This is a genomic window from Mesorhizobium sp. M0106 (assembly GCF_040322715.1).
GTDB lineage: Bacteria > Pseudomonadota > Alphaproteobacteria > Rhizobiales > Rhizobiaceae > Mesorhizobium.
In genome coordinates, this window is record NZ_JAMYUA010000037.1 from 1 (window position 1) to 56430 (window position 56430).

The 56430-nt window shown below is 63.1% G+C and carries 51 protein-coding genes and 1 pseudogene (1 of these 52 only partly in view); 23 read left to right on the top strand and 29 right to left on the bottom strand.

The features are described 5' to 3' along the window. Positions 1 to 171 precede the first annotated feature (171 nt). From NKJ55_RS26920 to NKJ55_RS26935, 4 genes are read right to left on the bottom strand one after another with little or no spacing between them, the layout of a single operon-like run. The gene (locus NKJ55_RS26920; RefSeq protein WP_292653875.1) at positions 172 to 1572 is read right to left on the bottom strand and encodes an APC family permease; all 1401 of its coding nucleotides are present in this window, start codon (positions 1570 to 1572) and stop codon (positions 172 to 174) included. Between the two features lie 15 nt (positions 1573 to 1587). Then, positions 1588 to 1749, bottom strand: coding sequence for a hypothetical protein (locus tag NKJ55_RS26925; RefSeq protein WP_352452522.1), 162 nt, complete (start codon positions 1747 to 1749; stop codon positions 1588 to 1590). Between the two features lie 15 nt (positions 1750 to 1764). Next, positions 1765 to 2142 carry a hypothetical protein gene (locus NKJ55_RS26930; RefSeq protein ID WP_352452523.1) on the bottom strand — a complete coding sequence of 126 codons (378 nt, stop codon included), beginning with the start codon at positions 2140 to 2142 and terminating at the stop codon, positions 1765 to 1767. A gap of 10 nt (positions 2143 to 2152) precedes the next feature. Then, positions 2153 to 2440 (bottom strand): hypothetical protein, encoded by a 288-nt coding sequence (locus NKJ55_RS26935; RefSeq protein WP_023673993.1) that lies wholly within the window; start codon positions 2438 to 2440, stop codon positions 2153 to 2155. Between the two features lie 286 nt (positions 2441 to 2726). Here NKJ55_RS26935 and NKJ55_RS26940 point away from each other — a divergent pair, with 286 nt between their 5' ends. Genes NKJ55_RS26940 through NKJ55_RS26955 form a run of 4 tightly spaced genes read left to right on the top strand, consistent with a single transcriptional unit; the run spans position 2727 to position 6483 of the window. Further along, positions 2727 to 3860, top strand: a complete 1134-nt coding sequence (locus tag NKJ55_RS26940; RefSeq protein WP_352452524.1) for an aminomethyl transferase family protein — start codon at positions 2727 to 2729, stop codon at positions 3858 to 3860. A gap of 14 nt (positions 3861 to 3874) precedes the next feature. Next, the gene (locus NKJ55_RS26945; RefSeq protein WP_352452525.1) at positions 3875 to 4471 is read left to right on the top strand and encodes a dimethylamine monooxygenase subunit DmmA family protein; all 597 of its coding nucleotides are present in this window, start codon (positions 3875 to 3877) and stop codon (positions 4469 to 4471) included. Further along, on the top strand, positions 4468 to 5433 hold the full coding sequence (locus NKJ55_RS26950; protein WP_352452526.1) for a PDR/VanB family oxidoreductase: 966 nt from the start codon (positions 4468 to 4470) through the stop codon (positions 5431 to 5433). Before NKJ55_RS26945 ends, NKJ55_RS26950 begins: the two co-directional genes overlap by 4 nt. Before the next feature lie 9 nt (positions 5434 to 5442). Continuing rightward, on the top strand, positions 5443 to 6483 hold the full coding sequence (locus tag NKJ55_RS26955; protein WP_352452527.1) for a heme-dependent oxidative N-demethylase family protein: 1041 nt from the start codon (positions 5443 to 5445) through the stop codon (positions 6481 to 6483). Between the two features lie 467 nt (positions 6484 to 6950). Here the strand turns inward: NKJ55_RS26955 and NKJ55_RS26960 are convergent, their stop codons facing one another. After that, positions 6951 to 7670: a helix-turn-helix domain-containing protein gene (locus NKJ55_RS26960; RefSeq protein ID WP_352452528.1), complete on the bottom strand. Its 720-nt coding sequence runs from the start codon at positions 7668 to 7670 to the stop codon at positions 6951 to 6953. Between the two features lie 259 nt (positions 7671 to 7929). Here NKJ55_RS26960 and NKJ55_RS26965 point away from each other — a divergent pair, with 259 nt between their 5' ends. Next, a complete protein-coding gene (locus NKJ55_RS26965; RefSeq protein WP_352452529.1) occupies positions 7930 to 9288 on the top strand; it encodes a trimethylamine monooxygenase in 1359 nt (452 codons plus the stop codon). A 26-nt stretch (positions 9289 to 9314) separates the two neighbouring features. Here the strand turns inward: NKJ55_RS26965 and NKJ55_RS26970 are convergent, their stop codons facing one another. Further along, complete coding sequence (locus NKJ55_RS26970; protein WP_352452530.1) at positions 9315 to 10652, bottom strand: aminotransferase-like domain-containing protein; 1338 nt, start codon at positions 10650 to 10652, stop codon at positions 9315 to 9317. A 109-nt stretch (positions 10653 to 10761) separates the two neighbouring features. Here NKJ55_RS26970 and NKJ55_RS26975 point away from each other — a divergent pair, with 109 nt between their 5' ends. The 5 genes from NKJ55_RS26975 to NKJ55_RS26995 all read left to right on the top strand — a co-directional run bounded on the left by NKJ55_RS26975 (position 10762) and on the right by NKJ55_RS26995 (position 15555). Then, positions 10762 to 11736 (top strand): substrate-binding domain-containing protein, encoded by a 975-nt coding sequence (locus NKJ55_RS26975; protein ID WP_352452531.1) that lies wholly within the window; start codon positions 10762 to 10764, stop codon positions 11734 to 11736. Positions 11737 to 11808: 72 nt separating this feature from the next. Beyond that, positions 11809 to 12639 (top strand): ABC transporter substrate-binding protein, encoded by an 831-nt coding sequence (locus NKJ55_RS26980; protein WP_502904514.1) that lies wholly within the window; start codon positions 11809 to 11811, stop codon positions 12637 to 12639. Between the two features lie 8 nt (positions 12640 to 12647). Further along, positions 12648 to 13568, top strand: coding sequence for an amino acid ABC transporter permease (locus NKJ55_RS26985; protein WP_352452533.1), 921 nt, complete (start codon positions 12648 to 12650; stop codon positions 13566 to 13568). Then, positions 13555 to 14328, top strand: a complete 774-nt coding sequence (locus NKJ55_RS26990; protein WP_352452534.1) for an amino acid ABC transporter ATP-binding protein — start codon at positions 13555 to 13557, stop codon at positions 14326 to 14328. The genes NKJ55_RS26985 and NKJ55_RS26990 overlap by 14 nt, the downstream gene beginning before the upstream one ends. 45 nt (positions 14329 to 14373) lie before the next feature. Next, complete coding sequence (locus NKJ55_RS26995) at positions 14374 to 15555, top strand: M20 aminoacylase family protein (protein ID WP_352452535.1); 1182 nt, start codon at positions 14374 to 14376, stop codon at positions 15553 to 15555. 122 nt (positions 15556 to 15677) lie between these two features. On the opposite strand, the gene NKJ55_RS27000 is transcribed toward NKJ55_RS26995, so the two are convergent. The 4 genes from NKJ55_RS27000 to NKJ55_RS27015 form a co-directional block, all read right to left on the bottom strand. Continuing rightward, entirely contained in the window at positions 15678 to 17240 is a 1563-nt protein-coding gene (locus NKJ55_RS27000) for a hypothetical protein (RefSeq protein ID WP_352452536.1), read from the bottom strand. A gap of 158 nt (positions 17241 to 17398) precedes the next feature. Further along, complete coding sequence (locus NKJ55_RS27005; RefSeq protein ID WP_352452537.1) at positions 17399 to 19381, bottom strand: ABC transporter permease; 1983 nt, start codon at positions 19379 to 19381, stop codon at positions 17399 to 17401. Next, positions 19378 to 20454 carry a quaternary amine ABC transporter ATP-binding protein gene (locus tag NKJ55_RS27010; protein WP_352452538.1) on the bottom strand — a complete coding sequence of 359 codons (1077 nt, stop codon included), beginning with the start codon at positions 20452 to 20454 and terminating at the stop codon, positions 19378 to 19380. The genes NKJ55_RS27005 and NKJ55_RS27010 overlap by 4 nt, the downstream gene beginning before the upstream one ends. A 74-nt stretch (positions 20455 to 20528) precedes the next feature. Further along, the gene (locus NKJ55_RS27015) at positions 20529 to 21500 is read right to left on the bottom strand and encodes an ABC transporter substrate-binding protein (protein WP_031211023.1); all 972 of its coding nucleotides are present in this window, start codon (positions 21498 to 21500) and stop codon (positions 20529 to 20531) included. Positions 21501 to 21900: 400 nt separating this feature from the next. Here NKJ55_RS27015 and NKJ55_RS27020 point away from each other — a divergent pair, with 400 nt between their 5' ends. Together NKJ55_RS27020 and NKJ55_RS27025 are read left to right on the top strand one after the other, a co-directional pair. Next, the gene (locus tag NKJ55_RS27020; protein WP_352452539.1) at positions 21901 to 22029 is read left to right on the top strand and encodes a hypothetical protein; all 129 of its coding nucleotides are present in this window, start codon (positions 21901 to 21903) and stop codon (positions 22027 to 22029) included. 32 nt (positions 22030 to 22061) lie between these two features. Further along, positions 22062 to 23138, top strand: coding sequence for a D-alanine--D-alanine ligase family protein (locus NKJ55_RS27025; protein ID WP_352452540.1), 1077 nt, complete (start codon positions 22062 to 22064; stop codon positions 23136 to 23138). A gap of 57 nt (positions 23139 to 23195) precedes the next feature. Here the strand turns inward: NKJ55_RS27025 and NKJ55_RS27030 are convergent, their stop codons facing one another. The 5 genes from NKJ55_RS27030 to NKJ55_RS27050 all read right to left on the bottom strand — a co-directional run bounded on the left by NKJ55_RS27030 (position 23196) and on the right by NKJ55_RS27050 (position 28494). Further along, positions 23196 to 23981, bottom strand: coding sequence for an SDR family oxidoreductase (locus NKJ55_RS27030; protein WP_352452541.1), 786 nt, complete (start codon positions 23979 to 23981; stop codon positions 23196 to 23198). A gap of 8 nt (positions 23982 to 23989) precedes the next feature. Beyond that, a complete protein-coding gene (locus NKJ55_RS27035) occupies positions 23990 to 24754 on the bottom strand; it encodes an SDR family oxidoreductase (protein ID WP_352452542.1) in 765 nt (254 codons plus the stop codon). 125 nt (positions 24755 to 24879) lie between these two features. Further along, a complete protein-coding gene (locus NKJ55_RS27040) occupies positions 24880 to 26388 on the bottom strand; it encodes a sugar ABC transporter ATP-binding protein (protein ID WP_352452543.1) in 1509 nt (502 codons plus the stop codon). A 33-nt stretch (positions 26389 to 26421) separates the two neighbouring features. Next, a complete protein-coding gene (locus tag NKJ55_RS27045; protein ID WP_023674026.1) occupies positions 26422 to 27360 on the bottom strand; it encodes a sugar ABC transporter substrate-binding protein in 939 nt (312 codons plus the stop codon). Between the two features lie 150 nt (positions 27361 to 27510). Continuing rightward, positions 27511 to 28494 (bottom strand): ABC transporter permease, encoded by a 984-nt coding sequence (locus tag NKJ55_RS27050; protein WP_502904515.1) that lies wholly within the window; start codon positions 28492 to 28494, stop codon positions 27511 to 27513. A 308-nt stretch (positions 28495 to 28802) separates the two neighbouring features. On the opposite strand from NKJ55_RS27050, the gene NKJ55_RS27055 reads away from it, so the two are divergent. Next, positions 28803 to 29765 carry a sugar-binding transcriptional regulator gene (locus NKJ55_RS27055; RefSeq protein WP_352452545.1) on the top strand — a complete coding sequence of 321 codons (963 nt, stop codon included), beginning with the start codon at positions 28803 to 28805 and terminating at the stop codon, positions 29763 to 29765. Here NKJ55_RS27055 and NKJ55_RS27060 read toward each other — a convergent pair. From NKJ55_RS27060 to NKJ55_RS27075, 4 genes are all read right to left on the bottom strand, one after another. Next, a complete protein-coding gene (locus tag NKJ55_RS27060) occupies positions 29762 to 31255 on the bottom strand; it encodes a xylulokinase (protein WP_352452546.1) in 1494 nt (497 codons plus the stop codon). The genes NKJ55_RS27055 and NKJ55_RS27060 overlap by 4 nt on opposite strands. Positions 31256 to 31275: 20 nt before the next feature. Then, on the bottom strand, positions 31276 to 32598 hold the full coding sequence (locus NKJ55_RS27065) for an NAD(P)H-dependent oxidoreductase (RefSeq protein ID WP_352452547.1): 1323 nt from the start codon (positions 32596 to 32598) through the stop codon (positions 31276 to 31278). Between the two features lie 213 nt (positions 32599 to 32811). Continuing rightward, on the bottom strand, positions 32812 to 33918 hold the full coding sequence (locus NKJ55_RS27070) for a mandelate racemase/muconate lactonizing enzyme family protein (RefSeq protein ID WP_352452548.1): 1107 nt from the start codon (positions 33916 to 33918) through the stop codon (positions 32812 to 32814). Positions 33919 to 33968: 50 nt separating this feature from the next. Beyond that, on the bottom strand, positions 33969 to 34694 hold the full coding sequence (locus NKJ55_RS27075; RefSeq protein WP_352452549.1) for a GntR family transcriptional regulator: 726 nt from the start codon (positions 34692 to 34694) through the stop codon (positions 33969 to 33971). A gap of 251 nt (positions 34695 to 34945) precedes the next feature. On the opposite strand from NKJ55_RS27075, the gene NKJ55_RS27080 reads away from it, so the two are divergent. Continuing rightward, entirely contained in the window at positions 34946 to 35566 is a 621-nt protein-coding gene (locus tag NKJ55_RS27080) for a TetR/AcrR family transcriptional regulator (protein WP_352452550.1), read from the top strand. Continuing rightward, the gene (locus tag NKJ55_RS27085) at positions 35553 to 36026 is read left to right on the top strand and encodes a cupin domain-containing protein (protein ID WP_352452551.1); all 474 of its coding nucleotides are present in this window, start codon (positions 35553 to 35555) and stop codon (positions 36024 to 36026) included. The genes NKJ55_RS27080 and NKJ55_RS27085 overlap by 14 nt, the downstream gene beginning before the upstream one ends. A gap of 310 nt (positions 36027 to 36336) precedes the next feature. On the opposite strand, the gene NKJ55_RS27090 is transcribed toward NKJ55_RS27085, so the two are convergent. From NKJ55_RS27090 to NKJ55_RS27100, 3 genes are read right to left on the bottom strand one after another with little or no spacing between them, the layout of a single operon-like run. After that, positions 36337 to 37491, bottom strand: coding sequence for an efflux RND transporter periplasmic adaptor subunit (locus NKJ55_RS27090; RefSeq protein ID WP_352452552.1), 1155 nt, complete (start codon positions 37489 to 37491; stop codon positions 36337 to 36339). Between the two features lie 16 nt (positions 37492 to 37507). Beyond that, positions 37508 to 40687, bottom strand: a complete 3180-nt coding sequence (locus NKJ55_RS27095; protein WP_352452553.1) for an efflux RND transporter permease subunit — start codon at positions 40685 to 40687, stop codon at positions 37508 to 37510. Continuing rightward, positions 40681 to 40953 (bottom strand): hypothetical protein, encoded by a 273-nt coding sequence (locus NKJ55_RS27100; protein WP_352452554.1) that lies wholly within the window; start codon positions 40951 to 40953, stop codon positions 40681 to 40683. The genes NKJ55_RS27095 and NKJ55_RS27100 overlap by 7 nt, the downstream gene beginning before the upstream one ends. A 253-nt stretch (positions 40954 to 41206) precedes the next feature. Between NKJ55_RS27100 and NKJ55_RS27105 the strand changes: the two genes are divergently transcribed. After that, complete coding sequence (locus NKJ55_RS27105; protein WP_031211029.1) at positions 41207 to 41788, top strand: TetR/AcrR family transcriptional regulator; 582 nt, start codon at positions 41207 to 41209, stop codon at positions 41786 to 41788. Positions 41789 to 42337: 549 nt separating this feature from the next. On the opposite strand, the gene NKJ55_RS27110 is transcribed toward NKJ55_RS27105, so the two are convergent. The 6 genes from NKJ55_RS27110 to NKJ55_RS27135 all read right to left on the bottom strand — a co-directional run bounded on the left by NKJ55_RS27110 (position 42338) and on the right by NKJ55_RS27135 (position 48526). Then, positions 42338 to 43360, bottom strand: coding sequence for a LacI family DNA-binding transcriptional regulator (locus NKJ55_RS27110; RefSeq protein ID WP_352452555.1), 1023 nt, complete (start codon positions 43358 to 43360; stop codon positions 42338 to 42340). Positions 43361 to 43419: 59 nt separating this feature from the next. Beyond that, the gene (locus tag NKJ55_RS27115; protein WP_023674040.1) at positions 43420 to 44214 is read right to left on the bottom strand and encodes an ATP-binding cassette domain-containing protein; all 795 of its coding nucleotides are present in this window, start codon (positions 44212 to 44214) and stop codon (positions 43420 to 43422) included. A gap of 3 nt (positions 44215 to 44217) precedes the next feature. Then, entirely contained in the window at positions 44218 to 45204 is a 987-nt protein-coding gene (locus NKJ55_RS27120) for an ABC transporter permease (RefSeq protein WP_292659922.1), read from the bottom strand. A gap of 107 nt (positions 45205 to 45311) precedes the next feature. Next, the gene (locus NKJ55_RS27125; RefSeq protein ID WP_352452556.1) at positions 45312 to 46244 is read right to left on the bottom strand and encodes a substrate-binding domain-containing protein; all 933 of its coding nucleotides are present in this window, start codon (positions 46242 to 46244) and stop codon (positions 45312 to 45314) included. Between the two features lie 251 nt (positions 46245 to 46495). Further along, positions 46496 to 47290 (bottom strand): SDR family oxidoreductase, encoded by a 795-nt coding sequence (locus tag NKJ55_RS27130; protein ID WP_352452557.1) that lies wholly within the window; start codon positions 47288 to 47290, stop codon positions 46496 to 46498. Between the two features lie 78 nt (positions 47291 to 47368). Continuing rightward, complete coding sequence (locus tag NKJ55_RS27135) at positions 47369 to 48526, bottom strand: fumarylacetoacetate hydrolase family protein (RefSeq protein WP_352452558.1); 1158 nt, start codon at positions 48524 to 48526, stop codon at positions 47369 to 47371. Positions 48527 to 48751: 225 nt separating this feature from the next. Between NKJ55_RS27135 and NKJ55_RS27145 the strand changes: the two are divergent. The 7 genes and pseudogenes from NKJ55_RS27145 (at position 48752) to NKJ55_RS27175 (ending at position 56287) form a co-directional block, all read left to right on the top strand. Further along, positions 48752 to 50034 (top strand): annotated as a pseudogene (locus NKJ55_RS27145) (NAD(P)/FAD-dependent oxidoreductase). Positions 50035 to 50118: 84 nt separating this feature from the next. Continuing rightward, positions 50119 to 51006 (top strand): ABC transporter permease, encoded by an 888-nt coding sequence (locus NKJ55_RS27150; protein WP_352452559.1) that lies wholly within the window; start codon positions 50119 to 50121, stop codon positions 51004 to 51006. Beyond that, positions 51003 to 51881, top strand: a complete 879-nt coding sequence (locus NKJ55_RS27155) for an ABC transporter permease (RefSeq protein ID WP_023674048.1) — start codon at positions 51003 to 51005, stop codon at positions 51879 to 51881. Before NKJ55_RS27150 ends, NKJ55_RS27155 begins: the two co-directional genes overlap by 4 nt. Then, a complete protein-coding gene (locus NKJ55_RS27160; protein ID WP_352452560.1) occupies positions 51866 to 52936 on the top strand; it encodes an ABC transporter substrate-binding protein in 1071 nt (356 codons plus the stop codon). The genes NKJ55_RS27155 and NKJ55_RS27160 overlap by 16 nt, the downstream gene beginning before the upstream one ends. 205 nt (positions 52937 to 53141) lie before the next feature. Next, a complete protein-coding gene (locus NKJ55_RS27165) occupies positions 53142 to 53750 on the top strand; it encodes a cupin domain-containing protein (RefSeq protein WP_352452561.1) in 609 nt (202 codons plus the stop codon). Next, a complete protein-coding gene (locus NKJ55_RS27170) occupies positions 53740 to 54825 on the top strand; it encodes an ABC transporter ATP-binding protein (RefSeq protein WP_352452562.1) in 1086 nt (361 codons plus the stop codon). Before NKJ55_RS27165 ends, NKJ55_RS27170 begins: the two co-directional genes overlap by 11 nt. 34 nt (positions 54826 to 54859) lie before the next feature. Then, positions 54860 to 56287, top strand: coding sequence for an aldehyde dehydrogenase family protein (locus NKJ55_RS27175; protein WP_352452563.1), 1428 nt, complete (start codon positions 54860 to 54862; stop codon positions 56285 to 56287). Between the two features lie 125 nt (positions 56288 to 56412). Here NKJ55_RS27175 and NKJ55_RS27180 read toward each other — a convergent pair whose 3' ends face one another. Next, positions 56413 to 56430 carry the end of an SRPBCC family protein gene (locus tag NKJ55_RS27180; protein WP_502895022.1) on the bottom strand. Its footprint extends 468 nt past the window's final position, so 18 of the gene's 486 nt are visible here — the last part of the coding sequence; its start codon lies beyond the right edge, outside the window; it ends in the stop codon at positions 56413 to 56415.

Below are 56430 nucleotides of genomic sequence, written 5' to 3' on the forward strand. Positions count from 1 at the left end.
CCCCCGGGGGGGTATATGTGGGGCCCATCCCCCCCGCCGCACCCCCCCCCCGCGGGGTTTCGGGCGGAGCCCCCTTTTTGCCCGCCCCCATTGGGGGGGCAATGGGGGGGGGGGGCCAACTTTCCCATATGCGATTGCGCTGCGTTTTGGGGGGAGCCTCCTTTACTCCTGTCAGTAGCCCTGCGGTTTCGGCCACGGCATGGTGAACTGGGCACCACGGCGCACGAATTTGTAGCGGTAGAAGTGGAACCATAGCGAGATCAGGAAGTAGAAGGCGACCATGGCGATCAGCTGCGAGCCGAAGCCGAGGAAGATCGCAAAGAAGGTGACCACGCAAAGGCAGAACAAGACGATAGCCGGCAGCGGATGGAACGGATGGGTGTAGCCGCGGCGGATCGAGCCGAGCGGCCACTTTTTCCTGAACATGATGATGTTGATGCTCATGAAGGTGTATTGCAGCACGCCCGACAGGATCGAGAAGGTGATCGCCTGGTTGAGGTCGGCGATGAAGGCGAAGGCGAGCGCGATCGGCAGCAGAAACAGGATCGAGCGATAGGGCGTGCGGTATTTCGGATGCACCGCCGAGAACCAGGTCGGCAGATAGCGGTCGCGGCCGAGCGAAAACCAGGCGCGCGCGGCGTCGTTGATGCAGCCATTGGCGGAGGCGAGTGCGGCAAGCAGCGTCGCGATGAACAACAGGTTTTCCAGCAGCGCACTGCCGGTCAGTTTGCCCGCGTCCCACAGCGGATAATAGGTGATGCCGAGATATTCCCAGGGCATCAGCGAGGCGCAGACATACCAGGTCATGGCGGCGGCGATCAGAAGCGTGATCATGCCGGCCATCGTGCCGTAGGGCAGCGAGCGCGCCGGCGAGCGAACTTCCTCGGCGGCCTGGGTGGTGCCCTCGATGCCGAGATAATACCAGATGCCGAACTGGAAGGCGGCGATGACGCCGATCCAGCCATAGGGCAGGGCGTTGCCCGGGGTCACCAACTCGTTCAGCTTGAGCACGGCGCCTTGCGTCCACGGGCTGACCGAGAAGAACAGGATGACGATCGAGACATAGGCTATGGCGGTGATGACGAAATTGACGTTGAGCGTCATCAGCACGCCGCGATAGTTCAGCCATGCCAGCACGACGATGGTCGCGGCGATGAAGGAATTGTGGTTGAGGCCCTCGACGCCGGCCTTGGCGACGATGGTGTCGCCGAGCAGGATCGCGTCCGACACTTCGAGCATGGTGTAGGCAAAGACCAGGAACAGCGCGACGTTGAAGGCCATCAGCGGCCCGACAATGTGCTTGGCCTGCGCATATTGGCCGCCGGCGGCGGCAACCGTCGAGGTAACTTCGGAATCGATCATCGCGACCGAGGTGTAGAGCAGCCCGACGATCCAGCAGACGATCAGCGCCGCCAGCGCGCCGCCCTTGTCCGCCGCGAAATTCCAGCCGGTGAATTCGCCGACCAGAACGATGCCGACGCCGAGCGCCCAGACATGGGCGGGGCCGAGCACCCTGAGCAGTGAAACCCTGTCGCCTTGCACTTGCACCGCTGGTTCAGCCGTGATCGTCATCGTTCAATCCCCCACTCAGATCCGGTGTTTTTCGGACACGGCTTCAAGTTCGCCTTCCCTGGACGAGGTCAGCATCTCTTCGGCATAGGTCGTGTCGATCTTGAACCAGTCGTAGAGCATCCACAGCGCGAGCACGATCGAGATGCCCCAGCATGCGTAAGAGAGTGCCACCCACATGACGATGCTTCCTATCTATTTGTCGCCGAACTTTTCGTCGATGACGTCGCGGTATTCGCGGTCCGATGCGCGGAACAGAAAGATGAAATAGCCGATCAGCACTGCCGCCATGATGATCAGCGTCGGCCAGTCGATGATGTAGTGGAACCGGTTCTGGATGACGTCGTGCGCGGTTTCCGGCGTGTAGCCGAGCTTTTCCCAGATCGAGGCCATGGTCGGGTTTTGGCCGAGCGCTTCCCACGTCTTGGCGTCGAGCGCGTCGATGGATTTTGCCGCCCCTGCCAGCCCTAGTTTCAGCGGCAGCCACAGCGCGACGAAAATCGCGACCACGACGACGGCGATATCGAAAACCTGTCCGGCCTTGCTCTGTTCGGGCGGTGTATAGCGGGCCATGCGTCTCCCCTCAGGACTTGCGGTTGCGGTAGGCGTCGGCATTCTTGATGTCGAGGCCGTAGATGAAGTCCTTGTCTTCCTTGTAGTGGTTGACCATCGCCAGGATCGCGGCCGTGTTGAAGATCAGCACGGCGGCGGCGGCGACCGCGACGACGAGCTTGATGCCTGCGTCGGGGACGTATGGCCATGTCATGAACAGGACAAAGAGGATCGTCGCCCACAGGCAGACGATCAGGAGCATGGATCCACGCACGTCGGAACGGTACAACGCTTCCACGCGCTGTTGCAGGTCGGACATCGGCTTTCCCCTTTTTCAACGCCGGTCCGGATTGGCCGGTCATTGCCCTCTTTCAAGAGAGTGAAATTTTTTTCATAAAATCCAGCCGAATTCTGGAATTGTCAAGACGATTTTACGCGACGTTAACCGTTTGTTTGGGCCCGCCGGATTTGCCTGACAATGAAATTATTTGCTTACGGGTATTGCAGGCTCCCGGCGTTTGCGATCAATATTCAAGGCAACGCTCCCGCCTGTGTGCAGGGAGCAGGGGAAAGCAAAAACGTTTCTTTCGAACGGAGGACAGCGGATGACGGCATCCTGGAGATTTTCGACGCTTGCGGATCGCCATCGCGCGCTCGGCTCGAAGCTCGAGGACTGGAGCGGCATGGGCACCGCCTGGACCTACGACAAGGACGCCGACGAAGAGTATATCGCCATCCGCACCAAGGCCGGCCTGATGGATGTGTCCGGCTTGAAGAAGGTTCACATCACCGGGCCGCACGCCTCGCACCTGATCGATCTGGCGACGACGCGCGACGTCGAAAAGATCTATCCCGGCAAGTCGGCCTATGCCTGCATGCTCAACGAGGCCGGCAAGTTCACCGACGACTGCATCCTCTACCGCACCGGCCCGAATTCCTGGATGGTCGTGCATGGCTCGGGCACCGGCCATGAAGAGCTGCAGCGCGCTTGCGTCGGTCGCGACGTGTCGCTGCGCTTCGACGACAATCTGCACGACCTTTCGCTGCAGGGGCCGCTAGCCGTGGATTATCTGGCAAAGCATGTGCCCGGCATTCGCGACCTCAACTATTTCCACCACATGCAGACGCAGTTGTTCGGCTTTCCGGTGATGATCTCGCGCACCGGCTACACCGGCGAGCGCGGCTACGAGATCTTCTGCCGTGGCCAGGACGCCGGAACGATCTGGGACAGGATCCTCGACGAGGGCAAGAGCGCCGGCATCATCCCGTGCCGCTTCACCACGCTCGACATGCTGCGCGTCGAGAGCTACCTGCTGTTTTACCCCTACGACAATTCGCAGAAATACCCGTTTGAGAACGAAGGCCCCGGCGACACGCTGTGGGAGCTGGGTCTCGACTTCACCGTCAGCCCCGGCAAGACGGGCTTTCGCGGTGCCGAGGAGCACTACCGCCTCAAGGGCAAGGAGCGCTTCAAGATCTTCGGCGTGCTGCTCGAAGGCAAGGAGCCGGCCGACGAGGGCGCACCGGTCTATCGCGACGGCAAAAAGGTCGGCGTGGTGACCTGCGCAATGTATTCGCCGCTGGTCAAAAAATCGATGGGCATTGCCCGGCTCGACGTCAACTGCGCGGTACAGGGCACCAGGCTCGAGATCCGCAACAAGAGCGGCCCCATCAGCGCAACCGCCGAGCCGCTTCCTTTCGACGATCCGAAGAAGACCAAGCGCACGGCGAAAGGCTGAGGCATACTGCGGGTATGGCAGCGAAAAGCATCATCAGCCGGCCGGTCTATGGGACCCTGTCTCCGCAGCCCGGCAAGCATCATCTTTTCATAGCGGATGCAGAAGGAGCGCTGGCCATTGCCGATCTGGCCGCCAAGGCACCGGCGGATTTCTTCGGCGGCGCCCACATCATCTTCATTCCCGGCCGCGACGGCAAATACGCCGATGCGGTCGAAGCCCTGAAGCCGGCACAGTTCTACCTCGGTCATTCCTTTGCCAGCGCCCTGCCGCGGCTGAAGCAGATGCTGGCCAACGCCCATATGGGCCTCAGGCTCTATCTCGCCGGCACCGAGGGGCTGATCGGCCAGGCCATGCAGGCGGCGCTCGAAGCCGGCATCGACCACACCTCGGTTCAGACCGAGCATCGCGGCTCGCTGGCGCGCCGCATGCAGTGCGTCCATTGCAAGGGCATCACCGACAACGTGACGACGCAGCCGGCAACCTGTTCGCATTGCGGCCTCTTGCTTCTGGTGCGCGACCACTATTCGCGGCGCCTCGCCGCCTTCCAGGGCGTCTGCATCAACGCCGAGGACCGCAGCGAAATTCCTCCGATCGAGGAGGTCTTTCGATGAGCGCCGGCACAACTAAGCTCGATGTCGTCGTCAGCGATGTCGTCCCGGTCAACGAGCTGGTGACGCGCTTTCATTTCCGCCGGCGCGACGGCGAGCTTTTGCCGACCTTCTCCGGCGGCGCCCATGTCGTCGTCGAGATGCGCGATGGCGAACGCACCAGGCTCAATCCCTATTCGCTGATGGGCTCGCCGCTAGACACCCGCGAATACACCATCTCGGTGCGCCGCGACGACGCCGGCCGCGGCGGCTCGTTGTTCATGCACAGGCAGGTCAGGCCGGGCACGGAGATGGTGGTCAGCTATCCCGTCAACCTGTTCTCGCTCGATCTGCGCGCCAGGAAGCATCTGATGCTGGCCGGCGGCATCGGCATCACCCCGTTCATGGCGCAGACCGCGCAGCTGGCGGCGGAAGGCGGCAATTTCGAATTGCATTACACCTGCCGCACCGCCTCGCTCGGCACCTATGCCGACCTGCTGAGAGAGCGCTACGATCACCGGGTCAGGCTCTATCACGACGACCGCGACGAGCGCGTCGATCTCGACCGGCTGTTGTCATCGCAGCCGCTCGGCACGCATCTCTATGTCTGCGGCCCGTCGGGCATGATTGGCTGGGTGCGCGAGCGTGCCGCGGCGCTCGGCTGGCCTCCGGAGACCGTGCATTTCGAGCATTTCGCGGCGCCGCAGCCCGGCGCCCCCTTCGACGTGACGCTGGCGCTCAGCGGCAAGACCATCCGTGTCGACGAGCAGCAGAGCCTGCTCGAGGCGATCGAGGCGGCCGGCGTCGATCCGCCCTATCTCTGCCGCGGCGGCGTCTGCGGCCAGTGCGAGACCAACGTCATTTCGCATGACGGCAAATTCATCCACAACGACCACTGGCTGAGCGAGGAAGACCACCGTTCGGGCTGCAAGATCATGCCCTGCGTCTCGCGCTTCGAGGGCAGGTCGCTGGTGCTGGAAAGATAGGAGGCGAGCTTGGGCATCACCTTTCGCAAGGAAACGTTCCGCGACGACTTTACCTTCAGGAACAGCCCCGAGCACATCAGGCGGTTCCCGTTCCCGTTCCATGAAGACAGCTACATGTATGCCGTCAACATCGAGCCGCATGTCGTCGGGCCGAAGGGCAGCGTGCTGGAGAATTTGATCGACGTCGACGAGCACTATGTCGCCGAGATGCAGGACCGCGCTTTGGTGCTGGCCGAGGATCCGCTGCGCTGCCAGTCGCTGCCGCACATGACGCTGGCCGGCTGGGATCTGCTCGAGCTTTTGATGGAGCAGCAGGCGCTGGGCTATCCCGAGCATTTCACGCTGACGCGCGATGGCGACCGCTGGCGCTGGATCAACCGGCCGCTTGGCATCGACGACAGCTTCACCTTTGGCGATGTCTCGACGCTGCCCTATGGGCCGATGGAATACATCACCCGCCAGAGCCAGGGCGATTTCTGCATCCTCGACCAGCGCGACGGCAACCTGTGGATGGATGCCGGCATGGTCACCACCCAGGCCGACTGGTCGCTCGATTTCGACATCGGCATGAACTTCTTCGAATGGCACGCGCCGGTGCCGCTGGCGCATGAGAAGGGCATATTCGTCCGGGCGCTGAAATTCCTCACCAACATCCAGCAGGGCAAACCCGCACGCCGGCTGAACTGGACGATGACCATCAATCCGCGCCTCGATACCAGCCCGGAAAATTACCACAAATGGGGTCCGGACCGCGCCACGGTGACGCCGGAAAATGTCGGCGAAAAAGTGCATCTGCGCGTCGAGCTGCAGAGCTTCTGGCGGCTGCCGCGCTCGAATGCGATCGTCTTCCCGATCCGCTGCTACCTGATCAAGATGGACGAGCTGGTGACGCAGCCGAAATGGGCACGGCGCCTGCACCGCGTCATCCGCGACCTGCCAGACGAACTCGCCGCCTACAAAGGCCTGACGCGCTACCGCGCGACGCTGGTCGAATGGCTGTCGAAATTGGATGACGGCAGTGCGACCTCGCCGGGTTTTGGGCCGGATTGAGGTTCTGTTTGCGAGGTTCGCGCTGCCCGTCAAGCTGCCAATCTCCCCCCAAAAGGGGGAGATGCCCGGCGGGGCAGAGGGGGGCGCCGTAGAGCGCCGGCCTTTAGCCCCCTTGCGACCAATCGAGGACGAGCTTGCCCTGCAGTTCAACGTAGCAGCGCGTGGAGATTACGGCATGGATCCTAGGGTCTCCGCTACGTCGCTTCGCTCCTGCTCCGCCCTAGGATGACGAAGTGAGGGACGCTTCAGCTAACCTCGAAACTTGCGAATTGCCGTCGGCCACCAACCTCTAAGCCGCGATGCAACTGCCAATCTCCGACATCCGCGATTAGCCTTGGACCCCACGCCTTCGTCATCCTAGGGCGAAGCAGGAGCGAAGCGACGTAGCGGAGACCCTAGGATCCATGCCGTTACCGTGGCCGTGGAGTGCAGCGATCCAGGATTGCTTGTGCGCCCTCATCTCCGGCTCACCCCGCGCTCTGCGGGTAGCAGATGATCGACAGATAGCGCATCGGCAGAACGCTCAGCACTTCCGGTCCGTGCGGCGCGTCGGCGTCGAAGAACAGGCTGTCGCCGGGCTTCATCGGGTAAAGATTGCTGCCGTGCCGGTAAACCACCTCGCCCTCGAGCATATAGAGGAATTCCATGCCCTCGTGCTGGAAGGTCGGGAACACGTCGGAATCCTCGGTCAGCGTGATCAGATAGGGTTCCACGACGACGCCGCTGGTGTTGGAGCCGATATGGCCGAGCAGATTGTACTGGTGGCCGGCGCGCGTGCCGCGGCGTTCGACGTCGAGGCCTTCGCCGGCCTTGACGAAGACGGCACTGCGCTCTTCCTCGAAGCGGCGGAAGAAGGCGGTGACGGGAACGCCGAGCGCCCGTGACAGCGCCTGCAACGTGGTCAGCGATGGCGAGGTGATGCCGTTCTCGATCTTCGACAGCATGCCAAGCGAAATGTCGGTGGCGGCAGCCAGATCGGCCACCGTAATGCCGAGCTTCTTGCGGAAGGCCCGCACCTCGCGGCCGATGGCGACCTCCAGGACCTTTTCGCGGGTGTCGCGAATGGCGTGCGGGTTCTGGGTGAGCGGCGCGCGTATCTTGCGCGGATCGATTGCAGCGACCGACGGCTTGGCTTTGGCGGCGACGACGGCCGCAGCGGGCTTTAGACTGGATGCTTTTTTCGCCATGTTGCCACCCCGGACCTTGCCGATTCATTTCACTCACGGTGAACATATTCGGTGCCGATACAGAAGCGCAACTGCCACGGCAAGCCACCCGTGTCGAATTGCGCAATGTCCGGATTTCGCCCGAGCTACTGCGTCGCTTGGAAATCCAGCTGGGCGAAACGCGGTTTCGCGACAAGCCCTGTTGACAGCATCGAAGGGGCAATTACTGTCCTGTCAGTGAAATTTGTTTCGTTAGGGAAATGAGATCGGGAGGCCCGCAATGAAAGATCGTGTTGCCGTCATCGGAGCCGGGCCGTCCGGCATGGCCCAGCTCAGGGCCTTCAAGTCGGCCGCCGACAAGGGCGCCGATATTCCCGAAATCGTCTGCTTCGAAAAGCAGTCCGACTGGGGCGGCCTGTGGAACTACACCTGGCGCACCGGCCTCGACGAGCACGGCGACCCGGTGCACGGCTCGATGTACCGCTATCTCTGGTCGAACGGCCCGAAGGAATGTCTCGAATTCGCCGACTACACCTTCGAGGAGCATTTCGGCCGGCCGATCGGCTCCTATCCGCCGCGCGCCGTGCTGTGGGACTACATCAAGGGCCGCGTCGAAAAATCCGGCGTGCGCCAATGGGTGCGCTTCAACAGCCCGGTGCGCATGGTCACCTTTTCCGAAACGACAAAAAAATTCACGGTCACCGCGCATGACCGCACCAGCGACGTCACCTACTCGGAAGAGTTCGACAATGTCGTCGTCGCCTCGGGCCATTTCTCCGTGCCCAACGTTCCCTATTTCGAGGGCTTTTCGACCTTCAACGGCCGTATCCTGCACAGCCACGATTTCCGCGACGCCATGGAATTCAAGGGCAAGGACATTTTGATAATCGGCCGCTCCTATTCAGCCGAGGACATCGGCTCGCAATGCTACAAATACGGCGCCAGATCCATCACCTCCAGCTATCGCTCGAAGCCGATGGGCTTCAAATGGCCGGAGAACTGGAAGGAAGTGCCGCTGCTGCAGAAGGTCGTCGGCAAGACCGCGCATTTCAAGGACGGCAGCACCAAAGACGTCGACGCTATCATCCTGTGCACCGGCTATCTCCACTCCTTCCCGTTCCTCACCGAGGATTTGAAGCTGAAGACCGCCAACCGTATGTGGCCGGACGGGCTCTACGAGGGCGTCGTCTGGGAGAAAAACCCGAAGCTGTCCTATATCGGCATGCAGGACCAGTTCTATACCTTCAACATGTTCGACGCGCAGGCCTGGTTCGCCCGCGACGTCATCATGGGCCGCATCAAGCTGCCCTCGGCCGAAGCGATGGCCGAGCACGGCCGGAAATGGCGGGCACGTGAAGAAACACTTGAAGACGCCGAGCAGATGATCTGGTTCCAGGGCGACTACACCAGGGAGCTGATGGAGCAGAGCGACTATCCCGGCTTCGATGTCGAGGCCGTCAATCAGACCTTCATGGAATGGGAGCACCATAAGGCGCAAGACATTATGGGCTTCCGCGACCATGCCTATCGCTCGCTGATGACCGGCACGATGGCGCCGTTGCACCACACGCCCTGGCTGCAGGCGATGGACGATTCAATGGAGAGCTATCTCGAAGTGAAGGGCGTCGCGGCGGAGTAGGCAGTCCGAACGGCGATTGACTTGCGTCAGACAATTTCCCGCGCCGGGTCGGCTGCCAGCGCCAGGGAATTTGCGACGTGCTCGAGGTGCTCCTCGCTCAGGATGCTCGTCGCGACGCGCACGGCGCTGGTCTTTCCGGTCGAAAACTTCGCCCCGGCATGGACCGCGATACCATGTGCAGCCAGCGTGACCATCGCGTAAGGTTCCGAGGCAACGGGAATGAGGACGCTGAGCCCATGTCCGGCGTCGATCGCGACGTTGCGTTTCGCCAGTTCGCCAGCGAGCCGTTCGCGACGGCCGCGGTATACCTCCTTCGCCTGCTCCACCAGGGCGGCCGTGGCCGGGTCTTGCAGCAGCCAGGCGGTGGCTGCCTGCAGGATGCGGCTGGTCCATCCCGAGCTGAAGCTGCGGTAGGACTGGATCTGCTCGACGATCGTCGCCGATCCGGACAGCACGGCGAGCCGCAGATCCGGGCCATGGGTCTTGGAATAGGACAGGATATGGACGACGCGATCGGGAAAACGCCGGCCAAGCGAAATGCGCGGCGCCGAGGCAATATCGCCGACGCCGTCATCTTCGACAATCAGCACGTCGGTGCCGGCGAGCAGGTCGCCGATGACTTCCAGCCGCGCCGACGACATGCAGGCGCCGGTAACCGAATGGACGCGCGGCTGGAACAGGAACGCGACGGGCCGCTGCCGCAGAGCGTTGGCAAGTGCATCCGGCAAGGGACCGTCGCTGTCGCAATCCACGGGGATGATCGGCACGTCGAGATCCTCGAGGATGTCGAGCAGGCGAAGCGCCGTCGGGTTCTCGATGGCCACCGGCGCCCCCGGCGGGACCAGCGCATGCAGCAAGGTGTAGATGGCGTTGTAACCGCCATTGGTGGCCAGGAACGCGCCGGGATCGTACGGCCATGACGGGCGCACTGCGGCCTCCAGCTCGGGCAGGATGCGCACCCGCTCGTAGCTGTTGAGCTTTTCGGCGCGCGCACCATGCGCCAGCGCGATGTTGAGCGGCGGCAAGAGCCTCACATCGGGCTCCGCGATCGCCAGATTCAGAACATCCTGTCCGTAATTGCCGCCGCTCATGTGGCGCTCGGGCCGGGCGGCAAAGCGGTTGCCCATGATCCAGGTGCCGTTGCGTCCGCGGCCGCCGATGATCTTGTAGCGCCGCAACTCGCTCCACGCCTGCGAGACCGTCGCCGGGCTGACGCCAAGCACATAGGCCAGATCGCGCACCGGCGGAAGCTTTGCGCCGACAGGCAGTGCGCCGCTTCTGATCAGCGCACTGGTCTCGCGCGCGATGCCGCGCATCGTGCGGTCGCCAAGGCGATCAGCGAACCATCCTGCATCGAAATCCATCGGCACCCGCGACCATTAAAGCTAATGTTCAATAACATAATAACATTTGATCGGCCAAAAATAAACATTTACCAATCGCCGGTCAAACATAGCGTTGAAGTTCATGCCGATGCCCGTTTCCATCACTGTAGCCACCCGCGATTGGGACTATCTCACCCCTTTGGTGCTGGGTGACGTTACTTCGAGCCGCTTGTCGGTGAAGGTTGATCGTGTCGCTACGCTGATCGCGGATATCGGTACCGATCCGAACTACGATGCGGCGGAGGTCTCATTCAGCCGTTATGTGTCGGCCATGGCTTCGGGCGTCGATACGGTGGTTGGATTACCGTGCTTCATCATGCGCGGCTTTCGCCATCGCTGCATCATAACGGTCGAGACCAGCCCGCTGGAACGGCTTTCCGACCTTGCCGGCAAACGCATCGGCGTGACCGGCTGGCGCGATTCCGGTAACACATGGACGCGCGCGGCGCTTCGCCGGGAAGGCGTCGGCGTCGAGGATGCCTATTGGTTCGCCGGCAGGCTGACATCGGGGCACCCGATCGCCGACCGCCTCGACGGATTCGGCAGGCCGGGGCGCATCGAAGCAGCACCAGGCGAGCGCCCGATGATGGAGCTGCTGTCGCAAGGCGAGCTCGACGCCGTTTTCACGCCCTTCATGCCGGACGGCTTTTTCGGCCCGGCTTCCGGCTTCCGGCAAGTGCTGCGCGATTTTCGCGCGGCCGAACGCGCCTATTTCGCCGACGTCGGTTATGTCCCGGGCATGCATCTGGTCGCCGTCAAGGCCGCCTTGGTCAGGGAGCACCCCTGGCTGCCGCAGGAACTCGCCAGGCTGATCGACGAAAGCCAGCGCGTCTGGACGGGCAAGCGCCGAAAATATGCCGATACCTCGCCCTGGATCCTCGAGGAGCTGCTCCACACGGGACGCGACCTGCCTGCCTCCTGGAACGCCAGCGGCCTGCCCGCCAACCAGCGCATGATCGAGGATTTCGTCACCGAGCTCCATGCCCAGGGCATTCTGGCGGAACCGATTTCCGCCGAAGCCTTGTTTCCTTTCGAGGCCAGATCGCGGGCCACCGCAGCCTGACAACGCACAACGAAGAACACGAAGGAGAATGCCATGAGGACAATCAGCTTCATACTCGCCTCGCTCGTCACCATGCTGGCGCAGGCCAGCTTTGCCCAGGATATCCAGAAGCAATCGGTGAACGAGGATTTGCGGGCCCGGCTGCCGGAAGAGATCCGCATGGCGGGAAAGATCACCGCCGTCAACAACGGCTCGTTCCCGCCCTATGAGATCGTCACCGGCACCGAACTGTCAGGGGCGACCAAGGACATTTCGGACGCCATCGGCCAGTTGCTCGGCATCGAGGTCGATCATGCCTCCGTCGCCGGCCTGCCGGCTTTGCTGAGCGGCATCAATGCCGGCCGTTATCAGTTCGCGATGGGGCCTGTCGGCGACTATCCCGACCGGCAGAAATCCAACGACTTCATCGATTGGGTGCGCGAATACGTCGTCTTCGCCGTCGAGAAGGGCAACCCGCAAGGCATCACCTCGCTCGACACCGCGTGCGGCAAGCGCATCGCCGTCATGTCGGGTGGCTCGGCCGAAAAGGTCATCAAGCAGCAGGCGCAGAAATGCACCGAGGGGGGCAAGCCGGCCGTCGAGGTGCAATCCTTCACCGACCAGCCGAGCTCGATACTGGCCGTCCGGTCGAAACGCTCCGACGCATTCTTCTCCTCGCAGGCGCCGCTGACCTATTTCGTCGAGCAGGCGAAGGGCCAGCTGGAACTCGCCGGGGTCGGCCAGGCCAACGGCTTCAAGGACATCTATCAAGGCGCCGTCGTCAAGAAGGGCTCGCCGCTGGGCGGCGTGCTGCTCGACGCGTTCAAGATCCTGATGAAGAACGGCACCTACGCCGCGGTCATGAAGAAGTGGGGTCTCGAGAAGAACATGATCGATGCGCCAGGCATCAACCAGGGCCAGTAGAGGCTGCCATGACCGACGCCACCGCTGCCTACGCGGCCGGGCTGCCGCGACATCCCGACGACGCGCTGCGCGACGTCAAACGAGCCCACCGGCCGTTTCCGCTCGTCCGGCTGGCGCTCTGGGCGTTCACCGTCGCCGTGGCAGCCGGCTTCGCCTATATCGTCGCGGTCAACCCGAATTTCGGCTGGCCGGTGGTCGCCCAGTATTTCTTCGATCCGACGGTCATGCAGGGGCTTTCCGTAACGCTCGGCCTGACGGTCGTGGCGATGATCCTGGGTATCGTGCTCGGCCTGCTGCTCGCCATCGCGCGCATGTCGAACGACAGGCTGGCATCCCTTCTCTCCGGCCTGTTCATCTGGTTCTTCCGGGGAACGCCGCTGCTGGTGCAACTGATCCTGTGGTACAACCTTTCGACGCTGTTTCCGCGCATTTCCATCGGCTTCGCCAGTTGGAACACCAACGACCTGATCACGCCTTTGACGGCCGCCGTTCTTGGTCTGGCGCTGAACGAGGCCGCCTACATGGCCGAGATCATCCGTGGCGGGCTGCTGTCGGTGGACAAGGGACAGGCCGAAACGGCTGAAGCCTTCGGCATGACCCGCGCGCGGGCCTTGCGGCGCATCATCATCCCGCAGGCGATGCGGTCGATCGTGCCGCCGACCGGCAATCAGCTGATCAGCATGATCAAGGCGACGTCGCTTGTCAGCGTCATCGCCATGGCCGACCTGCTCTACTCGGTGCAGTCGATCTACAACCGCACCTTCGAAATCATTCCGCTGCTGATGGTTGCAGTGCTGTGGTACCTGCTGATCACCTCGGTCCTCAATGTCGCGCAAGGCGCGATCGAACGCCACTACAGCCGCGGCGACCGCGGCGCGCGCGAGAAGACGGCGACCGCCACCCTGGAGGCCGCCAATGAGCGCGCATGACACGCCCCTGGTCCGGGCGCGCAACGTTCACAAGGCCTTCGGCCCGCTCAAGGTGCTGAAGGGCATTGATCTGGACGTCGCACCTGGCGAGGTGGTGGTCATTCTCGGACCGTCCGGCTCCGGAAAGTCGACCTTCCTGCGATGCATCAATCATCTCGAGGCGATCGACCAGGGGTCGATCGAGGTGGACGGCGAGCAGATCGGTTACCGGTTGCACGACGGCCGCCTCGACAAGCTTTCCGACCGCGCGATCGCCGCGCAGCGGCGCAAGATCGGCATGGTGTTCCAGCAGTTCAATCTCTATCCGCACATGACGACCCTGCAGAACGTCATCGAGGCTCCGGTCGGCGTTCACCGGGAGAACCGCAAGGAGGCGATCGGCTACGCCCGCGAACTGCTGACCCGTGTCGGTCTTGCCGACAAGATCGACGCCTATCCGCGCCAGCTTTCAGGCGGCCAGCAGCAGCGCGTCGCCATCGCCCGTGCGCTCGCCATCCGCCCGAAATTGATGCTCTTCGACGAGCCGACGTCGGCGCTCGATCCGGAGCTGGTCGGCGAGGTGCTCGCCACCATGCGCGATCTCGCCAGGCAGGGCTTGACCATGATCGTGGTCACGCATGAGATCGGCTTCGCCCGCGAAGCGGCGGATCGGGTGGTGTTCATGGACGACGGTAATGTGATCGAGGCCGGGCCTCCGGACGAGGTTCTCGCTAAACCCAGGCACCCGCGCACGCGGGCTTTCTTAAGCCGTTTCATCTAAAAGCAAAGCCGGCGCGGCACCTGCTCGGCCGGCAAAGGACCTCCCATGCCAAAGACCTCCAACCAGTTCGCCGACATTTCCGACTTCGCCGACAAGGCCGCCGAGCTTGCAGCGGCCCGCCAGCACCTGCACGCGCATCCCGAGCTTTCATTCCAGGAGCACGAAACGGCTGCATACGTTGCCGAACGGCTCGAAAGCTGGGGCTATGAGGTGACGCGCAATGTCGGCGGGCTCGGGGTCGTCGGCCGCCTGCGCCAGGGCAGCGGCCGCAGCATCGCCATCCGTGCCGACATGGACGCCCTGCCGATCACCGAAGCTACCAATCTCCCTTATGCCAGCCAGGCCAGCGGCAAGATGCACGCCTGCGGTCATGACGGCCACACCACGATGCTGCTCGGCGCCGCCGAATACTTGGCACGCACACGGCATTTCAACGGTACGGTGAACCTTATCTTCCAGCCGGCCGAGGAAGCCGGCAAGGGAAGCGGGGCGCAGGCGATGATCGCCGACGGCCTGTTCGAGCGCTTTCCCTGCGATGCGATATTCGGGCTGCACAACCACCCGGGCGCGCCGACGGGTTCGTTCCTGATGCGCGCCGGGCCGCTGATGGCGGCGAGCGATACCGTCACCATCAGGATCGCCGGGCGTGGCGGCCACGCCTCGCGTCCGCACCTGACGGTCGACCCGATCGTCGCTGCCGCCAACATCGTCATGACCCTGCAGACGGTTGTGTCGCGCAACGTCAACCCGATCGAGACGGCTGTCGTCACCGTCGGCACGATTCACGGAGGCACGGCCTCCAACGTCATCCCGGAACACGCCGAAATCACGCTGAGCGTCCGCTCCTTCTCGGCCGAGATCCGCGACACGCTCGAGCAGCGTATTCGCAATATCGCAGCACTTGTGGCGCAGGCGCATGGCGCAACGGTCGAGATCGATTACCAGCGCGGCTACCCGGTGGTGGTCAATTCCGAGCGCGAGACGTCCTTTGCGACAGACATCGCTGTCGAACTCGTCGGTCAGGACAAGGTGTCCGTCTGCCCGTTGATCCCCGGCAGCGAAGATTTTTCTTATTTCCTCGAACACAAACCCGGTTGCTTCCTGCGCCTCGGAAACGGCGAGGATTCAGCCATCCTGCACAGCTCGAAATATGATTTCAACGACGGCAATCTGACCGTCGGCGCAGCGCTCTGGGCTCGTTTGACCGAGAGATTCCTGGCCGCTTGATCCATACTTGCGGCTGGGATTGTCGATCGGCCGGGCGAGCATTATTGGGGCGACCGGCCGCGCGACGATGCTCAACGAATTCTCAGGCATTCCCCTCTTCGAATGCGATAAGAGCTTCGCTTTCAGACAAACAAAAAGTCACTCGTCGTCAGCGGGCTTGTAAAGTTTGCGAGAGTAACTTGATCGACTCCTGCGGTAATGATGGTGTCGGTTCCACTTTGCGCAATTGTGAGATCATCGAACGATTGCACGCCCTCCAGGCCACTAAATACAATGGTGTCGCCTTGGGTCTGGCTGAAGTCGTAGATGGTGTTTTGGGTTCCGACCGTCATTGAACCATCGTCCTTGAATATGAATTGATCTCTGCCGCCCTGAGCCAGTTCGCTCAGTTGCCCGTCACCCCACATGTCGTTGATGACGGTGCAGCCGGGTGCCGCGCTCCCGGCATACAGGGTATCGTTTCCGCCCAGAGCCGAACCGGACATTTGTAGAGCGTCGCCGCACAGGAAGTTGCGGACCTGGCCGCTTTCGCTGTTGTGGCCCCCGGTAAGAATGTCGTTGCCGCCCCTGGCGGAACCGGACATAGCGAGGGCGTCGCCGTACAACTCGCTTAGAACATCCGGACCGGAGTTCCTGTCGCCACCAGTCAGGGAATCATTGCCGCCCACAGCGCTGCCGAGCATCGTGACCGCATCGCCATACCCTAAATTATGAGTGCCTTGCAGCACGGCCGTGTCGTCGCCACCGCGAGAGTGGTCGGACATGTTGGCGCCCGCGTCACCGTAGAAACTTATCTGGGACCCACCAGCGCTCGTGAAGTTGTCGTTGCCGCCCTCGGCGAAACCGGAAAGATCACCGCCCGCATCGCCATAGAGAGTTTTGCTCAGAAGCGCCCCACCCGTGTCCGTGTAATGGTCGTCGCCGCCCTGAGCGTGGTCATACATGTTGCCGCCGGCATCGCCGAAGAAAGTGTTGGTGGAAAAGAAGCTGCTCGTGAAGGTGTCGTTGCCACCCTTGCTGTGGCCTGACATATCGCCGCCGGCATCGCCGTAGAAAGTGTTGAGCGAGTCGGTCCGGCTCGTATAGCTGTCGTCGCCGCCCTGGACATTGCCGGACATGTTGCTGCCGGAGTCACCGAAGAAGGTGTTCGTGGCCTGCCTGGAGCCCTGGAAGGTGTCGTTGCCGCCCTTGCTGTGATCCGACATTTCGCCGCCCGCATCACCGTAGAAGGTGTGGGTAGCTCCTTGCACAGTGCTGGTCAGGAAAGTGTCATCCCCGCCACGGGCATAGCCGAACATCTTGCCGCCGGCGTCACCATAGAAGGTATCGACTACCTGCCTTGCCACTCCACTGGTGAAGGTATCGTTGCCGCCCCTGCTATGGTCCGACATATCGTCGCCCGCGTCACCAAAGGCAGTGGTGGTGGAGGATGACAGCCCCGTGGTGAAGGTATCGTCACCGCCCCGAGCAAAATTGAACAAGCTCCGAGCCGCGTCGCCGTAGAAGGTGTAGGTCGACGGTGCGGTTTCCGTAAAGGTGTCGTTGCCGCCTCTTGAGAAATCGAGCAGGCTGCCGCCAGCGTCGCCGGTCAAGATATTCGTATTCGGATCGCCTGTGAGGGCGTCATCGATACCCCGCTGATGATCTGCTAGATCACCGGTAGTAAAGGGAACGCGTTTAGACATTATCCGCTCTCCTGTTGAGCCTACCCGTCCCATCACAGCCGTACGATGTGAGGCAAGAACGAGCAATAATCCCGAATGGCTATGTCTTTAGGTGTAGGGATCGGTGCCTCGTTAACGGCGCGCTTGGCGGCAGTTTCCTGAGGCCGTCCTATTCCGGACTATCCCAGCCTTGCCCGAGCCTTCGCCGTCCAGGCGTTGAACAGCCGGTCTGCGACGATGCCGATGAAGGCGATGGCCAGGCCGGCGACGATGCCGCGGCCGGAATCGGCCTTGGATAGGGCGATGAACACCTCCTGGCCGAGATCGCGCGTGCCGACCATGGCGCAGATGATGATCATCGCCAGTGCCATCAGGATGGTCTGGTTGACGCCGAGCATGATCTCGGGCAACGCCAGCGGCAGCTGCACGCGAAAGAAGGTCTGGCGCCTGGTGCAGCCGGAAACCTTCGCCGCCTCGATCAGCGCCGGCGGCACCTGTCGAATGCCGTGATTGGTATAGCGGATGGCCGGCACCACGGCGAACGCGACGGTGGCGATCATCGCGGTGACGTCGCCGACCCTGAACAGCATGACCACCGGAATGATGAAGCAGAACGACGGCAGCACCTGCAGCGTGTCGATGACCGGCGTGACGATCTTTTCGAAGCGGTCGCTGCGCGATGCCATCAGCCCGATCGGGATGCCGATCAGGCAGGCGACAAAGGCCGAGATGCCGCACAAATAGACCGTCGCCATGGTCTTTTCCCAAAGTCCGGTGACGGCGCAGAACGCTGTCAAAGCCGCGACCAGGGCGGCGAGGCGCAAGCCGCCGAGCTGGTAGCCGGCAAGGCCGAGGAGACACACCGCGCCCAGCCACGGAAAGCCCTCGCAGAAGGCGCGCACCGGGTTCAGCACATTGAGGATAAGCGCCACGCGGAACGCTTCGATCGTGTCGAAGAAGTTGATGGTGATCCAGTTCACCGCCGCCTTCCACAAAGGCGCGGTGGTCAAGGTGATCGCTTTCGGCACCGCGGCAAAGGCCGGCACGAACAGGCCGAGCAGCGTGGTGGCGGCGAGAATGGCGACGGCCAGCGTCAGATTGGGATAGCGTCGCCAGAAACTGGTGCTGGCCTGATGGCGGACATTGCCCTTGGCGTGATTGTGCGCGATCGCCTGGCTCAGCCGGTCGAGTGCAATTGCCAGCGCGACAATGGCGAGGCCAGCTTCCATGGCCTCGCCGACCTTGAGCGCGCGCAACGCCAAAAGCACGTCATAGCCGAGCCCACCGGCGCCGATCATCGAGGCGATGATCACCATATTGAGCGCCAGCATGATGACCTGGTTGACGCCGACCATCAATGTCGGCCGCGCCGACGGCAACAGCACCCGCCACAGTTTCTGCCGTGCCGTGCAGCCGGCCATCTCGCTGAAATCGTCGATCTCCGACGGCACCCGCGACAGGCCGAGCATCGTCGCCCGCACCATTGGCGGCGTCGCGAAAATTGCCGTCGCGATCATTGCCGAGACCGGGCTGTTGCCGAACAGAAGCAGCATCGGGATCAGATAGGCGAAGGTCGGGATCGTCTGCATCAGATCGAGGGCAGGGGAGATCAACAACCTCTCCGCCCAAGGCTTGCGCCATGCCCAGATGCCGGCGAACAGCCCGGTGACAATGCAAAACGGCACGGCGATCGAGATCAAGCCCAGCGTCAGCATGGCGCTGGTCCACTGCCCGAACAGCGCGATGTAGAGAAAACAGCCGCCGGCCAGCGCACCCAGCTTCCAGCCGCCGGCGGCGCGCCCGGCAAGATAGGCGGTAGCGCAGACGCCGACCCAGGACAGGCGCGGCAAGACGATCATATCCGCGCCATGGCCGATCTTGAAATTCTTGGCCAGAAGAGCGAGCGCGAAATCGAGCGGCACGCCGAGCACCGCGGTGATCGAGCGGGTCAGCCAGGAGAAGTTCGACTTCACCCAGTTCATCAGCGCACCGACCCAGTCTGCGACGGGAACGATCGCGCCGGCCGGGTAATTGACCGCCCAGGGCAGGCTTTCCTGCAGCAGGAAGACAATAAGCACGGCGGCGAGCGCGCAGGCCCAGATCGCCAGCCAGGTTTGAACCGGTCGGGGCCTCGCTGCGCTGGCGCTTGCCGTGACCGTCATGCGCCGGCCCCACGACGTTCTATGCCGGCGAGAAGATCGATCACCGCCTGCGGCGTGACTTCGCCGATCGGCTTGCCGGTGCCGTTGACCACCGCGAAGGGCTTGCCGGCAGAGACGATATCAGCCGAAAAACTTGATATCTTGGCATCCGGCGCGACCGTGCCGCCGTACTCGGCGCCGTCGCAGGCGCGCATCAGGCTGCGCGCCGAGATCACCTTGGCGCGGTCGACGTCGCGGGTGAATTCGGCGACATAGTCGGTCGCCGGGTTGACCACCAGCTCTTCCGGCGTGCCGATTTGGATCACCTCGCCGTCCTTCATGATGGCGATCCGGTCGGCCAGCCGGATGGCCTCGTCGAAATCATGGGTGATGAAGACGATGGTCTTGTGCAGCATGGTCTGCAGCCGCATCAGCTCGTCCTGCATCTCACGGCGGATCAGCGGATCGAGGGCCGAGAACGGCTCGTCGAGGAACCAGATTTCCGGCTTCGTGGCGAGGCTGCGGGCGATGCCGACACGCTGCTGCTGGCCGCCGGAAAGCTCGCGCGGATAGAAATGCTCGCGACCGCGCAAGCCGACCAGCTCGATCACTTCCCGCGCGCGCGCCTCGCGCGTCGGCCGGTCCTGCCCCTGGATGCCGAGGGGGAAGGCAATGTTCTCCAGTACGTTGAGATGCGGCAGCAAGGCAAAATTCTGGAACACCATGCCCATGCGGTGGCGTCGCAGCTCGATCAGCGCGGCATCGGAAATCTTGAGCAGGTCCTTGCCTTCAAACTCGACCTTGCCGTGGGTCGGCTCGATCAGCCGCGACATGCAGCGCACCAGCGTCGATTTGCCGGACCCCGAAAGTCCCATGATGATGAAGATCTCGCCTTGGCGGATTTCGAGATCGACGGCGCGCACCGCGCCAACCAGTCCGGCAGCGGCGATGTCCGCCAGGCTGGCCTTGCCGTCGCGCCGGCGGATGAAATTGGCCGCGTCCGCCCCGAACAGCTTCCAGACATTGTGACAGGCAAGCTTTGTCGGGCGGGCATCGTTGCCCGCTTTCGCCGCCTGTTCAATCGTATCGGTCATGCGATCGTCCTTCTGGAACACGGGATCGAGACCCGACCACGGATGGCCGGGTCGTCGGATTTCCAGTCAGACGGTCACTCGGCCCAGGCTTTCCAGTCGGCTTCGTGGGCGGCGATCCAGGCGGCGGCGACGTCTTCCGGCGTCTTGCCTTCGAGATCGATCTCGCCGCTCATCTTGTTGAGCTCGTCGGTGTCGACCGTGTAGTTTTTCGCGACCTTGTAGGCGACAGGCCATTTGTCCTTCATGCCGGCCCAGGAATATTTCCAGATCTCGCCATGCGGCTTGCCGCAGTCATATTTCGCGTCGGGGTTCACACCCCATTTCGGGTCGGTGTAGCACTCTGTCGTATAGTCGGGGAATTCGACCCATTCGCCCTTGTATTTGGCCGGCGCCCAATGCGGCGAATAGATCCACAGCATGATCGGCGCCTTGCGCTGATAGGCCGAGTCCAGTTCGGCGAACATCGCCGCATCGGTGCCGGCATGGATGACGGTGAAGGGCAGTTTCAGCGCCTCGACGCGTTCGTCGTCAAAACCTTCCCATGTCACCGGGCCGCCGAGATAGCGCCCCTTCGGTGTGGTTTCGGCCGTCGAAAAGGCCTCGGCGCATTTCGGGTCTTTCAGCGCTTCCCAGTTCGGCAGGCCGGGGCATTTCTCTTTCATATATTCGGGAAACCACCATTCTTCCTTGGCCTTGGGTCCGAGCTTGCCGAGGCGTTCGGTCTGGCCCGTCGCGTCCGAGGCCTTCATCGCCTCGCCGGCCGTCGTGTCCCAGAATTCCAGGCCGACATCAATGTCGCCATTGGTCAGGCCGGTGGTCAGGCTGGAGAGATAGTCGGCGGTCGGATACTCGACGGTATAGCCGAGCTTTTCGAGGATGCCGCCGAGGATCTTGGCGTTCAGATTGACGCTGGTCCAGTCGAACAGTGCGATCTTGATCGGGTCGTTGGATTCCGGCGCTGCCGCATAGGCCGAAGATGTCAGTGCGGCTGCGGCAAGTGTTAAGGCTCCCATTGAGAAATTCGAAATCATGCTCCGAAGTGACATGCTTGTTCTCCTGTCAAGCTCTGGTGGACGTTATCGTTCGTTCCCTTCTTGCGTCTTTTTTGATTGTGTTGGAAAAGCTGGTCGTTGCGCAAGGCCGTAGGCGCCACAATGCTGCCGAAGCGGATGCCGGCGCAAAACGGGGGTGGTGCCCAAATTGGTGAAGATGTGGCGGGACCGGCCGCGTCATGACTGCCGAAGGATTGCTACCAAGGCAGTCATCCACGGATCGATCGCCGGTCTTGAGGGGCAAACCATCAAAAGTCCCATGATCTCGGCTGTTGGCTCGGCAACTCGCCCAGAGCCACTTTCATGGGATGAAATTATATATACCAACGTTCACGTCGCGCAACGATTAACGCCGGTGCCAATTTCACGGCCCGTCTTTCTGCGGGACCCGTAGATGAGTTTGAAAAAAGCCAAGATTGCCGGTCATCCCGTGTGCGAGCCGCAAGGACAGGGTACCGATACAATGCAGCAGACCAAAATGCCTTACGTCTTCGCCAAACGCGGGATCGCCGCCGGCTTGTGACCTTTCAACACCAGATCATATCCGAGGCTTTCATGACCTCTTCCTTGAACAGACTGCGAATTGCCGTGCTCTTTGGCGGACGTTCCGCCGAACATGACGTTTCGGTGCTTTCAGCAACCAATGTCATGCGTGCGCTGCTGTCCGCCAAATACGATGCCCTCCCAATCTTCGTCACGAGCGAAGGACAGTGGCTGCTGAGCAGCTTCCAGGATGGTACGCTCGCAAAACCTGCGGCCGGCACGGAAGTTTGCCTGGTTCCGGGTGGGCGCGGACGGATGATGGCGATCCCGGCCGACGGCACGCCCTATGATCTGCCGAAGATCGACATCCTGTTTCCTGTCCTGCACGGCCCTCATGGCGAAGACGGCTCGGTACAGGGGGTGGCCGAGGTGGCTCGGGTGCCGCTCGCCGGCTGCGGCATCCTGGGTTCGGCAACCGCGCTGGACAAGGACATCGCCAAACGGCTCCTGGAAGCGGCGGGGCTGCCAATCGCGCGCTCAGTGACGATCCATGAAGGTGCGGCACCCGCCCTCGCTGCACTGGAAAGCGAACTCGGCCTGCCGTTCTTCATCAAACCGGCGCGTCAGGGATCGTCTGTCGGCGTCGGAAAAGTCCATGCCAGCCAGGAATTCGATGGAGCGCTTGCTGAAGCCTTCCGGCACGATTGCAAGCTGTTGGCTGAGGAATTCATTCGTGGGCGCGAGATCGAATATAGCGTGTTGGAGGACCCGGGAGGCGACCTGTTCGTCTCGCGGCCAGGCGAGATCGTGCCGGCCGAAAGCCACGATTTCTACAGCTACGATGCCAAATACATCGACGAGAACGGCGCGGCGCTAAGAGTGCCGGCCGAACTGCCGCCGGAGGTCGAGGCAGCCATGCGGGACGTGGCCGCAAGGGCTTTCAGAGCCGTCGGCTGTGACGGGATGGCGCGCGTCGACTTTTTCCTGACACCGGACATGCAGTTCTTGGTCAATGAAATCAACACCATCCCCGGCTTCACCGATATCAGCATGTATTCCAAGGCAATGGCGGCGAGCGGCGTCAGCTATTCCGAAATCATCGACCGGCTCGTGGAGCATGGATTGGCACGGGCCGGCCGACCAGTCTGAACGCAGCGAAGCGGGCTTTCAGATCCCGGTGGATGGTACGTTGGCCCGCGCCGCCGCTCACGACATGATCAGGCCGCCATCGACATTGATGGTCTGGCCGGTGATGTAGGCCGCATCGTCGCTGGCCAGAAAGCTGACCAGGCCGGAGACATCTTCGCCGCTGCCGGCGCGGCCCATCGGGATGTTCTTCACCCATTCGGCCATCAGCTCGCCGGGCTTGTAGTCGCCCATCAACTTGCCCCATGCGGCATCGTTATAGGCCCACATATCGGTGTCGATGATGCCGGGGCAGATCGCGTTGACGGTGATCTTCTCCTTGGCCACTTCCTTGGCCAGGCTCTGGGTGACGCCGACGACGCCGAATTTCGAGGCCGCATAATGCGGCGTGTAGATAAAGCCCTGCCGCGCCTGGCCGGATGCGGTGTTGATCAGCCGGCCGCCGTCGCCATGCTTGCGAATGCGCGCGATCGCCTCCTGGCAGCACAGGAACACGCCCTTGGTGTTGACCGCCATCACCTTGTCCCATTCGGCCTCGGTCATCGCCTCGATCCTGGCGATGGTGATGACACCGGCATTCTGTACGGAGATGTCGACGCGGCCGAACTGTTGCTCGGCCAGGTCATAGAGGGCGACGACCTCGTCCTTTTTGGTCACGTCCATGCGCAGCGATGCGACCCTGGCGCCCGTAGCCTTGAGATCGGCGGCGACCTCTTCGACGCGCGGGTCGATGGCGCTGACGACGACCGCGGCACCTTCCGCCGCGAAGCGCCTGGCCATTGCCGCGCCAATGCCGCCGCTGGCGCCGGTGATGACCGCCGTTTTTCCTAGGAATCGCTTCTGCATCTTTTCTCCTACCAGCAGACAAAGCCGCCATCGACGATCAGGTCGATGCCGGTGACGAAACTCGCGGCGCGGCTGGCCAGGAACACGGTCGGGCCGACCATCTCTTCCGGCGCCGCCATGCGGCCCATCGGCGTGTCGCGCTCAAAGATCCTGACCTGGTCGGCGACCTCCGGCCGCTTGTTCATCGGCGTCAGCGTGTAGCCGGGGCTGACGACATTGACGCGCAAGCCGCGATCGGCCCATTCCATGGCGAGGCTCTTCGACATGTGGATCACCGCGGCCTTCGACGAATTGTAATGCGCCTGGGTCAGGCCGCGATTGACGATCGAGCCCGACATCGACGCGATGTTGATAATCGAGCCCTTGCGCCGCGTCAGCATGGCGCGGGCCTCGGCCTGGCAGGACAGGAACACGCCGCTGACATTGACGTCATAGAGCTTCTGCCATTTCTCCAGCGACAGCGTCTCTGCCGGCTCAGCTCCGGCGACGCCGGCATTGTTGACGGCGATGGTCAACGCGCCGAGTTCCTTCTCCGTACGCTCTATCGCGGCCGCGAGATCGGTCTCTGAAGTCACTGTGCCGTTCAGCACCAGCGCCTTGCGGCCGAGTGCCGTGATCCGGTGCGCGGTCTCCTCCAGCCCGCCTTTCGAGGCGTGGCCGAAGCAGGCTATGTCGGCGCCGGCCTCGGCCAGCCCAATGGCGATTGCCTGCCCGATGCCGCTGCCGGCGCCTGTCACAAGTGCCACGTCACCATGAAGGTCGAATAATTTCATCGTCGGTCCCTCTGCTCCAACCGCCGTCCTCCGGAAATAAAGGGGCGCCAACTCTGTTGCTGGCGCCCCGCGCGGTCTGGTGCCCGGGAGGATACCACCTGCTGCGCTTTGTTTCGATGGGCGTCCTAGCTCGTGGCGAGTTCCATCACGGCGATATTGCTTGCTTCGCTGCGGTCGAGAATGCCGCGTTGCCGGCCGCGGCTCAGCACCAGCACACGATGCGACAGGCCGAGCACTTCCTCGAGGTCGGAACTCACCACCACCACCGCCATGCCGGAACGGGCAAGGTCGGCGATGACATCATAGATCGCGGCGCGTGCACCGACGTCGATGCCGCGCGTCGGCTCGTCCAGGATGAACACCTTGGGCGGGCGCGACACCCATTTGGCGATGATCACCTTCTGCTGGTTGCCGCCTGAAAGCTTGCTGACCGCCTGGTTCGGCCGGCCCTTGACGCCAAGCCGGCGAATGCCGGCCTCGGCGAATTTCTGCACTGCCTTCGGAAACACCCATCCATTCGGCGCCACATGGTCGAAATTGCCGATCGCCAGGTTCTCGCCGATCGTCTGGTCGAGCACCACGCCCTGCGCCTTGCGGTCTTCCGGTACCAGGACGACGCCGGCCTTGATCGCCGCCGCCGGGCCATGGAGATGCACCGGCTTGCCGGCGACGCGCACCGATCCCGATGAGATCGGATCGGCACCGGCGATCGCCCGCACCAGCTCCGTGCGTCCGGCGCCGATCAGCCCGGCAATGCCGAGGATTTCGCCGGCCCGCACTGAAAAGCTGACATTTTGAAAGCTGCGTTCCGGCGAGGACAGGTTCTCGACCTCGAGCAGCGTGTCGTTGCCCGGCGCCGATATCGTAGGGAACATCCGCTCGACACTGCGGCCGACCATTTGCTCGACGACAGTGCGCACCGGAATATCGGCGCGCTCGTGCCGGGCGACGATGCGCCCGTCGCGCATCACCACCACGCGGTCGGCGATCTGGGCGATCTCGTCCAGCCGGTGGCTGATATAGATGAAGGACATGCCTTCCGCCTTGAGCTTGCGGATTTGCTGGAACAGGAGCTCCGTTTCCTCGCTGCCAAGGGCTGCCGTTGGTTCGTCGAAGATCAGCAGCTCGGCATTGAGCGTCAGCGCCTTGGCGATCTCGACCTGCTGCTGGGCGGCGATACGCAGCGTGCGCACCTTGCGCTCGGGCGAGACATCGAGGCCGAGGCGCTTCAATTGGGCCGATGCCCGTGCATTCATTGCCGCGCGGTCGATGCGGCCGCCACGCATCGGCAGGCGCCCGACATAGACGTTTTCGGCGACCGACAGATCGGGCAAGAGCTTCAGCTCCTGGTGGATCATGCCGATGCCGGCGTCGATCGCCGCGGCAGGATTGGCGGGGGAATAAGCGTTCCCCCGCCAGGTGATGGTGCCGGCATCGGGTTTCGTCGACCCGGCGATGATGTTCGAGACAGTCGACTTGCCGGCGCCGTTTTCGCCAAGCAGCGCCACGACCTCGCCCGGCCGCACGTCGAAGCTCGCATCGGCCAGGACCTGCACCGGCCCGTAGCTTTTGCAGAGGCCGCTGACGACGAGCCCGTTATGGGGGCTGTGCGTGTGGCGAGGATCGGTGGACATCGTTGCGCTCGTCGATTGCCGGACTGATCTCAATCAGGGATGCTTGGCGATGAACTGCTCGACATTGTCCTTGGTGGTCAGCGTCGCATCCTGCAGCTGTTCGGCGGGAATGGTCTCGCCGGCCACCAGCTTGATTGCTGCATCGACGGCGAGCCGGCCCATGCCCTGGGTCTGCTGGGTCGCGGTCACGTCGAAGACGCCGTCCTTCAGTGCCTTGAGCGCCGCCACGTCGCCGTCGAAGCCGGCAACCCAGACCTTGTGGCCGGGATTGGCGACCTTGACGGCCTGCGCCGCACCGAGCGCCAGCGCGTCGGCCTGGCCGATGACGATCGACACGTCGGGGTGCGACTGCAACAGATCCTGCGTCAGCTTGAAGCCTTCGTCCTGGTGCCAGCCTTCGCTCCACAATTCTCCGACAACCTTGATGTCGGGATAGCCTTTCAGCGCTTCGCCGCAGCCCTTCGAGCGGTCGACTTCGGGCGTCGTGCCCTTCTGGCCGTGGATGATGATCAGCTCGCCCTTGCCGCCGGCCTGCTTGGCGATGTAGTCGCAAACCGCCTTGGCCGATGCCACGCTGTTGGTTGCGATGAAGGTATCGCCGGGCGCGCCATCGGCGTTGCGGTCGACATTGACGACTGGGATGCCGGCAGCCTTGGCGGTCTTGGTCGGCACGGTGGCGGCGGTGGCGCCGGCTGGAATATAGATCAGCGCATCGATGTTCTGCGTGATCAGGTCCTGCACCTGGCTGACCTGGGTCGCCGAATCGCCCTTGGCGTCGACGGTAACGACCTCGATGCCCTTTTCCTTGCCGTAGGCTTCGACGGACTGCTTGATCTGGTTGAAGAAGTCGGCCTGCAGATTGGCGACGGCGAGGCCGAGCTTTTTGGCCTCCTTGGCCGAGGCCATGTCGGACAGGCCAAGCAGCGGGATGACGGCCGCGGCGGCAAGCAGCAATGAACGTTTGGTCAGCATGTTTATTCCTCCGTTGATGTTCAATCTGTCCTGCCCGCGCATCGCGGCGCCCCTTGGCCGAACAACTCCCAGTTTCGGATCACCGATCCGTTTTCGCCCGAATATCGGGGCGAATCTCATTGAGCCCAATTCTTCATTGTGCCCCATTCTTCATTGTGCTCGGCGCCGCCAAGTGTCGGTGGCCACCGCCAGCGCGATCACCACTCCGATAACCACTTGCTGGATGAAGGGCGAGACACCGAGCAGGTTCAGCCCGTTGCGCAGCACGCCGATGATGAGGACGCCGATGGCTGTGCCGCCGATCGAACCGACGCCGCCCGACAGGCTGGCGCCGCCGATCACCACCGCCGCGATGGTGTCGAGTTCGTAGCCAAGGCCGGAGCTCGGCTGGACGGAATCGAGTCGGGCGGCAAGCACGATGCCGGCGAGACCGGCCAGCACGGCGCAGATCGCATAGACCCAGTTTGTCAGCGACTTGACTGGTATGCCGGACAGCCGGGCGACTTCGGCGCTGCCGCCGATTGCGTACAGGCTACGGCCGGTAGCGCGATAATTCAGGAAGATCGCGAAAATGACGGCAAGCACGATCATCAGCCCGACGGTGACCGAGAGGAAGCCGAAATGGCGGATGATCGACAGGCTGGTGAACCAGTCGGGAAAGCCGACGATCTGCGAGCCGTCGGTGATCATGTTGGCGAGGCCGCGCGCCACCGACATCATCGCCAACGTGGCGATGAAGGGCGGCAGCTTGGTGATCGTGACCAGCAGGCCCGAAAGCAGCCCGCAAAGACCGGCGACGACGAGGGCCGCGGCGATGCCGGCGGGCAGGCCGAGATTGAGATAGTCCGGATGGGCGACGAAGCCCATCACCATGGAAGCCAGCGCCAGCACCGAGCCGACGGACAGGTCGATGCCGCCGATCAGGATGACCAGCGTCATGCCGATCGCCATGATGCCGAGCACGGTGACCTGGTCGAGCACGTTGAGGATGTTGCGGATGGTCAGGAAGGTGTCGGTGGTCAGCGAGAGCGCCAGGCACAGCAGAACCAGCCCGATCAGCGGCCCCATGGTTCCGGCAAAGACAGCCGAAAACCTTGCGCCCGCCGTAGCCTGTGCGCCAGAGCCTGCCTTCAACTCGCCTGCCTTCAAATTGCTTGCGTCGTTGCTCACAGCCACTTTGTCTCCTCCACAGCAATCCGGCGCTGCATCACCGGGCCACTTTGCTCACCAGGCCCCTCCCTGTGAACAATTTATCTTTAACATGCAATTTTGTTCAGCTAAACTGTTCGTCGGAAAATTGTCAAGGCCTGCCGCTTCATTCGACGACGGGTTTGCGCTGTCCGTCGGTTTGCCTTACGCAAGGTCTCCGAAATCTTGGGCATTTCGAAGTCGCCGGATTGGAATATCATGAGCAGAGCCGGCGGCTGCGGCAAGGCAAACAGATGACGATCGTAGAGAACGAAAGAGCCTCGCGCTTCCCCGACGCCGAACTCAAGGCCCGCGCCGCCTGGCACTATTACGTCGAGGGTCTTACACAGGAGCGGATTTCCGAAATTCTCGGCGTCGGCCGCATCAAGGTGCACCGCATTCTCTCCGCCGCCCGCGAAGAGGGTGTCGTCCAGTTTCGCATCCGCGACAGCGTCGTCGAATGCGTGATTTTGGAGGAAAGCCTCAAGCAGCGGTTCGGGCTCAGCCAGGCTGTTGTGGTGCCGTCGGCGGCCGACCGAAGCAACGCGCCGCTGATGATCGGCCACGCCGCCGCCGCCTACCTGGCCGACCATGTGAATGCCGGCGATGTCATCGCACTGGGCTGGGGGCGGACACTGAAATTCGCCATCAATGAATTGCCGCGGCGGCCCATCGCCAGGACGACGGTGGTTTCGATGCTTGGCGGCCTCACCCATGCCCAGCCGCTCAACCCGACAGAAAGCGCCTGGGATTTCGCCGAAAAGATCGGTGCGGAGTGCTTCCTGCTGCCGGTGCCGGTCTATGCCGACAAGCCGGAGCAGCGCGACGCCTTCATGAGCCAGCGCAGCGTTCAGGACGTCGTCTTCCGTGCACGCCGGGCAAACATCGCCGTGCTCAGCGTCGGCTCGTTTTCCAACGACAGCCCGATCGCTAATTACGGCTTCATCAAGCCAAGCGAACTCGAGGAATTGCAGGCGGCCGGTGCCGTCGGCGATATTCTGTGTCATTTCATCGACGCCGAGGGCCGCCCGGTCGACCACGAGGTCAACCGCCGCGTCTGCGCCTATCCGCTGCAGGATCTGTCGGATATCCCGAGCATCATCCTGGTGTCGGGAGGCAGCGAGAAGGTAGCGGTAATGCGGGCTGCGCTCGCCAACACCAAGGTATCGGTTCTGATCACCGACGAAGACGCGGCCAAGGGCCTGCTCAAACGCTAGATTTCGCCGAGAGCGCCGAGGCGGGTGTGGATGTCGCGCGTCGCCTGATAAAGGTCGCGGTAGATTTCCTTGCGGCTGCGATAGGCGGCGACAAGCCCGTCGACCGGATCGACATGCCTGGTGGGAGCGGCAGCCATTACCTCTGCTGCGGCTTCCGGCGAGGCAAACCAGCCGACAGCCGCTGCCGCCAGCATGGCAGCGCCGAGTGCGGCGGCTTCGTTGACCGGCGAAACCGAGAGCGGCCGCTCGAGCACGCTTGCCATGATCTGCATTAGCAGCGCGCAATTGGTGCCGCCGCCGGCGGCAATCATCGCCGCCGGTCCGCCGGCCTGGGCTTCCATGGCCTCGGTGGCGACGGCCTGCTCGAAGGCGATGCCTTCCAGGACAGCGCGGAAGAGATGCTCCGGCCGGTGATCGAGCGACAGGCCGACAATGGCGCCGCGCGCCGCACCGTCCCAATACGGGCTCATGACGCCGGCCCAATAGGGCATGATGAGCAGGCCCTCGCTGCCCGCGGCAACATTCAGCGCCACTTTCTCCAGCGCTGCCGCCGAGGGCGAACCGGTGGTTCGCACGATCCAGTCGACCAGCTGCATGCCCGAGCGCAGCACGGTCTCCAGCATGAAACCGGAGCCGGTCGGCGAGACCAGCGTGCGAAAGGCGTCCGAGGTTTTCACCTTGCCGGAATAGCAGCCGCTGACCACGCCGGAGCCGAGCGAGAGATAGCTCTTGCCCTCGCCGTAGACGCCCATGCCCAGGCCCATCGCCTGGCCGTCCCCAGCGCCGGCAACGACCGGCGTGCCGGCCCTCAGGCCGGTCAGCTGCGCTATGCTTGCGGAAAGACTGCCGCAGACCACGCCTGGCGCGACCAGCTCGGGCAATTGCTCCATCTGCAGTCCGGCGGCCGCAACGAGGCGGGGATGCCAGGTACCTTTCTCGACGTCGAGCAGCCCGAGCGGATCCGCACTTGCGGTGCTGGTGACCAATCGCCCGGTCAGCCGCTGGACGAAGAAACCGTGCACGTCGACCAGTGCCGCTGCCTGGCGAAGCACTTGCGGCTGGTGCTCGGCAAGCCAGGCAATGGCGTAGAGCGCCGGCGTCGGGTCCGGCGGCTTGCCGCTCCAGTCGCGGATCGCCTCGCGGCCGAGTTCGGCCGAAAGCCTGATAACCTGCGGCCGGGCGCGTTCGTCGAGCCACAGGATCGCCGGCATGAGTGCTTTGCCGGCGCTGTCCACCAGCGTGAAGGTCTCTCGCTGGTGAGCGATGCAGATCGCCGCCACCCGCGTAGCGCCGACCGCCTCGGTGACCTGCTTCAATGCGCCAAGCAGCGCCGTCCACCAATGTTCGGCGTCCTGCTCGAAATGGCCGGGCTTCGGATTTGAAAGCGGGTACGGCTCGCGCGCCTGGAACAGCTCCTCGCCGTCTCGCGCGAAGGCAACCGCCTTCACGGCCGTGGTCGAGGCGTCGATCCCGATTACGACATCGTCCATCAGGCGGAGATCCGGCGGGGTCAGGCTGCGTTTGTAACGAACCGTCCGTCCGACTGGTCGAGACGGCGGCGGATCTGGGTTATCACCATCGAATCATCGGGTACACAATTTTCATAGGTCAGGAAGTCGCCGGTCTTGAGCGGCTTGACCACCTTGGCGCGTTCGGCAAGGCCGAGCGGCAGGGCGCCGCGGGCGCGTGCATCCCCCCAAGTCATGGCGAAGCCGCGATAGTCGTTCTCGCCGATCATGCCGAGCGACTGGCCGACGCCAAGATCGCTCTTGGCGACCGCCACCGCCTCGGCCACAGGATGGTCGAGCGGCTCCATGTCGGCCCGCTTGTAGATCACGGCGCGCGCCGCCGACAGCGGCACTTCCAGGCTGGTCAGATGATAGGGCCGGAAGATCGTGAAATAGGGGCCCTTGCCGACCTTGAGGTCGATCATGCGCTCCAGCACACGCGGATGCCGGGTCTCGATGATGCAGAACACACCGGGCGCCACGCCCTTGCCGATCGAGTAATCGACAACGCCCTTGCGGTGCAGCACGCCGCCATCCTCGCGCGGGCAAAGCACGCTGGCCAACTCCTCCAGCGTCGCGGTCGGGCCGTGCATGCCCGGCACATCGGGCACTAGGCCGGTCGCATTGGCGATCGCCACCATCTCGATCGCCGTCTTCGAGCCGTCGACGAATTCGACCAGCATGCGCGCATTCATGTTGCGCTCGGCAGCCTCCTTCTCGTAGTCGGCCGGCATGGCGTCGATCTTCAGCGGATTGTTCTTGCCCTTGCCGGCGGCGATGATGTTGAAGCCGAGGCTCTTGGCAAAGCCGATGATCTCCAGCGTGCAGGCCGGCTCGTCGCCGGCCGCACCGGTATAGACCACGCCGGCCTTACGCGCTTCGTCCTTGAGGAAACGGCCGATGGTGATGTCGGCCTCGACATTGAGCATGACGATGTGCTTGCCGCTCTTCATCACGTCCAGCGCGAACAGCGTGCCGATATTGGGATTGCCCGTCGCGTCGATGATGACGTCGATCCGGCCGGCCGCCGCCAGCGCATGCAAATCTTCGGTCACCGCGATCTTGCCGGCCTCGATGGCGCGGTCGATCGCGGCCGCATTGCCGGCATGGACGATGTCGGAACGGTCATGGCCAGCGAGCAGCGCCGCGTCGATCGCTGCTTGCGGCCTGACTTCGGAAATGGCGCCGATCCGCATGCCCGGCATCAGCGCGACCTGGACGACGATGTCGGTGCCCATCTGTCCGGCGCCGGCAAGCCCGATGGTGATCGGCCCCTGCTGTTCAGCGCGCTGCAGAAGTTCCGCTGCAAATTGCGGATGGGACATGTCGCTTCCTCCAGTTCCTGACGCGCCGCAGCGTCCAAATCAACGTTTGAACATTTCTATTTGCAAATGAAAAATATTTCAACCGGCAATTGGGCATTGTCGCTCTGCAATCGGCCGAAGACGATTGGATGAGCGGTCAATCCACACGGCCGTGCCTCCGCAGTCAGAAGGACGCGGCATATTCAGGTTGATTGGGTGCAGCCTTATTGCAGCTCAGCTGCCGATTTCGAAGAAGGGCGCACCAAGCAGGCCGGGAACGACATCGATGCCGAGGCCCGGCCCATCCGGAATGCCCATACGGCTTCCCGAAACCGGCGGCATGTTGGATGCGGTGCGCACCGTCACCCATTCGTGAAAGGCGATGGCGTGCAGCCGGCGCTCCTCCGGCGTCGACAGCGACAGATGCGCCATGGCGGATGTGTCGATCTCGGCGCCGCCAGTGTCCTCGACCGTGATCATGAAGCCGAGGTCGACGGCAAGGTCGCGGATCTGGCGCGTCTTGGTGACGCCGCCGAGGCGCGAGATCTTCAGCGTCAGCCCGTCGGCGGCGCCCTTGCGGTGGATGTCGAGCATATCGTCCAGCGAGGCGACGGATTCGTCAAGCACCATCGGCTTGTCGAGCGAGCGGCGCACCGACAGGCATTCGTCGATCGTCGTGCAGGGCTGCTCGAACGTGTAGTCGATGGTGCGCGTCGCATCCACGAACTGGCGCGCCTGGTAAGGGGTCCAGCCGGCATTGGCGTCGCAGAAGATGACGGTGCCCTTCGGCACCGCGGCGGCAACGGCTGTGACGCGTTCGATGTCGTCATGGACGTTGCCGCCGACCTTGACCTGCAGCCGGTGAAATCCTTCCCCGACGATGCGCTTGGCGAGCGCGGCCATCGCGTCGACCGTGCCGTGGGTGACGACCTTGTAGAGTTCGGCCGTCTCGCTCTCGCGGCCGCCAAGCAACGTGACCAGCGGCACGTCGGCGGCGCGCGCCGCGAGATCCGAGCATGCCATGTCGAGCGCCGACTTGACGTAGGGATGGCCCTTGAACACCGTGTCCATCAGCCTGTTGATACTGGCAAGCCCGCGTGGGTCATGGCCAATGAGATGCGGCGCGATCTCGACGACGCCGGCGCGAGTACCCGCAGCGAAGGCAGGCGAATAGAAATTGCCAAGCGGCGCCATCTCGCCCCAGCCGGTGAGGCCGCTATCGGCGATGACGGCGACGATCATCGCGTCGAACGCATCGGCGACACGCCCCTTGGACATGCGGTAGGGCCCGTCCACGAAGGGCTGCACGACATGATATGCCTTGATGGTTTTGATCTGCACGTTTTCTGTCCGTTGTCTGTGTTCCGGGATGTCCGTCAAATTTGTCGGGCTCAGCCGGCTTTAAGTCGGCCGGCACGATCGGCGCCGGCGCCCTTTGAGCCGCGCTGTTCCAGCCCGCGCGCATAGGCGAGCAGTGCCTCGAAATCGAAATCGATATGCTCCTTGGCATGGCGCTGGGCGGCGGGCATGTCGGTGCCCTTGAGCAGCCGCACATAGGTCTCGTGAGCATCTTCGGCAGGCACCGGCTCGTTGCGCGCCCGCTGGTGCAGGGCGAAATACATCTGCAACCGGCTGGTCAGCCGCTGCCAGGTCTCCAGCAGCACCGAATTGTCGGCCCATTCATGGATCAGGCCATGCAGTTGCAGCGCCGTTTCGATCTGCCGCGTCGTGTCCAGTTCGCGCGTCGCCTGCTTCACCGCCGCATGGCGCCGGTCAAGTTCGTCGAAGAAGCGCTGGTCGCGAAGCGGCCAGGTCCGCGCGATGGCGAATTCGTCGAGCACCCTGTTGAGCGAATAGGCATCGTCGATGTCCTTGGCGGTGACGTTGATGACGAAGGTTCCGGCGTAGGGAATGCTGGTCAGGATGCCTTCCTGCACCAATTCGCGCATCGCCTCGCGCAGCGGCGCGCGGCTCACCCGCATCTGCTCGGAAATCCTGAGTTCGTTGAGCTTCTGCCCCGGTTCCAGCCGGCCGGTCAGGATCGCCCGCCTCAGCAGCGCGACGATCTCGGCGCGTCTTGTCGTGTCGGCGATCGGACTGAAATCCAGCTTTGCCATTCGGCTGCTCCAGGGAACCGAAAGCAAGACAAGCAGATTGTCGACAATCTAACAAGAGCTGGATTCTCGATCCTGGAGACATTGGCGCCCTTCCGGCCTCAGCCAGCCTGACCATGCAAGCCGACCAGGTCCCGGCCGCTGAGCGTCAGCTGGCTTCTCACAGCGGGAGACAACCTGGTGCGTAGCCTTCGCAATGTCCATTGACGACTGGGAAGGTTTGTGTCACTAGCAGTGACATGAATTCACAAACGATGACTCAGAAATACGAGAGCCCGCTGCGGGCAGAGCAGGCGCAGGCTACGCGCGAGCGCATCCTCGCGTCCATTCGAACGATTCTGGAGCAAAATCCGTACAGCCTCCTTGGCTTCGATGAGGTTGCCGAGGTTTCGGGCGTAAACCGACGGACCATCTTCCGCCATTTCCCGACGAAGGAAGCGCTTTTGGAAGCCTTTTGGGCCAGCACCAATGCCTCGCTGGGAGTGCGGTTCTGGCCTGAGCGGGAGCAGGATCTGATCGATCTTCCTCCCGACCTTTTCGCCTCGTTGGACGCAATCGAAGGCGTAGTCAGAGCCTCGCATGCGAGCGCTACCGGGCGCGAGATGCGCCTGCAAGCCAATGGTGAGCGGCAACGTGCCTTTCAGAGCAGCCTTTCGCAAGTCGCAAACGGAATGGACCCGAAGGCGGCGCGCCAGCTTGAGGCCGTGATCCAGCTCCTGTTCAGCGCCACTGCCTGGCAGACGATGAAAGACTACTGGGGTCTTACCGGCCGTGAGGCCGGAGAGGCAGCCGCCTGGGCAATTCGCGCCTTGCTCAATGCGGCAAAATCGCAGCAAGGCGCTGTTCGAAAGGAAAAAGCAAGTGACTTGGGATAAGACCAAAGCGACGGTCCATCCGGCCGATTCGGTTCAAGGCTTCTGGGTGATGGGCGATCAGGTCGCTGTCCGGGCAAAGCTCGCTGGGACGGCACTCAACGTGATCGACGTCACGGTACCTCCTGGAAGCGGCACGCCGCCCCACACGCATCCTTCCGCGGAAATTTTCCGCATTCTCGAGGGCACCCTCACGATATGGACAATGATCGATGGGGTCGCGCAAGAATATGAGGTGGAACCCGGTGATGTCGTCACCATTCCGGGCAACGCGCCCCATGGCTATCGCAATGCTGGTCCCGTGCCGGTTATTTTCATGGCGATCGTCGACGACGAGATGATCGCATTCTTCGAAGAGGCTGCATCCAAGGACGCGCCCTCCGGCCCGCCGACCGCTGGCATGATTAACCGCGTGATCGAGCTTACCGGACGCCACGGGATCCGGATCCTGCAGGCGGCCTGACCGGCGAAACCGTTGCGCCAGGATTTGACCTGGAAGACGGTGCCTTATGCCGCCTAAATCCAGCAGTCCATCCCTCCAGGTCGAAGCGGGCGTTCGCGCGATAGCCGCGACAAGCCGTCGGCTGGATGGATGTCTCGTTTGCTGATCCACAAACTGCCTTCACAGTTGGAGAGCGCCTCTATGCTGCCATCGTCGCCAGAGCCGCCGTTCGCACAACGGCTTGAATCGGCCGTGTCGAAAACATCAGCAAAAACGGCGCCCTTGGCGTGGGAGCCGAGGGCGCCGCGGGACCGGAACCTGATGGGGGTTATCAGGTGGCCGGTTTCTCGGGCAGCGGCGAGACCGGCATTCCCGGGCCGATCTTCTGCAGATTGCCGGTAATCACCCGGTCGCCTTCGGCCACACCGCTCAAGATGGCGACCTGATCGCCATTGGTCGGTCCGAGCGAAACGATACGCTGGTCGACCGTGTTGTCCTTGCCGACGACATAGAGATATTTGCCGAGCTGGCCTGAGCCGAGTGCCGTCTGCGGTACCATCAGCGCATCGGGCTGCTCTTTGACGTGCAGCCGGACGCGGACATATTGGCCGGGCAGCAGCGTGAACTTGCCGTTACCGACCGTCGCCCGTGCCGTGATCGTGCCGGTCGATCGATCGATCGTGTTGTCCATGAAGGTAAGATTGCCCTTCTGGCGCGGTTCCGTTTCACCGGGAAGCAGGACGTCGACACTGATCGGTCCCGCGGCGCGGGCTTGCTCGATCTGTGTCAGGTCCGTTTCGCTCGGATTGAAGGTGACGTAGGTCGGATCGAGCTGCACCAGCGAATTGAGCACCGTGCCGGCAACGCTGACCAGCGTTCCAACGGAAGCCTGGCTGCGACCGATACGTCCCGCAAACGGGGCACGGATTTCGGTGTAGCTCAAATTGAGCTCGGCGGTCCGCAAGGCGGCCTGGTTCACGGCGAGCGAGGCCTGAGCCTCACGCAAGGTGCTGGTGCGCTGGTCGAACACGTCCTTGGCGAGATAGCCGCTCTTGGCGAGTTCGCTGCCGCGCCCGAGATTGGAGCGCGCATAGTCGAGCGTCGCCGTGTCGCGCTGGATAAGCGCCTTCGCCTGCTCGAGGGCAGCCTGGAAATCCTCAGGCGCGATCTTGTAGAGAAGGTCGCCCTTTGCAACGTCGCTGCCGTCGGTGGCGACCTGCTCCTGCAGATAGCCCGGCACGCGCGCCTGCAGCGTGATGCTGCGGATCGGCTCCACCCGGGCGGCGTAGTCGAGATAGATCGGGATCGTCTTCTTGACGACGCTCACCACCGGCACCGGCATGACAAAGGCTTCCGGCTTGGGGGTTGCCGCCCCGGCTGTGCCGGCGTTGAGGCTGAGGCTGCCCATGTCGAGCAGGTGAACGCTCGCCACCGAAATGGCCCCAAGGGCGACGGCCGTTCCCAGCGCGATTTTCCATTTACGCATGATCAATTCTCCAGTCCTATTCAGCCGCTTCGGCCAATGGCTCGAAGGCGGGTTCGGCAGTTGGTTGTTCGGTCGCTTCGGAAACCGGTTCGCTCTCGCTGCGGCGCTCGCGCAGCTGCTCGATCACCGCATAGAAGACCGGCACGAACACCAGCGACAGGATCGTCGCCGCGACCATGCCGCCAAAGACGGTGGTGCCGATCGACTGCCGGCTCGCCGCACCTGCACCTGTAGCGAACATCAGCGGCAGCACGCCGAGGATGAAGGCGAAGGCGGTCATCAGGATCGGTCGCAGCCGAAGCCGCGCCGCTTCCATCGCGGCGTCGACGATGCTGAGGCCTTCTTCGCGCCGGCGCCGGGCAAACTCGACGATCAGAATCGCGTTCTTGGCCGCCAGTCCGATCAGCATGACGAAGCCTATCTGCGAATAGACGTCGATCTGCATGCCGCGCAGCCACAGCACGACGAATGCACCGAACAGTGCGAGCGGCACCGCCAGCAGCACCATGAACGGCATCGCCCAGCTCTCATATTGCGCGGCGAGGATCAGGAAGACGAAGACGATCGCGAGACCAAAGACGACGGATGCGATCGATCCCGCCTTGAGCTCCTGATAGGTGATGCCGGTCCATTCGTAGCCGAAATCTCTCGGCAATGCCGTGGCAGCGGCACGTTCCATTGCCGCCACCGCCTGGCCGGACGAAAAGCCGGGCGCGGCGCCGCCATTGATCAGGGCCGACGCATTGTTGTTGTAATGTGGCACGGTCTCGGGGCCGACGACGGGCACAAGCTTGCCCAGCGTGCTCAGCGGCACCATGCCACCCGACGCATTGCGGACATAGAGCCGCGAAATGTCGGCCGGACCGGCGCGAGAATCCTTGTCGGCCTGGATGGTCACCCGGAAGGTGCGGCCGAACAGGTTGAAATCGTTCACATAGAGCGAGCCGAGATAGATCTGCAGCGTATTGAACACGTCCGGCAGGTTGAGCCCGAGCAGCTTCGCCTTGGCGCGATCGAGATCGTAGTTGAACTGCGGCGTGGAGGTCGAGAACGACGAGAACAATTGCTGTGGGTTGAGCTCCGGCTGCTTGCGCGCCTCGGCAATCACGGCTTGCGTCGCATCGTTGAGCGCCACGCTGCCGCGGCCGGTCAGGTCCTCGACCTGGAACTCGAAGCCCCCGGTGGTGCCAATGCCCGGGATCGACGGCGGGTCGAAGCTCAGCGCAAAAGCCTCTGGAATTTGCAGCAGCTTGTTGCGCACGTCGGCGACGAGCTTAGACGCGCTCTGATCGGGGCCGCGTTCGTCCCATGGCTTCAGGATAGCGAATTCGACCGCCGAATTCGACTGCGCGGCACTGGTCAGGAAGTTCAAGCCGCTGATCGAGCCGACGATGTCGACGCCGGGCGTGTTCTGCAGGATGTCGCGTGCCTTTTGCGCCACCGCGTCGGTGCGTTCCAGCGAGGCCCCGTCGGGGAGCTGGATGACGACGAAGAAATAGCCCTGGTCCTCGACCGGAAGGAAGGTCGAGGGCAGGCGCTGCCAGACGAAATAGGTCGCGACAAGTCCGGCCGCGAACACGCCAAGCATGATCCAGCGCAGGCGGATGAGAATGCGCACACCATTCGCATAGGCATGCGCCAGCCGTTCGAAGCCCATGTTGAACCAGCGGAACAGCACGAACTGTGTTTCCGGCCGGTGGCGCAGGAAGGCGGCGCTGAGCGACGGGGTAAGCGTCAGCGAGACGAAGGCCGAGATGCCGAAGGAGATCGCCACAGTCAGGGCGAACTGGTTGTAGAGCCGGCCGGACACGCCGGGAATGAAGGCAACCGGCACGAACACAGCCATCAGCACGGCGGTCGTGGCGATGATCGGGCCGGTAACCTCCGCCATCGCGGTACGCGTGGCAGCCAGCGGTTTGAGGCCGGCCTCAAGTTGGCGTTCGACATTCTCGACGACGACGATGGCGTCGTCGACGACGAGGCCGATCGCCAGCACCATGCCGAGCAGGCTGAGCATGTTCAGCGAGAAGCCAAGCATATGCATGACGGCCAGCGTCGCCACCAGCGACACCGGAATTGCGATCGTCGGGATGATCGTGGTGCGCCAGCTTTGCAGGAAGATGAACACCACGGCGACGACCAGGACCAGCGCCTCGCCGAGCGTGATCAGCACGTCGTGCATCGAGGCCGAAACGAAACGTGTCGTATCGTAATGCATGGCGTAGCTGACGCCCTTCGGGAAACGGGCCGACAGCTCCTGCATCTTGTCCTTGACGCGCTGCTGCAGATCGAGCGCGTTGGAGCCCGGCATCTGGTAGACCGCGAGCACCACCGTCGGGTCCTTGCCGAAGAAGGCCGACGACGAATATTGCAGCGCGCCGAGCTCGATGCGCGCAACATCGCGCAGCCTGACCAGCGAGCCGTTGGCGGTATTGGCCCGCACGACGATGTCGCCGAACTCCTTGGGATCGCTCAGCCTGCCGACGGCGTTGACCTGCATCTCGAAGGCGGTGCCGGCCGGAGCCGGCGACTGCCCGATCTTGCCGGCCGCCACCTGGACGTTCTGCTCGGCGACGGCGTTCTGCACGTCGACGGCAGTAATGCCGAGATTGGCGAGCTTGTCGGGGTCGAGCCAGATGCGCATCGAATAGCGCCGCTCGCCGAAGATCTGCACGTCGCCGACGCCGGGCAGGCGCTTCAGCGGATCGACCACCTGCAGATAGGCGAGGTTGCTCAGCGCGACCGGGTTGACGGAACCGTCCGGCGAGGTGAGGTCGACGATCAGGACGAAGTTCGGGTTCTGCTTCTTGATCGTCACGCCGCCCTGATTGACGATGGCCGGCAACGAGGAAGCCGCCTGCGAAACGCGGTTCTGGACGTCGACGGCCGCCGTGCTCAGATCGTAGCCGACGTCGAAGGTGATGGTGATCGTCGAGGAGCCGTCATTGGAGCTCGACGACGACATATAGGTCATCCCCTGGACGCCGTTGATCTGCTGTTCGAGCGGCGTCGTCACCGTGTCGGCGACGACCTGCGCGCTGGCGCCCGGGTAGTGGGCGCTGACCACGACCTGGGGCGGCGTGATGTCGGGAAACTGCGAGACGGGCAGGAGGAAATAACAGATCCCTCCGGCGAGCACCATGATGATGGCGATCGCCGACGCAAAGATCGGACGATGAATGAAGAAGTTTACCATGATATGCACGCCTCGCCCGATGCTCTGGCCCGGCCAAAGGCCCTGGCCACCCTGGAAAGCCGCCGGCTGCGTGTTGAGCCGGAATCTTCGAGAAAGCCGAAATCTTCAAGGCGGCGCGGCGCATTGCGGCGCTCGGCCTGTTCGTCCGCCAGCGCACGCAGCATCGCCTCGAAGGACCGCGGGTCGACGCGGTCGGCCTTCATCAGCATGCGGATCATCGGATCCTTCACGACTTCATCGATCGTCAGATCATTGCGCTGCGACATCGAAGCGGCTCCTGGTTTTTGGTGATCCGCGGTAAGCCGCGGATCGGGTGTTTTCTTGCTCGCCGGCCGAGGCCGTAAGGTGCGGTTCGTCCCCTTGCCGATCGGGGCGGGGCTGATGGCCGGCACTTGCGAGTTTGACATGATGCAATGCGGGTGTTACAGGTAAGTAACATCTCTAACGTTACAGACCGGTAACACCCTAGTCAAGAGGTGCACCGAGGGAATTTCGGGAAACGCGATCACGGAGGTTTTGATGACAGACGGTGTTGTGGAGCGTGTTCGCCCCCGGGACAGGATCCTGGAGACGGCACGGGACATGTTTCACAAGCATGGCATTCGCGGCGTCGGCATCGACGCCATCACTGAGGCCGCCGGCACCAACAAGATGACGCTCTACCGGCATTTCGAGTCCAAGGACGACCTGATCATCGAATGTCTGCGGGCGACCGCCTGCAGCGCCAACGCGATGTGGGAAAAGTTCGAGGCCGAGAATCCGGGCGACAAGCTGGCGCAGCTGCACGCCTGGGTCCGGATGGCGGCCGATTGCCTGATGTCGGATCGCCGCGGTTGCGACATGGCCAACGCCGCCATCGAGCTGAGCGAGGCGGATCATCCGGCAAGGCAAGTGATCAAGGAACTCAAGGAAGCCCAGCGCGAGCGGCTGGTCTCGCTGTGTCGCGATGCCGGCATCGGACAGGCCGAGCTTCTTGCGGACACGCTGTCGCTGTTGCTCGAGGGCGCCCGCGTCAGCCTGCAAAGCGTCGGCGCCGAGGGCCCGAGCGCGCAGTTCGTCCGCATGGCGGAAGGCCTGATCACGTCTTTCAGGGCCAGATAGTCTCACAAGCGGCGAAACGATACGTGGCGTTTCGATTGCGGGCCGCGCCGCCGGGTGATGTCTCGTCCCATCGCGATGTGCCATCTCGCGTCTCCTGTGCCGATCCTCCGCACCATGGCCGGCGCGGCGTTGATTGCTGGTCGTGAGGCAGGATAGGGCCGCCGGCGAACCGGTGAGAGTGACAAGTGTGACAGGATTCTGCCCGACAAGCCGCGGCGGTCGCAGCGAAGCTCATCGATCCGCGGATCAGCAATCGTGTCCGGTGCCAGTCACGATCCCAGCATCGCCCGCTATCCCGGAGCCGGAACAAAAAAAGCCCGCTGCCGGGAGGAGGTGGCAGCGGGCTCGATTTCGAATACGGCACGGGAGGAGGTGTACCGCACTCAGCGTCGGCATCGCATCTGGGAGGAGTAGATGGCCGACACCTGCAAAACTATCGATTGCCCAATGATTCGGCAACCACAAAAGTTGCATAGGTGATGTGCAGATTTGCGGTATCAACCGAATTTTAACGATCGAGGCCCGAGCGACCATCGCCCTCGCGTGGCATCACTGCACCGGGACATTTTCCTTGAAGATCAGACGCGGCTCGATGAATTTCCGCGTCAGATAGGGCGCCGACGAGGCGATCGAGCCGAGCAGGCGAATGACCGACTGTTCGGCGATCAGCCGCGCATTCTGGTCGATGACGACGTCGAGCAGATCGTCGACGAGATAGCCGCGCGTCTCGCGCGTCAGATCATGGCAGATGAACACCGGCTTCGTCTGCGGCCTGACTTCGAGCAATGCTTTTGCCACGCCCGAGCGCCCGGCGCCGATACAGTAGATGCCGAGCAGCTCCGGCTCGTTGTGCAGCGCCTTCATGGTCGCGGTATAACTGGCCTCCGGCTCGTCGTTGATCTCGACGGCGCTGGTGACGGTTAGGTTGGGGAACTCCTCGCCGAGCACGGAGCGAAAGCCCATCTCGCGTTCCTCATGGCCGCGATAGGAGCGTGAGCCGACGACCATCGCCAGATGGCCCTGGCGGCCGCCGAGGAACCGTCCCATCAGCAGCGCCGCGGTGCGGCCGGCCACCCGGTTGTCGATGCCGACATAGGCCGAGCGGGGCGCACCCGGAACATCGGACACCAGCGTGACCAGGCGGATGCCGGCCTCGACGATCTCGCGCAAGATGTTGCGCGTTCTCGGATGATCGATGGCGATGACGCCGACGCCGTTCGCCTTGAGCGAGAGGTTTTCGACGGCCGCCTGCAAGGCGCTCGGCGAGATGCCGGCGAGCTTGTGGATGCGGCAGGAGGCGACCAGCGGCAGGCGCGCCGCATAATCCTCGATGTGCCTGGCCAGATCGGCCATGAAGGCATTGCTGCCGATCGGCAGGAAGAATTCGAGATGCGCCGGCCGCGACGGCAACGCGACCTGGTCGACGACCGGCAGATAGCCGAGCTGCTTGGCCGCCTCCATAACGCGCTGCCGGTTGGCGGCACTGGCCCCCGGCCGGTTGTTGAGCGCGCGGTCGACCGTCGCGGTCGACAGGCCGCAGCTCCTGGCAATATCCGAAACGGTGGCTTTCATGTCGCAACCATGTGGCGATGCGATCCAGTGCCTTGACGATCAGGCCGACCCCCGGCTGCTCAGCCGGGCCGTTGCGTGCCCTCGACCAGCGCGTCATGGATCTCCTTGTCCGACATGCCGGTGATGACGCGTTCGACTTCGGCGACGCTGGTCTTCTTCGGGTCGATATCGTCGGCGACCACCTTGCCGCGGCGCATGACGACGATGCGGTCGACCACCTGGAAGACATGATGGATGTTGTGGGCGATGAAGATGCACGAATGGCCGGAATCGCGGGCGCTGCGCACGAAGCTCAGCACGCCTTGCGTTTCGGCGACGCCGAGATTGTTGGTCGGCTCGTCGAGGATGATGAGGTCGCTGTCGAAATGCATGGCGCGCGCAATCGCCACCGCCTGCCGCTCGCCACCTGAGAGCGAGCCGATCGGCGTCGTCGGCGGGATGTTCTTCGAGATGCCGACCTGCTTGAGCAGGTCGCGGGCAACCACGTTCATCGCCTCCTGGTCCATCCGATTGAGGAAGCGCGGCGGCTTGATCGGCTCGCGCCCGAGAAACAGGTTGCGGGCGATCGACAGCTGCGTCACCAGCGCCGAGTCCTGGTAGATCGTCTCGATGCCATGCGCGATGGCGTCGCTGGTACTGCGCAAATTCACCTTCTTGCCGCGGATGAAGATGTCGCCGCTGGTCAGCGGGACCGCGCCCGACAGCACTTTGATCAGCGTCGACTTGCCGGCGCCGTTGTCGCCGAGCAGGCCGACGATCTCCCTTTCGTTGACATGGAAATTGGCATCAACCAGCGCCTGCACGCGGCCATAGGACTTGCGGATATTTTCCATGCGGACAAGCGGTTCGGCCATGGTTCAAGTCCCTGCCTGATGCCGGCGTTCCAGCCATGAATGGAGCGCCATCATGCCGAGGATGATGGCGCCGATGAAAATATTATAGGCAAGGCCCGGCACACCGATCAGCACGATGCCGTTGCGCATCACGCGCAGGATCAGGATACCGAGCACCGTGCCGATGATTGTGCCGCGCCCGCCGGTCAGCGCCGTGCCGCCGATCACCACCATGGCGATGACTTCGAGTTCGTAGCCGGTGCCGCTGTTGGGGTTGGCCGCCGAGGTGCGCAGCGAGGAGATGACGCCGGCAAGCGAGGCCAGGATCGACGACAGGATGAACAGGCCGATCTTGACGCCGCTGACGTTGACGCCGCGCGCCCTTGCAGCACTCGGGTTGCCGCCGGCCGCCTGGATCCAGTTGCCGGTCCGGCTCTGCGTCAGCACGTAGCCGAGCGCGATTGCGGCGGCGATGAACCAGAACAGCGACATATAGATCCGGAACGGCCCGATGAAGAAATCGCCGACCAGCGCTTCCGCCAGCCAGCTGCCCTCGGCGCTCCAGGTCCGCTGCGGAAACCCGTTGGTGACGAACAAAGCGGTGCCGCGCACCACCAGCAGCATGCCCAGCGTCACCAGGAAGGACGGGATCTTGAGCTGCGTCACGAACCAGCCATTGACCAGCCCGATAAACGCAGCGACCACCAGCGCGATGACGAAGGCGGCTTCGAGCGAGACGACGCCGCTGTTGAATAACGTCCACATCAGGACCGGCGAGAAGCCGAACACCGAGCCGACCGAGAGGTCGAATTCGCCTGATGTCATCAACAGCGTCATCGCCAGCGCGATCAGCCCGAGCTCAACCGTGAAGGCCAGCGTGTTCGAGATGTTCTGCGGCGACAGGAAGTCGTGGTTGATGCCCCAGAACACAGCGATCTCGACGACGAGCAGCACGAACGGCCCGAACTCGGGCCGCGCGATCGAGCGTTGGATAAGAGAACGATTTTCCACCTTGGACCCGCGATAGGATTGGATTTGGCCGAGAGCGCAACCGGCTTCGGCGGAATGATGAGACAGTCACGGCCGCCGAAGCGGCCGTGACCAACTCGATCGCGGATTTATTTGCCGGACAGGATCTTGTCGTAGACTGCCGCGGTGTCCTTCTCGTAGAGCGCGCCGGTGATCACGTCGAAGCCGGGCGGAATACCGCTCGCCGCCATGTTGGCGAGCGAGAGCGCGACGTAGCTGGTCGCCTGCGGATCCTGCCACTGGCCGGCATTGACGTAGCCGTTCAGCACTTCCTGGGTGGTGTCGAGCGAGTTGCCCCAGCCGACGACTGGGATTTCGCCCGGCTTGACGCCGACCTGGTCGAACACCCGCTTGATCGAACCGGTTACAAGGTCGCCGAGGCCGATAACCGCCTTGACCTTGGCTCTGTTGGCGGTGAGGTAATCGACCATGCGGTTGATCACTTCGGCCTGGTCGAGCGTCGCTTCGGTGATTTCGTAGGTGATGCCGAGCGGCTCGAACACGCTCTTGATGCCTTCCTCTTCCTGGACGCCATAGGTGGCGCCGGGAATTTCGACCGGCATCCAGACGAAGTCGCCCTTCTTCACCAGGCCCTTGTCGACCAAATACTGAGCCCAATGCTTGCCGAAGGTGACGTTGTCGCCGCCGACATAGGCGTTGAAGTCCGCCTTTGGGTCGGGCGTGTTGAAGTTGATGATCGGGATGTTCGCCGCCCGCGCTTCCTTGACGATCTCGACAAGGCTGCCCGGATCGGGGCTGGTCGTGGTGATGCCGTCGGCCTTGGCGGCGATTGCGGCGCGAACAGCCTCCTGCTGCGACGCCACGTCGCCATTGTGGAACGACGTGTTGACGGTGTTGCCGGTGTCCGCCGCCCATTGCTTGGCGCCGGCAAGGAAGTATGTCCAGACCGGATCGGCCGGGCCGCCATGCGAAATCCAGTAGAACGTCTTGGCCTGTGCCGCGGCCGGAATGGCCAGCGCCACCATCAAGCCAAGTACAAGCAGTCTTAGCCTCGTCAGCATTTGATTTCCTCCCATTTGAACCGAACTCCTCCTCCGACGACGATCACCGCGAAAAGCCGTGCGCGGCCAAAACGGTGGTCGCATTTTGCCAGCGTCGACCTGGGCGCATTAGAGCATTCCCTTTTTCGATCGATGGCAAGCCTCGATTGCCAATGGACGTTGGCGCAAGGCACCGCGCCATCAGCAATCCCATCAGATTGCATCAGTTTGGCTGATATTTTCCAGGCGGCCGACGATCGGCCTTGCGACCGTCATGCAATGCTGCGCGGCGGCGCGCCGAGCACGGATTGCTCTAGGTCGATAAGCGTCCCGGTCATCAGCCCGGAGGCGTCGCTGAGCAGGAACAGCGTTAGCTGGGCGACTTCGTCCATGGTCAGCAATCGACCAAGCGGCAGGCCGGCGGCGGCGATCTTTGCCCAGTTTTCGCCCTTGCCCAGCGTGCTCGCCTGCATCTCTTGTTCGGCCGGCGTCGCTACCCAGCCCATGTTGATGCCGTTGACGCGGATGCGATCGGAAAGATGCGCGTTGGCAATGTTTCTGGTCAGCGTCGAAAGCGCGCCCTTGGTTGCGGAATAGATGGCAAGGTCCGGCGCACCGCAATGCGCATTCACCGACAGTATGTTGACGATGGCGCCCGCCGCCCGCCGTGTCTTCATGTCGGCTACGGCCCCCTGCATGAGGAAGAACGGCGCGCGCGCATTGACGGAAAACAACCTGTCCCAGTCGTCGATTGTGCCAGTTTCCAGAGAGGCCCGGTCGGTGAGGGCCGCGGCGTTCACCAGACAATCGATGCGGCCGAGTCTTTTGATCGCTTCCGCCATGACAGCTGCAGGCGCGGCCGGATCTCCAAGGTCGGCCTGGATGAAGACGACGGGCCGGCTTGGTCGTGAAAGCTCTTCGGCGATGCGTCTGCCACGCTCGGCATTGCGGCCGACAATGGCGATCCCTTCGCCGCCGTCGGCTGAGGCCAGCCGGACGATGGTCTCGCCAAGCCCTTGCGTTCCGCCGGTAACGACAAGGGTCTTGCCCTCAAGAGCGACGATCAATGGACTCTCCCGAATGCCGACGAGCAGGTAATTTCCAACCAGAGAATTCTAGAATCTATCGGATGTTAGGCTGGGGGACTAGATGAGGTCGGCCCTGGCGAGGTCGCGCATCAGGTGGCTGGCGCCGTAGGTCCAGTGTGGGCAGTCGGGCGACAGCCGCACGCGGTTGACCAAGGCGCCGAATTTCTCCGACGATATGGTGACGATGTCGCCGACCTTGTGGGTAAAGCCCTTGCCTGTTTCGCCCCGATCCTTCGACGGCACGAACATCGTGCCGAGATAGAGCGCCAGCCCGTCCGGGTATTGGTGATGTGGCCCCATGGCGGCGGCGACCAACTCTTCCGGCGAGCGGCTGATCTCGGCCATCGAACTTGCGCCCTCCAGCGAGAACCCATCCTCGCCTTCGACTTTCAACCGTACGATCGCCTGCTTCACGTCGCCGATGGAAAACGTCTCATCGAACAGCCGGATAAAGGGGCCAAGTGCTGCCGAAGCGTTGTTGTCCTTGGCTTTGCCGAGCAGCAGCGCCGAGCGCCCCTCGACGTCGCGCAGATTGACGTCGTTGCCGATCGTCGCCCCGACAATCCTGCCGCTGCTGGCGGCAATCATGGCGATCTCCGGCTCCGGATTGTTCCATGTCGAAACCGGATGCAGGCCGACATCGGCGCCGAAGCCGACCGAGGCCATCGGCTGGCACTTGGTGAAGATCTCGGCATCGGGGCCGATGCCGACTTCCAGATATTGCGACCAGGCGCCGCGCGCAATCAGCTTGGCCTTGATCTCCATCGCTTCCGGCGAGCCGGGCTTGAGCTTCGACAGATCGTGGCCGATCAGCCCGGCGATGTCGGCGCGAATGGCGTCGGCCTTTTCCGCCGAACCGCGCGCCTGCTCCTCGATCACCCGTTCGAGCAGGCTGACGACAAAGGTGACGCCAGATGCCTTGATCGCCTGCAGGTCGACGGGGGACAGCAGATACGGTTTCCCCGGATCGCGCGCTGTCTCGAAACTGTTAGCGGCAATGGCATCGAGCGGGCCGATCGGCCGCCCCTTGGCCGAGCGGACGTGCCCCGCCGGATCCGGCAATTCGCAAACGTCGCGCACGGTCGGCGCCACATTTGACGTGATGTCGAAGACCGTGCCGTCACGCACCGTGACCACCAGCGGATGGGAAGCATCGCTCGCCCGGGCGCGGCCCACGAAGAGGCCTTCGGCGGGCAAATGTGTGGCGTTCGTCATGGCTTACATTTCCTGTTGTCTAGTCCTTCGGCCGCGGCACTTTCAACAAATTCCCGCCAAAGGTCTATCCCGTTTGCAGGGCGAGCTTTGTCAATTCTTTCAAGCGGTCTTCGCATCGCTGGACCTTGATCGAGCCTGACGTGCGCCAACGGCGACGGAAAACGCTCTTTCAAAATAATGAAACCGTCGCTAGGGTTTTCACCTACTGAAATCTCCAGGTGACGCTTGCCCGTACGGTTTTCCGATCCAATCTGGCAGAAGCCGCGGACAGCCACCGCGTTCCAGTCGCTTTTTCCCGCCGGCCAATGCGTCGATGTCGTTATCGTCGGCGGCGGTATCATGGGGCTGTCGACAGCCTTGCACGCTGCCCGGTTCGGCCTTGCTGTCCAGGTGCTGGAGGCCGGCGAAATTGGCAATGGCGCATCCGGCCTGACGGCGGTCAGGTCATTCCCGGCCTGAAATACGATCCGGATTGGCTGCTGGAGCATTTTGGTCTCGAACGCGGCGAAGCGCTCGTCAACTTTGCCGCCTCGACCGCTGACACCGTCTTCGAATTGATCCGCGACGAAAGACTGGCGGTGCCGTTCGTCCGCAATGGCTGGATCCAGGCCGCGCATACCGAGACCGCGCTGAAAGCGGCGGCGAACCGGGATCGGCAGTGGCGTGCCCGCGGCGCCAATGTCCGGCTGCTGAGCGGGACTGAGATCGCGACGATGACCGGCGCGCAAGGCTATCTCGGCGGCTGGCTCGATCGGCGCGCCGGTGTCATCGATCCGCTCGCCTACACGTCGGAACTGGCGCGCGTCGCTGCAGCGGCGGGCGTAAAGATCGCCGAGCGCCAGAACGTGATGCAGATCAGCAAGAATGCTGGCATTTGGCACGTTTCTACGGAAAGCGGCGCCGAACTCAAGGCCAAGGCGATTGTCCTGGCGACCAACGCCTATACCGGCGGCCTGCTTCCCGGCCTCACCGAGACGATCGTCCCGCTGCATTCCTTCCAGATCGCGACAGCACCGCTAACGTCCAATCTCGCGGCGGCTATCCTGCCGGAAGGGCAGGCAGTGTCGGATTCGCGCCGCATCCTCGTCTATTACCGCAAGAGTGCCGACGGCCGGCTGGTGCTCGGCGGGCGCGGCCGCATGGCTTTGCCGAACGGCCCGGCCGACTGGGCGCATCTGGAGCGCGCGCTGCTGCGGCTCTACCCGGCGCTGTCCGATGTGGCCATTGAAAAGCGCTGGTTCGGCCGGGTGGCAATGACGCCGGACCATCTCCCGCATATCCACGAGCCAGAGAAGGGTCTGCTGGCGGTCGTCGGTTGCCAGGGCCGCGGCATCGGCCTGATGACCGCGCTTGGCGAGCGCATAGCCTCCTACCTGTCGAGCGGCGACACCAGGCAATTGCCGTTCCCGGTCTCGCCGATCCGGCCGATTCCGTTTCATGCGTTTCGGCAGGTCGGCGTCGCCGCGACGATCGCCTGGTACCGGATGCTGGACGCGTTCGAACGCTGACGTTCATTCCCAAGCATGAAACAGCTTGACAATTTCACAAATATGAAAAATGCTTAATCGATTTCAAATTTCGATGGACAGCCGATGTCGACCATCGTCGTAACGCAGTCGCTGCCGGAAACCCGGTCTTCGCCGGCCTTCCGCTTCGCCATGCTACTGCCCGGCGGGCTGGTCACCTTCTTGCTGATCCTTTTCGCCCTTGGCCTGGTGTTCTTTCTCGCCTTTCGCGGCAATGACGGCTCGCTGCTGGGGGCTGGTTTCACCCTTGCGAATTTCGTCACTGTGGCCACCGATCCGCTGTACTGGACGGTGACGCTGCGCTCGCTGGGCATCGCCGGCCTGGTGACGCTGGCAACCGTCGTCACCGCCTATCCCGTTGCCTACTATCTGGCTTTCCATGCCGGGCGGCGGCGCGGGCTGCTGCTGTTCCTGCTGACCCTGCCGTTCTGGACCAGCTATCTGCTGCGCGTCTTCGCCTGGAAGATCGTGCTTGCCTATAATGGCGTGCTGAACTCGGCGCTGATCGAAAGCGGCATCTGGTCGGAGCCGACATTGGCCTTCCTTAATACGCCGGCAGCGGTCGTCGTCACGCTCGCCCACGCTTATGCGCCGTTCGCCATCCTGCCCATCTATGTGGCGCTGGAGACCATCCCGAAATCGCTGCTCGAGGCCGCTTCCGATCTCGGCGCAAAACCATTCACCAGTTTCCGCCGCATCGTGCTGCCCAATTCGATGCCGGGCGTGCTGGCGGCCGCTCTCGTCGTCTTCGTGCCGACCGTCGGCGATTATGTGACGCCGGCGCTGGTCGGCGGCCCTGCCAGTACAATGATCGGCACACTGATCCAGGCCGAGTTCGGCAAGGCCAATGACTGGCCGTTCGGCGCCGCACTCGCCGTCGCCGTCATGCTGGTCATTCTCGCCGTGGTGCTGGTGGTGCGCTTCGCCGACCGCCGATACGGCAGCCGCACATGAACACGGCGCGCCTGGACGCAAAGCAAGGCGGCGGCTGGCTCGGAGCCTACGTCCTTGCCTATCTGGTGTTCCTGTATCTGCCGATATTGCTGATCCCGCTGTTTTCATTCAACAATTCGATCCAGGCGGCATTTCCGCTGCAAGGCTTCACGCTGGAGTGGTATGGCACGCTGGTCGGCAATTCGGCGCTGTCCGGTGCGCTTGCCACCAGCCTCGTCATCGGCGCCATTGCCGCCACCGGCGCAACACTCTGCGGCATCACCGTGTCCTATATGGACCTCTACGGCCGCTCGCCGCTGGCCGCCACGATCAGTGCCATTGCGCGGCTGCCGATCCTGATCCCCGGCGTCATCGTCGGCATCTCGCTGTTGATCCTGGTCAATCTCGCCGGTTTCGGGCCGTCGCGCATTGCCATTGTGCTCGGCCATGTATTGGTGGCGCTGCCGACGACGGTGGTGGTCATGCGCAGCCGCTTCGCCGCCATCCCGAAGACCATCCGCGAGGCAGCGCTCGACCTCGGCGCCTCGGACTGGACGACCTTCAGACGGGTGATGCTGCCGCTCAGCCTGCCCGCCATTATTTCGGCGTTCATGCTGGCCTTCCTGACCTCGTTCGACGAGTTCATCGTCGCCTTCTTCCTCGCGGGCACCGAGCCGACGCTGCCGCTTTATATCTGGAGCCAGCTGCGCTTCCCGAAATCGCTGCCGACCGTCATGGCGCTCGGCACGGCGATCCTGGCCGTGTCGTTCGTCATCGCCGCACTCGCCGAAATCCTGCGCCATCGCGGGCTTGCCGCCACCCGGCGGCCAGCGCCCGCCAGCCTGTCAAAACCAGAAGAAACCGAAAGAGGAGAACTGCAATGGCATTCGACTTGAAATCGATAACGACAAAGGCAGCGAAAACCGGATTGGCCGCCTTCGCGCTGGCGCTTGCATCGACTGTCGCCTTTGCCGGCGACAAGCTGCAATATTTCACCTGGTCGGGTTACGAGCTGCCCGACTTCAACAAGAGCTTCCTCGCCGCGCACCCTGATGGCGTCGAAGCCTCGATGTTTGGCGACGACGATGACGCCTTCACCAAGGTCAAGGCCGGCTTCCGCCCCGATATCGCGCACCCTTGCTATGACAAGGTGGCGCGCTGGAACAAGGAAGGCCTGCTGCAGCCGATCGACACCAAGCGCATCAAGAACTGGGATTCGATCTTCCCGGTCTTCAAGAACCTGCCCGACCTGCAGGCCGGCGACGGCAAGGTCTGGATGGTGCCGTGGGACTGGGGCAATACCTCGATCCTCTACCGCACCGATCTGGTGAAGAACCCGGAAGCCAGCTGGAACCTGCTCTGGGACAAGCAATATGCCGGGCGCATGGCGACCATCGATGCCGTCCACGACACACCGGTGGTGGCGGCCCTTCTGGCCGGCGTCAATCCATTCGACATGACACCGGAACAGATGGACAAGGTGGCGGAAAAACTGCGCGAGCAGCGCCCGCTGCTCTCGAACTACACCACCGACATGACCTCGGTCGAACAGGCACTGGCGAGCGGCCAGCTGGTCGCGGCCATGACCTGGAACGCCTCGGCCACCTCGCTGAAGAAGCAGGGCGTGCCTGTAGAGTTCATGAAGCCGAAGGAAGGCATGCTGACCTGGGCTTGCGGCTTCGTCATGCTCAAGGACGCCAAGAACGTCGATCTTGCTTATGATTTCATCAACAGCCGGCTGGAAACGGATTCCGGAAAGTATCTGATCCAGGCCTACGGCTATGGCAGCTCGACCAGCTCGGCTTTCGCCGCCGTGCCAAAGGAGGAGTTGGAGAAACTGCAGCTGCCTTCCGATCCCGAGGTGATGCTGAAGACCACGATCTTCACCGGGCCGATGAAACAGAATGACGAACTCGCCAAGATGTTCGAGAAGGTCAAGGCAGGCGGCTGAGTTCGCTCTTCCTTCTCCCCTTGTGGGAGAAGGTGGATTGGCGCGCAGCGCCAAGACGGTTGAGGGGTGTTGGAAGGAATGAGGCGTTGGTGTTTTCTGGAACACCCCTCATCCGACCGAGCTTCGCTCGGCCACCTTCTCCCACAAGGGGGAGAAGGGAAGACCACGCGGCGCCGGCCAAAAATACTGTAACAAGGACGAACGAATGGACATGCTGGACGAAGCGGCTGAGAAGCCGAAGGACGACGCCGACGTCAGGGTCGGCCGGCGCGTGCGGGCGCTCAGGCTAGAACGCAATCTCTCGCTGGCCGAACTTGCCGCCAAAGCCGGTGTCTCGATAGGTGCGCTAAGCCAGATCGAGCGCGGCATGTCGTCATTGCGGGTCCGCGTGATCTGGCCGCTTGCCGCCGCCCTCGACATCGAGCCATCGGCGCTGATCGCCGACGGCAATGATGTCGGCAACGATCTTTATTGTGTGCGCGCCAACAGCCGGCGGCAGATCCCGGTCAAGTCGGAAGGCATCGCCAAGGCGCTGCTGTCGCCGCCGGCCGCCACGCTGACCGGCATGCTGGTGACCGTGGAAGCCGGTGGTGGCACCGCCGAAGCCTACGTTCATGCCGGCCATGAATTCGGCTTCGTCCTGTCCGGTGAGGTCGAGCTGGTGGTCGATTCGACCAGATATGGGCTGAAGGCCGGCGACAGCTTCGCCTTCAAGAGCACGTTGCTGCATGCCTTCCGCAATCCGGGCAGCGAGCGCTGCCAGATCCTGTGGGTCAACACCACCAAACCGTCCGAGGTTCGCGATGGCGCCTGATCCGCTCGTCCGGCTGGACAAGGTCTCCAAGATTTTCCCCGGCGGCATCATCGGGCTCGACGCCGTCGATCTCGATATTTCACGCGGCGAGTTCCTGACCCTGCTCGGACCGTCCGGCTGCGGCAAGACCACCAGCCTGCGGGTCATCGCCGGATTCGAGAGCCCGTCGAACGGCAAGGTCCTGCTCGAAGGCCGCGACATCACGGCGCTCAGGCCCTTCGACCGTCCTGTCAATACCGTGTTCCAGGACTACGCGCTGTTCCCACACATGAACGTTGCCGAAAATGTCGGCTTCGGCCTGTCGCTGCGCAAGCTCTCCGGTGCCGAACAGGCAAAGCGCGTCGGCGCAGCGCTCGCCATGGTCGACCTTGCCGAGAAGCTCGGCGCCCGCGTGTCCGAATTGTCGGGTGGCCAGCGCCAGCGCGTCGCGCTTGCCCGCGCCATCGTCTGCGAGCCGCGTGTGCTGCTGCTCGACGAGCCGCTGTCGGCGCTCGACGCGCATCTGCGCGAGCAGATGCAGGTCGAACTGAAGCGGCTGCAGTCGCGGCTTGGCACCACTTTCGTCATGGTCACGCACGACCAGACCGAGGCGCTGTCGATCTCAGACCGCATTGTCGTCATGAACAAGGGCCGCATAGAGCAGATTGCGCCGCCGGCGACCCTTTACGACCGCCCCGCCACCAAATTCGTCGCCAGCTTCATCGGCACCATGAACCTTCTGCAGTCGCGCTTTGTCGGCCGTGACGGCGAGCGCTTGCGGTTCATCGCCGGCGCTCTGCCGCTGGAAGCGATTTCGGATAAAGGCGAGCTGCCTGGCGAGGGCACGGTGCGCACCATTGGCGTGCGTCCGGAGGACCTTTTGGCCACGACCGAGGCGGCGGCCGGTACTGCACCGGTGCGGGTGAACAGCATCGTCTTTCACGGCCGCACCTTGCGCCTTCATGCAGAGTTGGGGCAGGGGACACAGGTGGTGATCGACGCGCCGCGCCGGACAGAGGGTTTTCAATTCAGCGTCGGCGACGTGGCGCATATCAGCCTGCGCCGTGGTGCCAACTGCCCTATGCTGCCTAGCTAGTCTCACTCATTTCCAGAAAACCGGAGCACGGCCCATGAGCAATCATCTCAATTTTTTCATCGGCGGCAAATGGGTCGGCCCCGTGGTTCCGGCAACGCTGGATGTGATCGATCCGTCCACTGAAGAGGCCTACACCAAAATCTCGGTCGGCTCGAAAGCCGATGTCGACAAGGCCGTGGCTGCAGCCACGGCGGCATTCCCGGCCTTTTCGCAAACGACCAAGGCCGAGCGCCTGAAGCTGCTGAAGCGTATCCTCGAAGTCTACAATGAGCGCTACGAGGACATCGCCCAGGCGGTCAGCCAGGAAATGGGTGCGCCGATCAGGTGGGCGCGCGAGGCGCAGGCCTGGGCGGGCAGGGCGCACATGGAAGCCACTATCAAGGCGCTGGAGGATTACGAATTCAGCGAGAAGCGCGGCACCACCATGGTGGTCAAGGAGCCGATCGGCGTCTGCGCGCTGATTACACCGTGGAACTGGCCGCTCAACCAGATAGTCTGCAAGGTGGCGCCGGCCATCGCCGCCGGCTGCACCGTCGTTTTAAAGCCTTCCGAAATCGCGCCGATCAGCGGCATCATCTTTTCCGAGGTGATGGACGCCGCCGGCACGCCGAAGGGCGTCTACAATATGGTGAATGGCACCGGTCCGGATGTCGGCCAGGTCATGGCTGGCCATCCCGATGTCGACATGGTCTCGTTCACCGGATCGACCCGGGCCGGCATCATCGTCGCCAAGACGGCGGCCGAGACGGTAAAGCGCGTCGCGCAGGAGCTGGGCGGCAAATCGGCCAACATCGTGCTGCCCGACGCTGACTTCGAGACGGCGGTGCGCAAGGGTGTCAACGCCTGCTTCGGCAATAGCGGCCAGTCTTGCGATGCACCGACCCGCATGCTGGTACCGGCCGCCCGTCACGACGAGGCGCTGACGATCGCCAGGAAGGCCGCCGAACGGCACAAGGTCGGCGACCCGCGCTCGGAGGAGACCAAGCTCGGGCCGGTGGTCAGCAACGTCCAGTTCGACAAGATCCAGCGGTTGATCGAGGCCGGTATCGCCGAGGGTGCGACGCTGGTCACCGGCGGCCCCGGCCGGCCTGAACACCTCAACCGTGGCTATTATGTGCGACCGACCGTTTTCGGCCACGTCAGGCCTGGCATGACCATCGAGAAGGAGGAGATTTTCGGGCCGGTCCTGTCGGTCATCTCCTACGATGACGATGATGATGCGGTGAAGATCGCCAACGACACCGTCTATGGCCTGGCTGCCTATGTCCAGTCCGGGGATATCGACCACGCCCGCAAGATTGCCAGCCGCCTGCGTGCCGGGCAGGTGTCGATCAACTATCCGGAATGGGATACGTTTGCGCCCTTCGGCGGCTACAAGCAGTCCGGCAACGGCCGCGAATATGCCGACTGGGCCATCCACGATTTCCTCGAGATCAAGGGCATCATCGGCTACGGCGCCTGAGCGTTCAACATTGGCATTACGCCAACCGTCAAGTTTGTTGCGAGCGTTGGTGCCTCGGCATCGGCGTTCGGTTGAACGGCCACGACGGCTCCGTGGCCGCAATGTGAGTGCGAAGCAGGGTCGCCTCAGATCGTCTTGAGATA

Excerpts from the sequence above, each read along its gene's own strand:
- NKJ55_RS27010 (WP_352452538.1), bottom strand. The coding sequence starts at position 20,454 with ATGACCGATACGATTGAACAGGCGGCGAAAGCGGGCAACGATGCCCGC.
- NKJ55_RS27100 (WP_352452554.1), bottom strand. The coding sequence starts at position 40,953 with ATGTCGCAGCGCAATGATCTGACGATCGATGAAGTCGTGAAGGATCCG.
- NKJ55_RS26920 (WP_292653875.1), bottom strand. The coding sequence starts at position 1,572 with ATGACGATCACGGCTGAACCAGCGGTGCAAGTGCAAGGCGACAGGGTT.
- NKJ55_RS26940 (WP_352452524.1), top strand. The coding sequence starts at position 2,727 with ATGACGGCATCCTGGAGATTTTCGACGCTTGCGGATCGCCATCGCGCG.
- NKJ55_RS27115 (WP_023674040.1), bottom strand. The coding sequence starts at position 44,214 with ATGGCCGAACCGCTTGTCCGCATGGAAAATATCCGCAAGTCCTATGGC.
- NKJ55_RS27160 (WP_352452560.1), top strand. The coding sequence starts at position 51,866 with ATGGCATTCGACTTGAAATCGATAACGACAAAGGCAGCGAAAACCGGA.
- NKJ55_RS26945 (WP_352452525.1), top strand. The coding sequence starts at position 3,875 with ATGGCAGCGAAAAGCATCATCAGCCGGCCGGTCTATGGGACCCTGTCT.
- NKJ55_RS26980 (WP_502904514.1), top strand. The coding sequence starts at position 11,809 with ATGCTGGCGCAGGCCAGCTTTGCCCAGGATATCCAGAAGCAATCGGTG.
- NKJ55_RS27025 (WP_352452540.1), top strand. The coding sequence starts at position 22,062 with ATGACCTCTTCCTTGAACAGACTGCGAATTGCCGTGCTCTTTGGCGGA.
- NKJ55_RS27020 (WP_352452539.1), top strand. The coding sequence starts at position 21,901 with ATGAGTTTGAAAAAAGCCAAGATTGCCGGTCATCCCGTGTGCGAGCCG.
- NKJ55_RS26925 (WP_352452522.1), bottom strand. The coding sequence starts at position 1,749 with ATGTGGGTGGCACTCTCTTACGCATGCTGGGGCATCTCGATCGTGCTC.
- NKJ55_RS26995 (WP_352452535.1), top strand. The coding sequence starts at position 14,374 with ATGCCAAAGACCTCCAACCAGTTCGCCGACATTTCCGACTTCGCCGAC.
- NKJ55_RS27015 (WP_031211023.1), bottom strand. The coding sequence starts at position 21,500 with ATGTCACTTCGGAGCATGATTTCGAATTTCTCAATGGGAGCCTTAACA.
- NKJ55_RS26970 (WP_352452530.1), bottom strand. The coding sequence starts at position 10,652 with ATGGATTTCGATGCAGGATGGTTCGCTGATCGCCTTGGCGACCGCACG.
- NKJ55_RS26960 (WP_352452528.1), bottom strand. The coding sequence starts at position 7,670 with ATGGCGAAAAAAGCATCCAGTCTAAAGCCCGCTGCGGCCGTCGTCGCC.
- NKJ55_RS27000 (WP_352452536.1), bottom strand. The coding sequence starts at position 17,240 with ATGTCTAAACGCGTTCCCTTTACTACCGGTGATCTAGCAGATCATCAG.
- NKJ55_RS27040 (WP_352452543.1), bottom strand. The coding sequence starts at position 26,388 with ATGTCCACCGATCCTCGCCACACGCACAGCCCCCATAACGGGCTCGTC.
- NKJ55_RS26930 (WP_352452523.1), bottom strand. The coding sequence starts at position 2,142 with ATGGCCCGCTATACACCGCCCGAACAGAGCAAGGCCGGACAGGTTTTC.
- NKJ55_RS27005 (WP_352452537.1), bottom strand. The coding sequence starts at position 19,381 with ATGACGGTCACGGCAAGCGCCAGCGCAGCGAGGCCCCGACCGGTTCAA.
- NKJ55_RS27110 (WP_352452555.1), bottom strand. The coding sequence starts at position 43,360 with ATGAAAGCCACCGTTTCGGATATTGCCAGGAGCTGCGGCCTGTCGACC.
- NKJ55_RS27095 (WP_352452553.1), bottom strand. The coding sequence starts at position 40,687 with ATGGTAAACTTCTTCATTCATCGTCCGATCTTTGCGTCGGCGATCGCC.
- NKJ55_RS27175 (WP_352452563.1), top strand. The coding sequence starts at position 54,860 with ATGAGCAATCATCTCAATTTTTTCATCGGCGGCAAATGGGTCGGCCCC.
- NKJ55_RS26990 (WP_352452534.1), top strand. The coding sequence starts at position 13,555 with ATGAGCGCGCATGACACGCCCCTGGTCCGGGCGCGCAACGTTCACAAG.
- NKJ55_RS27060 (WP_352452546.1), bottom strand. The coding sequence starts at position 31,255 with ATGGACGATGTCGTAATCGGGATCGACGCCTCGACCACGGCCGTGAAG.
- NKJ55_RS26935 (WP_023673993.1), bottom strand. The coding sequence starts at position 2,440 with ATGTCCGACCTGCAACAGCGCGTGGAAGCGTTGTACCGTTCCGACGTG.
- NKJ55_RS27055 (WP_352452545.1), top strand. The coding sequence starts at position 28,803 with ATGACGATCGTAGAGAACGAAAGAGCCTCGCGCTTCCCCGACGCCGAA.
- NKJ55_RS27065 (WP_352452547.1), bottom strand. The coding sequence starts at position 32,598 with ATGTCCCATCCGCAATTTGCAGCGGAACTTCTGCAGCGCGCTGAACAG.
- NKJ55_RS27170 (WP_352452562.1), top strand. The coding sequence starts at position 53,740 with ATGGCGCCTGATCCGCTCGTCCGGCTGGACAAGGTCTCCAAGATTTTC.
- NKJ55_RS27125 (WP_352452556.1), bottom strand. The coding sequence starts at position 46,244 with ATGCTGACGAGGCTAAGACTGCTTGTACTTGGCTTGATGGTGGCGCTG.
- NKJ55_RS27090 (WP_352452552.1), bottom strand. The coding sequence starts at position 37,491 with ATGCGTAAATGGAAAATCGCGCTGGGAACGGCCGTCGCCCTTGGGGCC.
- NKJ55_RS27075 (WP_352452549.1), bottom strand. The coding sequence starts at position 34,694 with ATGGCAAAGCTGGATTTCAGTCCGATCGCCGACACGACAAGACGCGCC.
- NKJ55_RS27035 (WP_352452542.1), bottom strand. The coding sequence starts at position 24,754 with ATGAAATTATTCGACCTTCATGGTGACGTGGCACTTGTGACAGGCGCC.
- NKJ55_RS27155 (WP_023674048.1), top strand. The coding sequence starts at position 51,003 with ATGAACACGGCGCGCCTGGACGCAAAGCAAGGCGGCGGCTGGCTCGGA.
- NKJ55_RS27150 (WP_352452559.1), top strand. The coding sequence starts at position 50,119 with ATGTCGACCATCGTCGTAACGCAGTCGCTGCCGGAAACCCGGTCTTCG.
- NKJ55_RS27045 (WP_023674026.1), bottom strand. The coding sequence starts at position 27,360 with ATGCTGACCAAACGTTCATTGCTGCTTGCCGCCGCGGCCGTCATCCCG.
- NKJ55_RS26975 (WP_352452531.1), top strand. The coding sequence starts at position 10,762 with ATGCCCGTTTCCATCACTGTAGCCACCCGCGATTGGGACTATCTCACC.
- NKJ55_RS27135 (WP_352452558.1), bottom strand. The coding sequence starts at position 48,526 with ATGACGAACGCCACACATTTGCCCGCCGAAGGCCTCTTCGTGGGCCGC.
- NKJ55_RS27080 (WP_352452550.1), top strand. The coding sequence starts at position 34,946 with ATGACTCAGAAATACGAGAGCCCGCTGCGGGCAGAGCAGGCGCAGGCT.
- NKJ55_RS27165 (WP_352452561.1), top strand. The coding sequence starts at position 53,142 with ATGGACATGCTGGACGAAGCGGCTGAGAAGCCGAAGGACGACGCCGAC.
- NKJ55_RS27105 (WP_031211029.1), top strand. The coding sequence starts at position 41,207 with ATGACAGACGGTGTTGTGGAGCGTGTTCGCCCCCGGGACAGGATCCTG.
- NKJ55_RS26965 (WP_352452529.1), top strand. The coding sequence starts at position 7,930 with ATGAAAGATCGTGTTGCCGTCATCGGAGCCGGGCCGTCCGGCATGGCC.
- NKJ55_RS27030 (WP_352452541.1), bottom strand. The coding sequence starts at position 23,981 with ATGCAGAAGCGATTCCTAGGAAAAACGGCGGTCATCACCGGCGCCAGC.
- NKJ55_RS26985 (WP_352452533.1), top strand. The coding sequence starts at position 12,648 with ATGACCGACGCCACCGCTGCCTACGCGGCCGGGCTGCCGCGACATCCC.
- NKJ55_RS26950 (WP_352452526.1), top strand. The coding sequence starts at position 4,468 with ATGAGCGCCGGCACAACTAAGCTCGATGTCGTCGTCAGCGATGTCGTC.